At 42.8% G+C, this 57,671-nt stretch carries 45 protein-coding genes and 1 pseudogene (2 of these 46 running past the window's edge); 37 read left to right on the forward strand and 9 right to left on the reverse strand.

Annotated elements, in window-relative coordinates; all coding sequences use genetic code 11:
* Window positions 1-236 carry the beginning of a LysR family transcriptional regulator gene (locus tag IGI88_RS09580; RefSeq protein WP_008377960.1) on the reverse strand. Its footprint begins 631 nt before the window's first position, so only the first 236 of its 867 coding nucleotides appear in the window; it begins with the start codon at window positions 234-236; the stop codon falls past the left edge of the window.
* 458 nt (window positions 237-694) lie between these two features.
* On the reverse strand, window positions 695-2,200 hold the full coding sequence (locus IGI88_RS09585) for a helix-turn-helix domain-containing protein (RefSeq protein WP_429960385.1): 1,506 nt from the start codon (window positions 2,198-2,200) through the stop codon (window positions 695-697).
* A 297-nt stretch (window positions 2,201-2,497) separates the two neighbouring features.
* On the opposite strand from IGI88_RS09585, the gene IGI88_RS09590 reads away from it, so the two are divergent.
* The gene (locus IGI88_RS09590; protein ID WP_301389255.1) at window positions 2,498-5,158 is read left to right on the forward strand and encodes a bacterial Ig-like domain-containing protein; all 2,661 of its coding nucleotides are present in this window, start codon (window positions 2,498-2,500) and stop codon (window positions 5,156-5,158) included.
* Window positions 5,159-5,324: 166 nt separating this feature from the next.
* On the opposite strand, the gene IGI88_RS09595 is transcribed toward IGI88_RS09590, so the two are convergent.
* A complete protein-coding gene (locus IGI88_RS09595) occupies window positions 5,325-5,900 on the reverse strand; it encodes a recombinase family protein (protein ID WP_005232006.1) in 576 nt (191 codons plus the stop codon).
* Window positions 5,901-6,080: 180 nt separating this feature from the next.
* On the opposite strand from IGI88_RS09595, the gene IGI88_RS09600 reads away from it, so the two are divergent.
* Complete coding sequence (locus IGI88_RS09600) at window positions 6,081-7,571, forward strand: helix-turn-helix domain-containing protein (RefSeq protein WP_429960386.1); 1,491 nt, start codon at window positions 6,081-6,083, stop codon at window positions 7,569-7,571.
* A 196-nt stretch (window positions 7,572-7,767) separates the two neighbouring features.
* Here the strand turns inward: IGI88_RS09600 and IGI88_RS09605 are convergent, their stop codons facing one another.
* Entirely contained in the window at window positions 7,768-7,971 is a 204-nt protein-coding gene (locus tag IGI88_RS09605) for a hypothetical protein (RefSeq protein ID WP_005232004.1), read from the reverse strand.
* 661 nt (window positions 7,972-8,632) lie between these two features.
* On the opposite strand from IGI88_RS09605, the gene IGI88_RS09610 reads away from it, so the two are divergent.
* From IGI88_RS09610 to IGI88_RS09670, 13 genes are all read left to right on the forward strand, one after another.
* On the forward strand, window positions 8,633-12,238 hold the full coding sequence (locus IGI88_RS09610) for an immunoglobulin-like domain-containing protein (protein WP_086372619.1): 3,606 nt from the start codon (window positions 8,633-8,635) through the stop codon (window positions 12,236-12,238).
* A 76-nt stretch (window positions 12,239-12,314) separates the two neighbouring features.
* On the forward strand, window positions 12,315-12,809 hold the full coding sequence (locus IGI88_RS09615) for a hypothetical protein (protein WP_008377972.1): 495 nt from the start codon (window positions 12,315-12,317) through the stop codon (window positions 12,807-12,809).
* Window positions 12,806-14,059 (forward strand): nucleotide sugar dehydrogenase, encoded by a 1,254-nt coding sequence (locus IGI88_RS09620; RefSeq protein WP_429960387.1) that lies wholly within the window; start codon window positions 12,806-12,808, stop codon window positions 14,057-14,059. Before IGI88_RS09615 ends, IGI88_RS09620 begins: the two co-directional genes overlap by 4 nt.
* A gap of 40 nt (window positions 14,060-14,099) precedes the next feature.
* Window positions 14,100-14,834, forward strand: a complete 735-nt coding sequence (locus tag IGI88_RS09625) for a YveK family protein (RefSeq protein ID WP_086316894.1) — start codon at window positions 14,100-14,102, stop codon at window positions 14,832-14,834.
* The gene (locus tag IGI88_RS09630) at window positions 14,834-15,475 is read left to right on the forward strand and encodes a CpsD/CapB family tyrosine-protein kinase (RefSeq protein WP_008377979.1); all 642 of its coding nucleotides are present in this window, start codon (window positions 14,834-14,836) and stop codon (window positions 15,473-15,475) included. Before IGI88_RS09625 ends, IGI88_RS09630 begins: the two co-directional genes overlap by 1 nt.
* Before the next feature lie 13 nt (window positions 15,476-15,488).
* A complete protein-coding gene (locus IGI88_RS09635; RefSeq protein ID WP_008377982.1) occupies window positions 15,489-16,136 on the forward strand; it encodes a sugar transferase in 648 nt (215 codons plus the stop codon).
* A complete protein-coding gene (locus IGI88_RS09640) occupies window positions 16,136-16,882 on the forward strand; it encodes a WecB/TagA/CpsF family glycosyltransferase (protein WP_008377984.1) in 747 nt (248 codons plus the stop codon). The genes IGI88_RS09635 and IGI88_RS09640 overlap by 1 nt, the downstream gene beginning before the upstream one ends.
* Window positions 16,879-18,132, forward strand: a complete 1,254-nt coding sequence (locus IGI88_RS09645) for an O-antigen ligase family protein (protein ID WP_008377986.1) — start codon at window positions 16,879-16,881, stop codon at window positions 18,130-18,132. Before IGI88_RS09640 ends, IGI88_RS09645 begins: the two co-directional genes overlap by 4 nt.
* Before the next feature lie 8 nt (window positions 18,133-18,140).
* Entirely contained in the window at window positions 18,141-19,556 is a 1,416-nt protein-coding gene (locus tag IGI88_RS09650) for a lipopolysaccharide biosynthesis protein (RefSeq protein WP_086299116.1), read from the forward strand.
* Window positions 19,553-20,584, forward strand: a complete 1,032-nt coding sequence (locus IGI88_RS09655; protein WP_016619486.1) for a glycosyltransferase family 4 protein — start codon at window positions 19,553-19,555, stop codon at window positions 20,582-20,584. The genes IGI88_RS09650 and IGI88_RS09655 overlap by 4 nt, the downstream gene beginning before the upstream one ends.
* Before the next feature lie 32 nt (window positions 20,585-20,616).
* Window positions 20,617-21,714 (forward strand): non-hydrolyzing UDP-N-acetylglucosamine 2-epimerase, encoded by a 1,098-nt coding sequence (gene wecB, locus IGI88_RS09660; protein ID WP_008377992.1) that lies wholly within the window; start codon window positions 20,617-20,619, stop codon window positions 21,712-21,714.
* Between the two features lie 14 nt (window positions 21,715-21,728).
* Window positions 21,729-23,189: a helix-turn-helix domain-containing protein gene (locus tag IGI88_RS09665; RefSeq protein ID WP_008377994.1), complete on the forward strand. Its 1,461-nt coding sequence runs from the start codon at window positions 21,729-21,731 to the stop codon at window positions 23,187-23,189.
* 53 nt (window positions 23,190-23,242) lie between these two features.
* Window positions 23,243-23,605 (forward strand): DUF7006 family protein, encoded by a 363-nt coding sequence (locus IGI88_RS09670; RefSeq protein WP_008377996.1) that lies wholly within the window; start codon window positions 23,243-23,245, stop codon window positions 23,603-23,605.
* A gap of 127 nt (window positions 23,606-23,732) precedes the next feature.
* Here the strand turns inward: IGI88_RS09670 and IGI88_RS09675 are convergent, their stop codons facing one another.
* A complete protein-coding gene (locus IGI88_RS09675; protein WP_008377998.1) occupies window positions 23,733-25,220 on the reverse strand; it encodes a helix-turn-helix domain-containing protein in 1,488 nt (495 codons plus the stop codon).
* Window positions 25,221-25,707: 487 nt separating this feature from the next.
* Between IGI88_RS09675 and IGI88_RS09680 the strand changes: the two genes are divergently transcribed.
* From IGI88_RS09680 to IGI88_RS09730, 11 genes are all read left to right on the forward strand, one after another.
* Complete coding sequence (locus IGI88_RS09680; RefSeq protein WP_086299117.1) at window positions 25,708-26,103, forward strand: DUF7006 family protein; 396 nt, start codon at window positions 25,708-25,710, stop codon at window positions 26,101-26,103.
* 378 nt (window positions 26,104-26,481) lie between these two features.
* A complete protein-coding gene (locus IGI88_RS09685) occupies window positions 26,482-26,706 on the forward strand; it encodes a hypothetical protein (RefSeq protein WP_016611282.1) in 225 nt (74 codons plus the stop codon).
* A gap of 1,186 nt (window positions 26,707-27,892) precedes the next feature.
* A complete protein-coding gene (locus IGI88_RS09690; protein ID WP_008378002.1) occupies window positions 27,893-28,261 on the forward strand; it encodes an LPXTG cell wall anchor domain-containing protein in 369 nt (122 codons plus the stop codon).
* A 12-nt stretch (window positions 28,262-28,273) separates the two neighbouring features.
* Window positions 28,274-29,098, forward strand: a complete 825-nt coding sequence (locus IGI88_RS09695) for a WxL domain-containing protein (RefSeq protein WP_016619480.1) — start codon at window positions 28,274-28,276, stop codon at window positions 29,096-29,098.
* A 23-nt stretch (window positions 29,099-29,121) separates the two neighbouring features.
* Entirely contained in the window at window positions 29,122-30,048 is a 927-nt protein-coding gene (locus IGI88_RS09700) for a WxL domain-containing protein (protein WP_016611276.1), read from the forward strand.
* Between the two features lie 92 nt (window positions 30,049-30,140).
* The gene (locus IGI88_RS09705) at window positions 30,141-31,205 is read left to right on the forward strand and encodes a DUF916 and DUF3324 domain-containing protein (protein ID WP_034871881.1); all 1,065 of its coding nucleotides are present in this window, start codon (window positions 30,141-30,143) and stop codon (window positions 31,203-31,205) included.
* 1 nt (window position 31,206) lies between these two features.
* Window positions 31,207-34,227 carry a WxL domain-containing protein gene (locus IGI88_RS09710; protein WP_429960388.1) on the forward strand — a complete coding sequence of 1,007 codons (3,021 nt, stop codon included), beginning with the start codon at window positions 31,207-31,209 and terminating at the stop codon, window positions 34,225-34,227.
* Between the two features lie 81 nt (window positions 34,228-34,308).
* Window positions 34,309-35,727, forward strand: coding sequence for an HTH domain-containing protein (locus tag IGI88_RS09715; protein WP_008378011.1), 1,419 nt, complete (start codon window positions 34,309-34,311; stop codon window positions 35,725-35,727).
* 76 nt (window positions 35,728-35,803) lie between these two features.
* The gene (lepB, locus tag IGI88_RS09720) at window positions 35,804-36,283 is read left to right on the forward strand and encodes a signal peptidase I (RefSeq protein ID WP_086299120.1); all 480 of its coding nucleotides are present in this window, start codon (window positions 35,804-35,806) and stop codon (window positions 36,281-36,283) included.
* Between the two features lie 73 nt (window positions 36,284-36,356).
* A complete protein-coding gene (locus tag IGI88_RS09725; protein WP_429960389.1) occupies window positions 36,357-37,121 on the forward strand; it encodes a hypothetical protein in 765 nt (254 codons plus the stop codon).
* 47 nt (window positions 37,122-37,168) lie between these two features.
* A complete protein-coding gene (locus IGI88_RS09730) occupies window positions 37,169-38,332 on the forward strand; it encodes a hypothetical protein (protein ID WP_429960390.1) in 1,164 nt (387 codons plus the stop codon).
* Window positions 38,333-38,386: 54 nt separating this feature from the next.
* On the opposite strand, the gene IGI88_RS09735 is transcribed toward IGI88_RS09730, so the two are convergent.
* A complete protein-coding gene (locus IGI88_RS09735; protein WP_008378019.1) occupies window positions 38,387-38,836 on the reverse strand; it encodes a MerR family transcriptional regulator in 450 nt (149 codons plus the stop codon).
* 89 nt (window positions 38,837-38,925) lie between these two features.
* On the opposite strand from IGI88_RS09735, the gene IGI88_RS09740 reads away from it, so the two are divergent.
* Both IGI88_RS09740 and IGI88_RS09745 read left to right on the forward strand, forming a co-directional pair.
* Window positions 38,926-39,975, forward strand: a complete 1,050-nt coding sequence (locus IGI88_RS09740) for a zinc-dependent alcohol dehydrogenase (protein WP_233499084.1) — start codon at window positions 38,926-38,928, stop codon at window positions 39,973-39,975.
* A 428-nt stretch (window positions 39,976-40,403) separates the two neighbouring features.
* Window positions 40,404-41,882 carry a helix-turn-helix domain-containing protein gene (locus IGI88_RS09745; protein ID WP_207490473.1) on the forward strand — a complete coding sequence of 493 codons (1,479 nt, stop codon included), beginning with the start codon at window positions 40,404-40,406 and terminating at the stop codon, window positions 41,880-41,882.
* A gap of 203 nt (window positions 41,883-42,085) precedes the next feature.
* Here the strand turns inward: IGI88_RS09745 and IGI88_RS09750 are convergent, their stop codons facing one another.
* Both IGI88_RS09750 and IGI88_RS09755 read right to left on the reverse strand, forming a co-directional pair.
* Window positions 42,086-43,252 carry an NAD(P)-dependent malic enzyme gene (locus IGI88_RS09750; RefSeq protein WP_034871877.1) on the reverse strand — a complete coding sequence of 389 codons (1,167 nt, stop codon included), beginning with the start codon at window positions 43,250-43,252 and terminating at the stop codon, window positions 42,086-42,088.
* Window positions 43,253-43,282: 30 nt separating this feature from the next.
* Entirely contained in the window at window positions 43,283-44,611 is a 1,329-nt protein-coding gene (locus tag IGI88_RS09755; RefSeq protein ID WP_086299125.1) for a 2-hydroxycarboxylate transporter family protein, read from the reverse strand.
* Window positions 44,612-44,778: 167 nt separating this feature from the next.
* On the opposite strand from IGI88_RS09755, the pseudogene IGI88_RS09760 reads away from it, so the two are divergent.
* From IGI88_RS09760 to IGI88_RS09770, 3 genes and pseudogenes are all read left to right on the forward strand, one after another.
* Window positions 44,779-46,308: pseudogene (locus tag IGI88_RS09760) on the forward strand (Spo0B domain-containing protein).
* Complete coding sequence (locus IGI88_RS09765; RefSeq protein WP_086299718.1) at window positions 46,305-46,997, forward strand: response regulator; 693 nt, start codon at window positions 46,305-46,307, stop codon at window positions 46,995-46,997. Before IGI88_RS09760 ends, IGI88_RS09765 begins: the two are co-directional and overlap by 4 nt.
* 144 nt (window positions 46,998-47,141) lie before the next feature.
* Window positions 47,142-47,705 carry a hypothetical protein gene (locus IGI88_RS09770; protein ID WP_086372633.1) on the forward strand — a complete coding sequence of 188 codons (564 nt, stop codon included), beginning with the start codon at window positions 47,142-47,144 and terminating at the stop codon, window positions 47,703-47,705.
* A gap of 140 nt (window positions 47,706-47,845) precedes the next feature.
* On the opposite strand, the gene IGI88_RS09775 is transcribed toward IGI88_RS09770, so the two are convergent.
* Window positions 47,846-49,345, reverse strand: coding sequence for a helix-turn-helix domain-containing protein (locus IGI88_RS09775; protein WP_016611264.1), 1,500 nt, complete (start codon window positions 49,343-49,345; stop codon window positions 47,846-47,848).
* 207 nt (window positions 49,346-49,552) lie between these two features.
* Here IGI88_RS09775 and IGI88_RS09780 point away from each other — a divergent pair, with 207 nt between their 5' ends.
* From IGI88_RS09780 to IGI88_RS09805, 6 genes are all read left to right on the forward strand, one after another.
* Window positions 49,553-51,982, forward strand: coding sequence for a VWA domain-containing protein (locus tag IGI88_RS09780; protein ID WP_086299127.1), 2,430 nt, complete (start codon window positions 49,553-49,555; stop codon window positions 51,980-51,982).
* 397 nt (window positions 51,983-52,379) lie between these two features.
* A complete protein-coding gene (locus IGI88_RS09785; protein ID WP_086299129.1) occupies window positions 52,380-53,834 on the forward strand; it encodes a helix-turn-helix domain containing protein in 1,455 nt (484 codons plus the stop codon).
* A 52-nt stretch (window positions 53,835-53,886) separates the two neighbouring features.
* Window positions 53,887-54,237 carry a cell wall protein gene (locus tag IGI88_RS09790; RefSeq protein WP_228100637.1) on the forward strand — a complete coding sequence of 117 codons (351 nt, stop codon included), beginning with the start codon at window positions 53,887-53,889 and terminating at the stop codon, window positions 54,235-54,237.
* 173 nt (window positions 54,238-54,410) lie between these two features.
* Window positions 54,411-55,190: a WxL domain-containing protein gene (locus tag IGI88_RS09795; RefSeq protein ID WP_008378042.1), complete on the forward strand. Its 780-nt coding sequence runs from the start codon at window positions 54,411-54,413 to the stop codon at window positions 55,188-55,190.
* Window positions 55,191-55,415: 225 nt separating this feature from the next.
* Window positions 55,416-56,465 carry a WxL protein host-binding domain-containing protein gene (locus IGI88_RS09800; RefSeq protein WP_086299131.1) on the forward strand — a complete coding sequence of 350 codons (1,050 nt, stop codon included), beginning with the start codon at window positions 55,416-55,418 and terminating at the stop codon, window positions 56,463-56,465.
* 20 nt (window positions 56,466-56,485) lie between these two features.
* On the forward strand, window positions 56,486-57,671 hold the beginning of the coding sequence (locus IGI88_RS09805; protein WP_429960391.1) for a WxL domain-containing protein. Its footprint extends 3,038 nt past the window's final position; only the first 1,186 of its 4,224 coding nucleotides appear in the window; the start codon lies at window positions 56,486-56,488; its stop codon lies beyond the right edge, outside the window.

Raw genomic sequence — 57,671 nt, forward strand, 5'->3', positions numbered from 1 at the left:
TTGACCTCCTCCCACTGAGCGATCAGACCAGGAACCGCCTGTTTCAACAATTCACCTTCCAACGTGAGTACATTGCTTTTTCCTTCCAAAAATAACGCTACTTCTAACTCTTCTTCTAACTTTTTGATATGGTTCGTAACCGTCGATTGGGCATAGTTTAATTTAGCAGCAGCTTTCGTAAACGTACCTTCTTCAACGATCGTTTTAAAGGAGTGCAGCTCTTTGATAAAATCCACATTGGTCCCCCTCTCTTTTTACCTATTATACAAAAAAGGAGCGGGGAGAAGATTTCTTTTTTTTCTAGTAAATAAAAAAAATAGATACAAAAGTTATTTAAAACATGCAGTCTGTTTTGATCGTATGTTTCTTTGCTTTTAAAATAACGCTTTTCACATTTGGTGCTAAGAGTAGCTGCTAAAATTTCTATCATAAAAAATACACCAAACATCCCAACTTTTCAGGGATTACGAGCAGCACACGAAAACAAGACAATGAATTTTTACGCTGCGCTTGAAAAGAAAAGCGTTTGTTAGGAGAGGAATCTTGAAAAAAGGTCTGATTTTTTTCGGATGTGAAAAAAATAGACACGCTAAGAGAAAAGAAAAATGGATACTTAGGAAAGGACTAAAATAGCAAACCATGCAATGAAAAAACTGACGGCGCTTCCTTCAAGAAGGCCGACAGTTGCCTTAGGTCAATGAATCGGTGTGATTCTTGGCTGAATCAGCTGTTCAATCGTTTTGTGGATGATCGTCCAGTCCGAAAGGGTAGGAACATTGGAAATTCGTAGTTGCTGAAATTTGGTGTTACTTTTCAGCTGCAAGTCAAAATTGCTAACGATCAAATCAATTTCTCGATGGATCAATTCTTGTTCATCAGGAGCCACTTCAAAAAAATAACTGATTTCTGTATGGTCATTTTTGAATAGCTCTGTTGATGCGGCTAAAAAGGCATCTAATCCAGCACCACCTTGAAAAGCAAAGGCCACTTTGAGATGCTTTTTCAACTGATTGCTAGAAGAAAGTTCGCTTAACAAGGTAAACGTAACTGCGACATGCTCTAAGTGAGTAAACGAAAAGAAACGACTTTGTTCATTAAACTGTTTCAACCATTTATTCCAAGCAAGGTAGTCCGTCTTGAATGTCGCTTCAACAAAGGTTTTGATCTGGGGATCGGCAAATTCGTAATTCGCAGAAATCATCGTTAACAAGCGGAGATTTACGAGATATGCGATGATTTTGTGTGATGCTGCAGGAAGGATAGCTATTCCAGGTTTCTTTAAAAAGGCAGCAACTTCTGCGAGAATTTCTGGTTTCTCTGTATGGTGAAAAATATAATCCGCCTCGCTTTCCCCATTAATATCCATCGTACTATACGAAATGCAGTGGAGAGCATTGAGGAAGATCCAAAGGAGTTCTTGTTGCGGCAAGTGGATGATCCGATATTTTTTCAAATAATGTTCGTTTAATATTTTTGAGAAAACAGCGAAGCGTTCTTTCTCTAATAGATTGCGTTCTAAAGACGGTGGCAATGTCAAAAAGTAAGAATAGCGCCACCTACGCTTGGCAATACTTAGCCATAGGGCAAGTCGATAATGACTGTAATGCAAATCTTTTTTGTTGGCTTCTTTTGCTTTTTGGACCAGAAGACGCGCATCTGCAGGGCTGTCTTTATCTAAGATCGTGCTATCGCCATAAGCGGAGAAAAAGACAAACAGACAAAAGCGAATATCGGCTTCGGTACCGATAAAATCAAGATGATTCGTTGCGATGGTCACAGAATAGGTTTGTAAAGATTTGTTCATATAACTGATCGTTCGCAACAGATGACTGCGGGAATAGCCAAATTCGATCGTTGCTCGGTGAATAGAGTATTTTTTATTATCAATGATACTAGACATGATTTTAAACTCCAACGTTTCCATGCCCAAAAGCTGAATGGCAGAATTGATTGAAGCATTTGGTGCATACTCAATCGAAACGATGTTGGATCCAGAAAGTTTGATCTTGACCAGATCTTCCGGCAAACTGTCGCTTAAAATACTTAATTCTTTAGAGACTGTAGGCAAGGAAAGTCCCAATAATGTCGCCAACTCTTGCGGGTGATACCCTGCGGGTGCTGCATTTAGCACTTGCAGAATTTTTACTTGACGAGAAAATGCCTTATCTCGATGTAAGTTGATGGATAAATTTTCTAACATTGATGTCACCACCTCTTTCAAGACCCTGTGGGAGCGATCAGCGATCGAATATAAAAACCATTCGTTTTAAGTAAATTATATAATACTCTGGGCCATTCAAGAAGTCTTATCCCTTGAAAATTGAAGGAATTCATGTTAAAGATGCGGCGCCCACATATTTTTGCGAAGGACAGTCATTTAAGGGAGTTATTTTATAGAAAACACCCCTGCCAGTTGCAGTCAACCAAAATTTGGACAGATTGGAACGGAAGTAAGTGTGAATAAAGTTTGGAAAAAGAAAAAGGAGAAAAAGTAAAAATGAAAAAACGCGTAGTTATAATTAAGAGTGGTTTAATAGGGATGCTGATTTTAGGGACAACCTTTCCAAGCACATGGCCGATCGCTCAGGCAACAGAAACACAACAAACAGAGCAGCAAACACCATTCATAGACTCATCGGTTCCCTTGCTGGCAGATTCAACAGGAAGCATGAACACAGGAGAAAAGACAGATACCCAAGAAGGAAATGCTGACGTCATATCTTCTGAAGCAACCGAAAGTGAAGTGGTGACCACCACTTCAAACTCAGAAACAAATCAATCTAACGCAGCTGATGCTGCAGAAAAAACTCAAATTTCAGTTACTGCCCCATCTGCTGAAACCAATGTAGAATCTACGGATAGTCAACCTCTCGCTGCAGAATCAACGAAGAGTATCGAGAGTTTCAACTACGATCTGACTGTAGAATATGATCCGATCAAGTATAAAGCACTGGTTTTGGATTTGCCAATCCCGGAAAAATACGCACACCAAACACTATACCAAGACCCGCAGCTGACAGAAGATTTTTATGTCTACAAAACGGATAAGGTATACATGCTAGTGGGACTATGGTATACAAGTGAAGTGACTGGTACCAATCAATTAAATATATCTTGGACAAGCTTCACAGGTTTTACGATCAACTATTACGGTTTAACAGCGGTTTTAGAATATACCGACGCTAACGGTAACCTTTTGTTTACAGCAACATATAATATTCGCTTTACAAATAGCCATCTGACCATTAAATATGTGGATGAGACTGGTATGGAGATCTATCCTTACCAAACGATCAATGATAGTACCAATGAGCCTTATGATGTCTCTACAAGTGCGTTTATTCCACAAATTCCGGGGTACATCCTTGATACCAGTCAACTGCCAACGAATGCAAAAGGTGTTCTTCCTCGTGGCGAAGTAACGGTGACGTACGTCTATCAAAAAGCACCGACTGACTATACCGATCTGACCGTGAAAGATACCACTATTTATGAACAGGATACATGGACAGCGGCGGATAATTTTGAGCAAGCTATTTCAAAAGAAGGCAAAACTTTGACTTATGAGGAATTTATTGCTGAGGGTGGTCGTGTTTCCGGACAAGTAGATACTAACAAAGCCGCTACGTATAAAATCAGTTATCAATTGAATCATGTGAGTAAAGAAGCAACGATACTCGTAAAACCACGATTCACTGCGATTAAGGTTCATGATTCTTCGATATACGTCGGCGATGACTGGGCCGCAGAAGATAACTTTGATCAAGCCGTAGATCGGGATAACAACCCAGTTTCGTTTGCGGATGTGAACGTTGAAGGAAGCGTAGATACTAAAAAAACGGGGTCCTATGAGGTAGTTTATCGTTATGATGGAGTAGCATCAAAAGCTGTGATCACCGTCAAAGCTGACCAAACCAAGGTGACTGCCCATGACAGCGAGTTGTACACAGGGGACAACTGGAAAGCTAAGGATAATTTCGATAGTGCAACAGATAGAGATGGTTCATCTGTTGATTTTGGGGATATCACTGTCACGGGGACTGTCGATACAACGCAAGCAGGAAAGTACGAGGTCACTTACAGCTATCACGGCGTAGAAAGCAAAGCCACTATCACCGTCAAAGCCAACCAAACGGCAGTCAAAGTCCACGATAGTGAGTTGTACACAGGGGATAACTGGACAGCTAAGGATAATTTCGATAATGCAACAGATAGAGACGGTTCATCTGTTGATTTTGGGGATATCACTGTCACAGGGATTGTCGATACGACGAAAGTAGGCGAGTATGAAGTTATATACAGCTATCATGACTTAGAAAGCAAAGCCCTTATCACCGTCAAAGCCGATCAAACTACAGTCAAAGTCCACGATAGCGAGTTGTACACAGGGGAAAACTGGACAGCCAAAGACAACTTCGATAGCGCAACAGATCGGGATGGTAAACCTGTTGATTTTGAAGATATCACCGTTACAGGAAAAGCAGACACAACGAAAGCAGGCGAGTACGAGGTCACTTACATTTATCGTGGTGTAGAAAGCAAAGCCACTATCACCGTCAAAGCGGATGAAACATCCCTAAAAGTCCACGATTCAACGATCAAGCAAGGCGATGAATGGTTGCCAGAAACAAACTTTGATTCTGCCACCGATCGTGATGGCAAAAAAGTAGCCTTTTCAGAAGTAGAAGTCAATGGCACAGTGAACAACAACATAGTCGGTCAATACACGGTTTCCTACCATTACGGAGCAGTGATTGCCCATGCCGTGATTACTATACAAGCAAAAGTCAGCGAAACACCTGACGAAACGCCAACAGAAGTACCAGAAGAAAATCGCCCGGAAAGTGAGTCGCCTGGGACTGAATTTCCTGAAACTGAAGCGTCTGATCCAATAACAGAAGAACCAATTAAGGCACGTCCTGAGACAGAGACGTCAGAAACAAACGATGATGAGAAAAACGAAAAACGTCCATCAGAACAATCAGACAACCCCTCAGCAACAGGACAGACAACACCGATCAAAGCAAGCAAACAATCCACTGTTAAGCAACTGCCAAAAACAGGAGAAACAAGCAGTGTTTTGCTAAGTGTTACAGGTATCCTATTCTTAATCGGCGGGTTGGTGCTCTTGTACCGTAAGAAATCATGGAGAAAATAACAATAGGATCGACAAAAGAGCTAGAAGAATAAAACATACAGGACGAACAAGCTGGATGAATTGCTTTAAGAGAGAACAAAAAAGCAATCACAAACATCAGCAATGTTCGTCCTGTTTATTTATATAGTGAGCAGCCGAGAGTACTAAGTTTAGCCAGCACTTGTATTTATGAAACGATTTCCTCTTTTTCCAGACTAAGATAACGATAAAAAGTTGATCGTTTTAACCCTGTTTGGGCACAGATATCCACAACAGCTTTTCCTTCTTTTTGATAAAGGTTCAATGCGTGTTGAATCAGTCCAGGATCGATTCGTGGGCGACCACCGATATTTCCTCTAGCACGAGCGGATTCTAAGCCTTCTTTGGTCCGTTCGACGATGATGTCTCGTTCGAATTGGCTAAAGGCTTGGAAAACAGTCATCATCAATTTCCCTTGTGGGGTTTGCGTATCAAAATTTTCTTTAATACTGATAAGCTTTACTCCTTTTTTTTCAAAAAAGTAGACAAGATCAATGAGATCTTTGGTACTTCTTCCTAGTCGCGAGAAACTTTCAATGATGATTTTATCGTTTTCTTTCACTCGTTTTTTTAATTTATTTAATTCAGGACGATTCGCACGAACACCACTGATCTTTTCCGTATAAATTTTATTGCACTCATACCGGTCAAGTAAATCTAACTGACGCGAGAGATCCTGTTGTCTTGTGGAGACACGTGCGTACCCATAAACCATATTTGTCATACGAATTCCTCCAGTTGCACAAAAATAAGTCTACATAGAGAATACCTTGTTTGTTCACTTAAGTACACATTCAAGAAGCTTCTTAATGTGAATTTGGGAAATAGGAAGGTTTTTTTATGCACCTAAATATTGTACTATAGTAAAGACACTAGTCGGTGAGGAAGAAACACGGAGGGGAAAATGAGAGAATTGCAGTTAAATTTTATGCTAAATAAGACGACCGTTCGCTGGCTTCAAATGTTAAATACTTTTGAGCGAGAACGGACTTGTTCCATCGCAAGTTTAGCAAACAAACTTGATGTGACCCAACGGACGATCAGCTCGGATATCAAAGAATTGAAAACCTATCTACAAGAGGCAGCCGAATTTTCGCTTGTAGCCAATGGCTATCATTTTAGGGAAACGAATCCGAAAAAATACTTGTCCCAAAAAAAGGAGCTTGTTGCAGAAGAAGGAATGTATCAAATCGTGGAAGCCATTTTCCACGGTGAATTCTGTTCGGTTGAAGAGTGGGCGCAGCGCTTGTATGTATCAGAAAGTACGATGCGTCGTTATTTGAATACTGCTTCTGTGACGTTGCGAAAGTATCATGTGGAGTGGATCTTGCAACCGGTTAATTTGAGTGGCTCCGAAGCCAATATTCGCAAGTTCTTTAAAGATTTTTATTATGAATCAGATGTCACCCCTCATACGCTCTTGCCCCCCAAAGAACTGATTGCACTAGTCAGTGATGTCTTCTCAGAAATTCCCGCAGAGCTGGTGAATACAGGCGTTTCTCCGAGTGATTTTTATTATAGCTTGTATATTGCGATCAAGCGTTACCAATTGGGAAAGACGGTTCAGATTCCTCAATCGTTGGCAAAAATCATCGAAACCCATGAGGCATTTGCCGTAATGAATGACTTAGCACCTAAAATCGAAGCGCTATACCGAGTAAGACTGCCGCAACAAGAAATTATGTGGCTTTATTTAGTGACCGTGATGAAACGGACTTTGACCGAGCCTGAAAAAGAGCAGCAATTCGTTGCATCGTTTGGACTGTATCCTGAACTCGAAGAACTGAGTCAGCGCTTCGTTCAAGAATGGGGCATTTCCTTTCAAGAGCCCCAACGGGTCAATACGATGATCCACGCCTTTTTCCTGTCAAAGAAAATCAATGAGCAACTGGCGCCCGTTTTAAATCACTTGCTAACAGAAGTAAAAAATGAAGCGCAGAAGCATCGTTCTGCCGCTTATCAAAGGAATCTGGCATTTATGAAGCAGCACCAAGCGATTCTTGGGATCAAGCAGGAGTATCTGGTAGATATTTGTGCGGCACTGACCCTTTACAGTGAAGCAATCAGGGAGCTCTATGCTCAAAAAGTCAGACGGATCGCATTGATAATAGAAGGCGATCTCTATGCCTGTCACACGATTCGTGCGCGATTTTTGCGTTATGTCGGCAATGATCATCTGGTATTTTTTCCAAAAATCAATGAATTGACGACCGATTATTTGAAGGGAAATGCCATTGATCTTGTGGTTACAAATTATAGCGAATATTTATCAGAGTTCATCTTATCGACAGATTATCTTTTGCTCAAAGCAATCCCCGATTATCAAGATTGGCAAAGAGTGATTGAAAAAATCGATCCTCAGTTAGGGCAAGCGTTAAACGCTCCCACAGCCTAATATACGTGTTGAAAAAGAGCATGACGAGGACATGTGTGGATAAATCAAAGAGAAAAGCCGCAACCGTTGCGATCGACGGTTGCGGCTTTTATTCGTTCATCTAATAAAAAAGGGAGTTATCTGAAAATAGGCCCACTGATCCTGAATACCAAAAGATTGGGTTATTTTGGTGAAAGAACAGCCTACGTTGAAACAGTTAGTTGGCATTTACTAGTTTATCAAAAATTGCTTCAAAGGTTTTGAACGTATCACTATCTAACTGACAAAGCCATAAAAGGTAGCTTTTTTCTTTGAATGTCCATTCGATCGAAGGGTAAGAGGCAATCAAGGCATGGTATTTCTCTCGTTGTTCACTGGTAGCTAATAACCACCGCTTCTCAAAAATCTTTTTCTCTTCCATTTTTATCTATCCCCCATAAAGAAACGTTGCCTGAAACTTCACTAACGGGCAACGTAAATCTAATGATATGCAGATCTATGTTTAGTATACCAAAGAAAAATGAATTTTTTTAGAAGATGTGTAAAATTACATACAATTTCTTTTATTTTGCTTTTTTTGGGACCTTTTTTGAAGAAAAGAAGCGTTCTGTTGAAAGGAACTGTTGTTAAAAATGTTTGTGATAATACTAAGAATTAGTAGGCAGAAACCTTGTATCCATCGTATTGAGTCAAGTGGTTACAGGTAATAACAAAAATGGACGATCCTTTTTAAATGATAAGGAATCGTCTTTTTTTTATAACACTTTTTTTTGCACAAACTTTTAAAATGCCTTATTTAAAAAGAAAATGAAAATCAATTTATTCATACAGGTTTGCAAATCTTGATTTATCGATTGATGATCAACCATGGTAAATTTAATCTCGTTAAAAACGATAAAATTTCGTCAAAAAAGCATTATTTTATAGCTCTAATTTAGGTTTTTAGAGAGTTTGTATCGAATAGGTTGTTCCGATAAGAGCTATAACTGATTTTTTTCGAGGGAGTAAGAAAGGGTGACTGATAAAAACGTGAAATGAATCTTTAAAGTACAAGAGAAAGAATAGAGAAAAAGGAGTTACTTATGAATAACAAATTTAGTAAAAAAGTCACAGGTTTATTGTTGATTAGTCATTTAACTTTATCGGCGTTGCCAATAAATGCGATGGCGACAGAAAAAACTGATAATTCTTCAGGAGTGACACAAGAGAGAATAGAAGCTCCAAATTTATTATCAGATAGTGAAGCAACTCAAAGCACAGAAAATGACCATACAGCAACCAATGAGCAAGCAGTTCAGGAAACAGAGGGTTCTCCTACTGAAAGTGAAGAAGCTCAAACAGAAGTTTCTACTGAGAACTCTTCAGAAAATAATGAAGTCGCAGAAAATGATGAACAAGCGGATGCACCAAATGAAGAAACCTCAGAAAGTAATTCTAACGAATCATCAGAAGACGCTGCTGAAACCCGTTCAACAAGGGCAAGTGTCCAAGTAACATCTGATGCTGAATTACGGACAGCGTTAGCCAATGCGACGGTTACACAAATCAGCTTAGCCAATAACATCACGATGACCAGTAGTGTGACATGGACAGGGACGACCAAAACGATTGAAGGTAATGGTCATACGTTAACCTTCGGGAATAATGTTCGGTTGTATGGAAATACGGTAAATCAAGGATTAAGTATCAGAAATGTGAGAATCGTGGCTCATGCAACAAATACGATCTATCAAAATAGAACGTCCAGTGTTTCCTTCACAAACGTTACTCATGAAAATAGTCATGCAACGGGGCGCTTACTCTATTTAGCCGCTAGCAATTCTTCAGCTAATTTCTTTGGCGAAAACCGATTAAATGCAGGTTCCTTGATTTGGGCTACTTCGAATGTCCGAATGAATATCGGCAGTGGTGCTTCTGTAGTTGCAAATAACAATGGAACAGCTCGTGCGATTTATCTTGCAAGTGGTGGTCGAATTGATTTAGGTGAAGGCAGTTTATTAGACGTTACTCAAAACAATCCTTCAAATACAGCAAAAGCAGTCTTGATCGAAGGAAGTGCCTCAAGCGTAGTAGTTAATTCGAATGCAACGTTTAAGATCACAAGTGCGCCAAATACGCAAAAAACACAAGAAGCATTGGGGTTGCGAGGTGCTTTGACCGTATTATCTGGGGGAACACTGGATGTCGTGGGAAGAAGCACGTATTCAACGGTAAACGTTGGACAATCAAGCACTTTCCACGAAGGATCAAATGTTCGAATCCAAAACAATCATACGAATGGAACCGCAATTGGGTCCTATCCAGGAACAACGAACTACACGATCCACTCATCGACAGGAATGCAAACTTGGAGAAGATCAGCTGATTTTTCAGGAGAGCCCAGCTTTAATTATCCAGAGTTTAGACAAGGTTCTTTCTCACTAAATACTTATACGAACAAACAAGTTACTTCGCGAATTGAATCCAATGACTCAATCTTCAACGCAACATTCAATAGTTCTCAAATCGGAAAAATCGCTTTTGGTGACTTTGTGGATACCGCAACGATTCAACAAACGACCATTGACGACTTAACCACAAGCTCAACGCACATTACGGGGCGAGCTGAGCCAAATGCCGATTTAGCAGTCACTATTGAAGGACAAGGAAGTTTAACGGGACGCGTTGCAAGTGATGGAACTTATCAATTTGCGATTCCGAACGCACCATTAGCAGTTGGAACAAAAGTGACTGTTACCGCAACGTCCAATGGTATTCAATCGGTTGCAGAAACAGTTGTAGAGGATAGTGAAAAAGAAACGATTGCCGAAACAACGATTTCCGAGCTAAATACTGACTCCACAAGTGTGACGGGAACGGCTGAGCCGAATGCTGAGATTACGATCAAAGCCGGTGACACGATCATTGCGAATGGACGAGTGGGTAGTGATGGCATCTATGCATTGACGATTGAGAAACAACAAGCTGGTACGGTAGTTACCGCCCAAGCAACCTTAAATGGCATTTCATCAAATATTGCAGAAACCATGGTTGAGCGAGCAACGATCGCCGAAACAACATTGAATGAGGTGACAACCACATCCACTACCGTTAGCGGAACAGCTGAACCCGATGCACATGTGGAAATCACGATTGGTGATGAAACGAAAAATGCCACTGTTGACAGTGATGGCAATTTTGAAGTAGAGATTGATCAACAAGCAGCGGGAACAATTATTACTGCTCAAGCAAGCATCGATGGATTGCAATCAAATATTGCTTCAACGATCGTTGTCACTGATCCAGCAAACACTGAAGGCACGATTACACCAGCAAGCTACAATGTTTCTTCGGCCGATCAGTTCCTGAGAGGGTCGTATACCGGTGATGTTGTATCTGCCCGTGTGTATGTAAATGGATCATCCGTTCGTGGTGGGAATTTTGCTGATGGTTCGTTTGAATTCTTTATCGGCAATCGCATCCAATCCGTAGATGATGTCGTAGAAATCGAAGCCTTGGATCAATATGGCAAAGTACTTGATCGGACAACCGTTGAATTAACTAGAGATTTGGCTGGTTCGATCACACCGGATCAATACCGTGTTGGCGAAACAATGATTACAGGGACCTTTACGGGTGATGTCAATTTTGCACGTTTAGTGATCAATGGCACGCCTTCTAATGCATGGGGTGGTACCTTCAATGCCGATGGCACCTTCTCGTTTTATGTAGCGAATCTTGGAATCAAAGCGGGCGATAAAGTTGAGATCCAAGCGTTGAACCGCCAAATTAACGGTAACACGGAAGCCATCGAAGTGCTAGAAACCAAAGAAGTAACAGTGATTGATCAACTTCAAGGGACGATCACACCGGATCAATACAGTTACACCGATACCATGATTACGGGAACCTTTACGGGAGATATCAATTTTGCCAACTTAGTGATTGATGGACAGTCAGTAGGGAACTGGGGTGGCACATTCAATAAAGAAACTGGCCGCTTTGAATTCTTTGTTCACGCACAATTTAGAGAACAGATCAGAACGGCAACGAAAGTAGAATTGCAAACCTACCATCGTGAAACAGTCGATGGACAAACGATTGATCATAAGCTGGTGTTGCAGCCGATAGAAATCGTCAAAGCAGCAGGCACGATTCAACCAGCAGCCTTCAAAGTGACAGAGAGTGAAATTACTGGAACCTTTACAGGCGATGTGAATTTCGCCAACTTGATCGTTGATGGACGTTCAATTTCATGGGGAGGCACCTTTAACACCGCAAACCAGACGTTTACTTACTTTGTCAATCAAACGACCCGCGACTTGATTCGCGATGCGGAAACAGTTGAATTGGTTGCTTACCATCGGGAGGTTGTTAGTGGCCGTCCGGTAGACACCGAATTGGATCGTAGTGTAGTCACTATCGACAAAGAATTTGTTGGCACAATTACGCCAAACCCTTACACATTAGGTGATCGAATCGTTACGGGAACCTATACAGGAGATGACATCAACTTTGGTCGACTTGAAATTGATGGCATGATCCTGTGGGTGAGCGGTTTTGCGGATGGTACCTTTACCGCCTACTTGAACCAAGAACAAGCCAACAGTGTGACAAAAGACAGCCAGATGACGATCTATGCATTGCATCGCTTTGCTGACTTAAGTACACGAGAGATTGCACAAGCAACCGTTTCAATCACAGAATAAGAAACAGAAACTACGAGAGCCCCTTGTACCTTGCCTGTTGCAAGGGGCTCTTCATTGATAGAAAGAGAGAAAGCAAATGAACATGAAGAAAAAAATCGTTAGCCTCTTTAGCCTTGCCCTCATGGGGAGTTTTTTAGCGGCTTGCTCGACGGATGACCAAGCAAAGACGGATACTACCCAAGGCAGCGAACCAATCGAACAAATCACGGATCAAAGCAATGCCGAGCCGCAATCGATCATTGGTGGATTAAAGATCATCATCGACAAACAAGAAATCAATCAAAAGAAAACAGAAGATGGGGAACAAGTATTACATACATTTACCATCACAGCAGAAAATATGGGATCAGTTGCCGCTGGATTAGGTTCGATTGATTTTCTTTTAGAAACTGAAGAGGGAGAATTTCTTGAACTTGATCATACCATGGCGATGTTTGGCAATGAGATCGCTGTAGGTGAAACCATCACTGGACAAGTTTCCTTTGCTTTAGAAGAAGGACAAGTGGCGAAAAAACTGATTTATAAACCCGGTGAAGAACAATTAGCAGAATGGGATGTTAAGAGCGAATGAAGGTAAACGTTATTGGATTGGGGTATATCGGGCTACCCACAGCACTTACTTTTGCAAACCATGGGATTGAAGTCGTTGGGGTTGATGTGTCAGAAACAGTCGTTCAATCACTTCAAGCAGGTCAGGCACCAATCGAAGAACCCGACATTGATCGCTATCTAGCACAAGCTTTAGCGAAAAAGACATTCAAGGCACAGTTGGTACCAGAAAAAGCGGATGTCTTTATTATTGCCGTACCAACGCCAAATATCGCCGATCAATTTGGTAGTTGCGACTTGTCCTACGTGAAAGCGGCGATGGCTGCTATCTTACCCTATCTTGAAAAAGGCAACACAGTCATTGTTGAATCGACCATTCAACCCCGCACGATGGAAGACATCGTTGGAACCTTTTTTGAAAAAGCAGGTTATACCATTGGAGAAGATCTCTATTTGTTGCATTGCCCAGAGCGAGTTTTGCCAGGGAAAATCTTTGAAGAGCTGGTGATGAACAATCGAATCATTGGTGGCATGACGAGCGCTTGCACCCAACAAGGCAAACGCATTTATCAGTCCTTCGTCAAAGGAAACGTGCTGGAGACTTCTGCAAGTATCGCTGAGCTATCGAAATTGATGGAAAACACCTATCGCGACTTGAACATTGCACTAGCCAATGAATTGGTCCAAATTGGGGATCGCCTAAACATTGATGCACTCCAAGTGATTGAGTTAGCCAATCAGCATCCACGGGTCAATATCCATCAACCGGGACCTGGTGTCGGCGGTCATTGCTTAGCAGTCGATCCGTATTTTGTTGTCGCGGCAGCACCTGATGACGCGAAGTTAATTCAATTGGGGCGGATGATCAATACAGAGATGCCTGAATTCATTATAAAAAAAGTCGAAGAGATCTTAGCGATTCATGGTGGAAACAAAATCGCGGTCCTAGGGTTGGCGTATAAGGGCAACATTGACGATGCCAGAGAAAGTCCGGCTGTTGAGATCGCCAAAAGATTGAAACAAAAGAAAGCTCTGCAAGTCACTACCTATGATCCTTATGTCGCCACTTCTGATGTTGCACAAATTGAAGCAGCACTAACAGACAGTGATCTGGCATTGATCCTCTGTGACCATGATGCCTTTAAAGACATAGCGCCGGCAGCCATTCAAGCGATGAAACAAAAAATCGTTTTTGACACGAAAAATATTGTGACAGGTAAAACGAGGTTCGAGGCTGCCTATTCTCTTGGGTCATTACCAAGCGCCCAGTAAATGGTTTGATTGCTATTTCTGTTATTGAAAGGGAAAACCAATGAATAAAGAAATAAATATGAAAAAATTGAAGCAAGTCCTTCAGCAACGAATAGGCTGGATCCTCATGATCATTAGTATTCCCTTACTAGCGATGTTGCTTTATCTAACCCTGTTTGCTGAACCCATTTATCAAAAAAGTGCACAGTTGCTGATTAGTCAGTCAGAAACGATAGCTGGCAATCGTCTGGAAAACCAGACGATTCAGGCAGACCTTCAACTCGTCAGTACCTATAGCACCATCATCATGAGTCCTCGCATCTTAAATGAAGTCAGTGAGGCGCTAGAGGAAAGCTACGATGTGTCTGAATTGTCGGAGATTTTGAGTGTTACCAATGCCACCAACTCGCAGATCATCGAAATCAACGCTTACCATCAAAGTCCGAAGATCGCAGCCGAAATCGCCAATACGACCGCCAGCGTTTTTAGTGAAGAGATCCCTAAAATCATGAACATTGATAATGTCACGATCTTAGCAGAAGGAACCGTTTTGCCACAAGAAACGCCTGCTCGTCCAAACAAGTTTTTGTTGTACAGTTTGACCACTTTTTTAAGTCTTCTTTTCGCTTTTACGTATGTGTTCCTCCTGTTGGTTTTTGAGCGCAGTTTTGCTTCGAATACGGAAATCGAAGAGGTCTTAGGGGTAAAGGTCATCGGAGAGATAAGCAAAGAAAAACGAGTTGCTTCGTTTAAAACCATCCAGTCGAGAAGCTTTAGAGGAAGGAAGCGTGTGTGATGCGTAGCATGAAGGAAAATTATTCCATCATCAGCGAACAAGTCAAGTTGATTCGCGAAAATGTCGACTATTTATGCCAACAACAAGATGCTCAAACGATTTTGATTACTTCAGGAGAAAGCGGTACGGGAAAATCCACGGTCTCGGCAAATTTGGCGGTCGCCTATGCCCAAAAAGGGAACCGAACCTTATTGATCGATGCGGATCTGCGTAAACCCACCCAACATTATTTGTTTTCACAAGAAATGCACGTGGGCTTGTCCAACTATATCCGACGGGACATCTCGATCGAAAGCTGTGTCCAACAAGTGATTTTAGAAGATTGCGAATTTTCAATCATCACTAGTGGAGCCATTATGTCAAACCCTAATGATCTGCTCGCTTCTTCGAAAATGACCGCAGCCTTGCAAGAGGTCAAACAACTATACGATGTGGTCATTATTGATACGCCACCAGTCAATGTCGTTTCGGATGCCTTGATCCTAGCCAAGAAAGTCGACGGTGTACTTTTAGTCGTTCATGCGGATAAAACGAACAAACAATCCGCAAAAAATGCCGTCAAAAAGCTACGCCTAGTTAACGCAAACATCTTAGGTGTCGTGGCGAATGGCACGGACACGGGTGAAAATTACTATTATTAAGGAGGGGAACTTTGTGGAAAGACCCGCTTTAGACAAGCAGTCAAGGGTTCAAGCGACTAGCTATTTACGTTGGAAACGCACGATAGAAACTATCTTTAGCTTGGGCTTATTAGTCGTCCTTAGCCCGCTGTTACTGCTGATTTGTATAGGGATCAAATTTTCTAACTGGCAGGCACCGATTATTTTTAAGCAAGTTCGTGTTGGCAAAAATGAGGCCACGTTTGTGATGTACAAATTTCGAACGATGGTGCCTGATGCCGATCAATTATTAGGGCGATACCTTGATAAAAACGAAATTGAAGGGGCCATGTTCAAGCTGAAGAAAGATCCGCGAGTGACGCGCTTAGGCCGTTTTTTAAGAAAAACGAGTCTTGATGAACTGCCCCAATTGATCAATGTCTTGAAAGGGGAGATGGCACTGGTCGGCCCCCGTCCTCCTTTAGAAAGAGAAGTCGTCAGTTATTCAGAAAAAGACAAGCAACGATTGTGTGTCACACCCGGGTGCACAGGGTTGTGGCAAGTCAGTGGACGAAACGAATTGAGCTTTCAAGAGATGGTCGCATTGGATCTCTATTACATCAATAACCTGAGCTGGTTATTGGACTTGAAAATAATTATGAAAACGATTGGCGTTGTTTTCTTACCCAAAGGAGCATTCTAATGGAGCAACAAGTACGTGTATCACTTTTAGGCAGCAATCTCGATTCCTTAAACTTTCAGGAAACCATTACTAAGATCGAGGCAATGATCGAACAGGGGATGCCCGCACAGCATGTTTCAATTAACGCGGGAAAAATAAACTTGATGCGAAAAGATCCCTCGTTGCGATCGATCGTCAATCGGGCAGCTTTGATCACGGCTGATGGGCAGTCGATTGTCTGGGCAGCGAAATATTTAGGGTGCCCGGTACCAGAAAGGGTAACAGGCATCGATCTTTTTCGCGAGCTGGTCAAATTGGCAGCAGAAAAAGGCTGGCGTCCTTATTATTTAGGAGCAACTGCCGAAGTCGTAGAAGCCGTCGTCAAACATGACCAACAGCTCTATCCCGACCTGAACATAGCGGGTTTTCACCATGGCTATTTTTCCGAAGTCGAATCATTGGACGTGGCAAAAGAGATTGCACGGACGCAACCAGACTTGCTGTTTGTCGCTTTTTCTAGCCCGCAAAAAGAGATTTGGCTCGATACATTCAGCGAAGTGTTGCAAGTGCCATTTGCGATGGGCGTTGGCGGCAGCTTTGATATCGTCGCAGGCAAAACCAAACGAGCGCCTTTGTGGATGCAGCGGGCAGGTTTGGAATGGTTTTATCGCTTTGCGCAAGAGCCAGTCAGGATGTTTGATCGCTATATCATAGGAAATTTACGCTTTTTACAGTATGTGTGGGGAGAAAAAAGAAGAAACGCATGAAATCAAAACAGCAAAGCCATCACCGCTTCTTCCTGGGGATTGTGGCCATTTTTCCGATAATCGACGTCTTAAACGGCTTATTTCTAAGTCTGGGCATTCCTTTTCCCATTGGCGTGTTCTACCGTTTGCTGTTCTTTTTGTTCTTAGTGATTATGATCGTGACAGAAAAGATTCCCCATAGCTACTATACATATTTAACGTATGGGTTTATCGCTGTGACGCTTACGATTTTTCTGTTACAAGCACTTTTTCTAGGGTACAGCTGGCAGTGGGTGATCGAGGATCTATCGGTGTATATCAAATACCTCTTATGGGTACTGATTCCTTATTATGTCTATCAACGAAAAAACGACTTCTCCAAACTGCACTACGACAGCTTGTTTATTGTTATCAGTGTCTGCTTCACCTTGGGGCTACTGATTCCTTATTTTTTAGGGCTAGGCTACCAAACTTATGACAATTCTGATGCTGGGTATAAAGGCTATTTCTTTGCCAATAATGATACGAGCTTTGCCTTTATTGTTTCAATCACCTTTACAGTCCAGGCACTAATTGTTTCGATCAAAGAACAGACCCATAAGTTTTCACTGTTTTTGGCTAGTTTATTCGCTGGAAATTTCGTCTGTTTGGTCTTGGTCGGTACGAAAACCGGCGTGTTTTATGGTGTCGGTGTGTTGTTCTATCTTTTAATCCGATTGGTGCTAGGCATTGAACGTAAAGCATTTCTGCAACAATTGTTTATCTGGTTTATGAGTTTTATTACGATTGCTTGGCTGCTTATTCAAGGACTACCATTGCTAATCCAAGCCGTCGAAGGAACCTATCTTCGCATGGTGTATTTTTATCATCTTTTCGACGGGGACTTGATCCGGCTATTTTCTAGTTCAAGAAGTGATTTTTTGATTGGTGGGATGAACGCCTTCTTAAATGATGAGGCCCGACACTTTACCATGATCTTTGGCCAAGGCTTTGAATACCGTTTGGCACACTTTGGTCGTCTTGGCTTAATTGAAATGGACTTCTTCGACACCCTTTTCGGGCAAGGCCTACTGGGAATAGCGTTATTGCTGCTAATGCTCGCCTATTTTGTCTATTTGGCCTTTCAGCCACGAAAACGATCGGTTTATAGTTTTGCCTTGATCGTGGTGCTTTTTTATAGTTTTTTTGCCGGGCATGTTTTGTATTCGGCATTGTCTTCCACCTTTTTAGGATTGATTTGTGGAGGCATTATTTTAACAGAGAAAGAGTGAACAACTGATTGAAAAAATTACTTTTGAGGCTGGGCTTTTTCTCCCTCGGTTCGTTAGGTTCGGCGGTCTTAAACTTGGTGCTTTTGCCCGTAACGACCAGCTTTTTGACACCCGAAGAATATGGGAAGACCAGTATGTTTTTCCTTGCACAGACCTTTTTGATATACGTGATCTATCTCGGCTTCGACCAAGCCTTTACGAGGGAATACCATGACCACGAAAACAAACGCGAGTTATTGCAACAAGCGATGCTCGTCCCGTTGCTCGGTTCATTTTTCTTTCAGCTGATCCTAGTGGTTTTTGCGGCAGTTTTTTCGCAGCTTTTATTTGAATCTCCACAGTACACCCGTGCGATTTATTTATTTGCTCTTTCGTCGGGACTGCTGATTTTTGAACGGTTTCTTTTGTTAACGGTTCGAATGCAAAACAAAGCGATCCAGTTCTCCGTTTACAGTATTTTGGTGAAATTCATGGTCTTGTTCATCACGTTGCTGTTTCTCTTTTTTGGTCCGCCGACGTTTATTACGGTGGTCTATGGCATGCTCTTCGGTCAGATTATCGGTGATTGTCTGTTGATTCTGGCAAACCTGGCGCTTTTTATGCCGCTCATTCGCCAAATCGATCGCAACCTGATCAAAAAGCTGAGTCGTTTTGGCTTGCCGACGGTGGTGGGAACGTTCCTCTATAGCCTGTTAATGATTATCGACAAAATGATGCTGCGCTATTTTGCTGATTTTGCCGCTTTGGGCATCTACACGGCTGCATTCAAAGTGGCAAGTGCCTTGATGATTCTACAAGTTAGTTTTGCCAATTTTTGGATTCCCACCTCCTATGAATGGTTCAAAAAAGGCAAACCATTGATTTATTACGAACGAGTCAGTCACTTTATCATGTTCGTCTTGTCGATTTTCTTTTTACTGATGGTCTTTTTCAAAGAAACGATCGTCATCTTATTGTCGCAAGACTACTTAGAGGCCCAGTACTTGTTTCCCTTGTTATGTTTTTATCCCTTGATGATGACGATCAGTGAAACGACCAATCTCGGGATCGTTTTTTATAAGAAAAGTCATTTGAATATTGCTGCCTCTTTGTTGGCGGTCTTAGCCACATCCCTTGGTCATCTCCTACTCGTACCGACAATTGGCGCCACAGGAGCGGCTTGTGCTACGGCATTAGGGTACTTGGTCTTCTTTTTTGCCCGTACATATTTTTCGATGACCTATTGGCAGGGGTTCTCAGTCAAACGCCAAATCAGCCTTTCGATCATGCTGTATTGCTTTGCGCTGTTTACGGCATTCAATCGGACTCTTTGGCTGGAAAAGAGCCTCGTTTTGCTGCTGATGCTCTTCGTCGTTGTTCTTTATCGCAAGGAACTAAAGCAGGTAACTAGATTTGTACAAGAAAGGAAAATCAACAAAGCATGAATATCTTACTTATCGGTCCAGATCCAGCAGCAAAAGGGGGGATCGCAACGGTCATTCATAATTTCCAAAAAGCAAAAGCGCCAGAGGACGTGCGTTTCGTCGTCCATAAGACTTGGTCGGAAAAAGGAAAATATTGGACGCAGATCAAAGCGTTTCTTACGTTTCGTCGGCACATCAAAAAAGAAAGGTGCCAGATCCTTCATTTCCACGTTGCGCAAAAGGGCAGTTTCTATCGCAAGAGTTTGCTGTTGTTGCTAGCACCAAAACATTGCAAGACGATTTTTCATATGCATGCTTCGCAATTTGACCAGTTTTATCAAAACAGTCCTTCGTGGGCAAAGTGGTGGGTCCGTTTTACCTTAGCTCGGGTGGATCAGCTCGTAGTGCTAAGTAGTAGCTGGTCAGCATTTTACCAAACGATTACCGATACCTCAATCGAGGTCTTGCCAAATGCCGTAGCGGTGCCGGAGGAATCCTTTTATGACCCCACCGCAAAATGGATCATCACTCTTGGCAGGATCGGGCAAAGAAAAGGCAGTTTTGATCTGTTGGCAGTTGCAAAAGCAATGGCTGTTTCCTTTCCCGAGATTCGCTTTATGTTATTTGGCGATCAAGAAAATCAACAGGTTGCCCAACAGCTCCAAGAAGAGGCTCTCACCAATGTGTTCTTAAATGAGTGGGTAGCAACCGATGCGTTACCAGCTGTTTTTCGTAAGGCAGCCATCCATTTTCTCCCTTCTTATCACGAAGGCTTGCCGATGGCGATCTTAGAAACCATGGCGGCAGGTATCCCCAATGTAACGACGAAGGTTGGGGGAATCCCAGAGTTGATCCAATCGGGTGAAAACGGCTACCTAGTAGCTGCCGGTGATATTCAAGCAATGATCGAGACGTTGAGCGGTCTGTTAGCTAACGAGGAAGAACGAATCAAAAGCAGCCAACAAGCCAGAGCAACGATTGAGCAACAGTATGCCTTAACGTCGTATATGAAGCGCTGGCAGAAGATTTACAAAAAGCAACTTGATTAATGCTCAAATTGCTGAAAAAAAGGAGAAGTACGATGCAAAAAATAAAGGTATTATCTATTTTTGGTACACGACCAGAAGCCATCAAGATGGCACCGGTCATAAAAAAACTAGCAAATGATCCACGCTTTCTATCAAAGATCGTCGTGACAGGGCAGCATCGAGAAATGCTTGAGCAAACATTAGCGGCGTTTGAGCTGACCCCTGATTACGACTTGGCTATCATGCGAGAAAATCAAACCTTGTCTAGTATCACCAGTCGTATTTTAGAAGGACTCGAAGGTATTTTTCAATCAGAAGAACCAGACGTAGTGTTGGTCCATGGCGATACGACGACGGCAGTGGCAGCTGCGCTGGCCGCTTTTTATCAGCAGATCTTGATTGGTCATGTGGAGGCTGGGCTACGAACAGGTAACAAGAATGATCCGTTTCCAGAAGAAATGAATCGCCGGTTGATTGATCAACTAGCAGATTTTCTCTTTGCCCCTACAGATCAAAGCCAGGCAAATCTGCTAAAAGAAAATCATCCACAAGACCGCATCGTCGTTACTGGCAATACGTCTATTGATGCTTTGTACCACACCTTGGCACAAAAAAAAGACCGAAAACCAATCAGTGAGAAAAAAATCCTTTTAGTTACAATGCACCGGCGAGAAAACATTGGGCAACCCATGGAACAAGTGTTTCGTGCACTAAAACGGATCGCTGTTGCTTATCCCGCACTGACGATCGTCTTTCCGATGCATAAAAACCCTCGTGTCCGTACACTAGCCAAGCGCTATTTAGAAGGGCAGCAAAATATTGAGTTGATCGAACCATTGGATGCCCCTGCATTCTATCAGTTACTGGCAGACAGCTACCTTGTTTTGACCGATTCAGGAGGGATTCAAGAAGAAGCACCCTCCTTGGGGATTCCTGTCTTGATCGTACGTGAAACGACGGAACGCCCAGAAGGGGTGGCAGCAGGGACTTTGAAACTCATTGGTACCCATGAGGAGCATGTGTATTCAGAAATCGTTCATTTATTGTCTGATGAGGCAGCATACAAACAGATGGCGCAAGCCAAAAATCCCTATGGAGATGGACAAGCCAGTGAGCGGATCGTGGCTGAATTAAAAAGTTATTTCGAGTAGAGGAAGGCGAACCTATGAGACAATTCCAATCATCTTTTGTCATTAGTAAAACGACGCTAAGGTGGCTACATTTGCTAGAACATATGGAGCACGCTTCTCATACACCGATCCGTGGGTTGTCAAAAGTGATCAAAAGCTCTAGCCGAACCATCATTGAAGATTTACAAAACATTAAAGAGTATTTCGAAGATGCTATCGAAATGGAAACGTCAAATAGTGGCTATCAGCTACAAGTCATCGATACAGAAAGCTACTTAGAAAAAAAACGGAATTTGATCAGTAACGAGCCGTTGTTTCGCATCTTTGAGAGCATTTTTTTAGGGGAAATATTGACCATCAATGAGTGGTCAGACATTTTGTTTATTTCCCCTGCCACGTTGATGCGGTATTTTCGAAAGATCGACCCAATTTTAGCACAGTACCAACTGACATTAAACAAAACCACCGTTGATCTTATTGGTGAGGAAGTCAATATTCGCCATTTTTTTCTGAACTTTTATTATGAATCCGATAGTACGCCGCATACCGTATTTCCGCCGTTGATCATTCATGAGATCGGTTTAAACTTGAAAAAAGAAGAATTCGATAGCAATTTCTCTAATCTTGCCTTTGAGGAAATCAGTTACATGCTTTATATCATTTTAGAGCGAACCTCTCATGGCCATTACGTCACGATCGATCCAGCCATCGTCAAGCAGTTTCGTAAAGAGTATTATCTTGAGCTGAAAAAATTAAAGACGATGCTATCGAACCATTTGCAAACGACGATCGCCGAAAAAGAAATCATCTACTTTTATGCGTTATCGATGGGAAAACGGACGGTGTTTGATATTGATATGGAAAGGGACTTTTGCAACAAGTTAGGCAAAGACTCGCAGATCCTGCAACTAACCCAACGTTATCTAAAGGAGGCAGGCGTACCGCCGTATGCGCTGGAATATAGTACGGTTTTGATCCAGTCTTTTTTTGCGACGATCTTACTAAAAAATAAACTTTCACCGGTCTTGAACAAAGTGATTCCCGATTTGATCTCATTTGTAAAAAAACATTTTCCAGAGGAAATGGCACAAAACACAGCGTTCTTACAAAAACAATTCAAACAACTGAAGTGTCTGTCTTTAGACATGATCGTAGATATCAGCGCAGTGTTTACCATTCATATGGACTGTGTGAAAGAATTGTACTGGGGGAAGCCTAAAAAAATTGCGTTCCTGTTAGAAGGGAATCAATTTATCTCGCAACGAATTCAGGTCACTGCTCGTAAGTATCTAGGCAGTTATCAGAAACTCTTTTTTCCGAATGTATTAGATATCAATCCCGGCTATTTTGAGGCGAACCAATTTGATATCGTCGTCACAAATTATAATGAGCATATGTCGAATTTTTCTTGTTCTGGCGTGTATTTATTGTTCAATAAAATCCCGAACTCAACCGATTGGCGCAGACTCATGTCATTGATCGACTTTAAACTTTAACAATGGTCCAGGTGCAAAATAATTCTCAGATGAAAGATAGGAATGATGCAATCATGATGAAAAAAGGACATATGACACCAGAAGCCTATTTAAAAAATTACAGCGAACTTTGTTACTTGCAGGAATTTCCCTTAATCAAACAAGTATGTACAGAGTTGCAAACACGATTCAAAGAAATTTGCTATACCGAGTACGATAATGTGCTACAACAAATGGCGGATTTGCTAGAAATCGATGCCCAACTGCAAATGTTTTTAGATTTTTTCCGACACGACTTTTTTAAAGAAATCGAATTAGCAGAAGAAGAGATCGTCGAAATGATCAAAAAGGACAAAAATGTCTATTACCGACAAATGGCAGGGATCGGCACAAACCAGAAAGCGCCCCATGGCTTGATTTATCTCAGCGAGAAATGAACACTGTGATCGCTGAGATAAATCAGAGTGTCAACCACTCGTTGGGTAAGAATGGTTTTTATAAAATAACACTTCGAAATGCTTTGTGACCGTAATGATTCCACAAGATAGTGTCTAGCAAGTTGACTTACGCATTGTCCAACACAACCAGACGCAAGATCCGTGGATTGATTTGATTAAGTAATCGATTCCAATCTGTCGCATCTGGAAAAGATTTTAGAAGAACGCATTCTACTTCCAGTAAGTATTCTGTCGTATACTCCGAATAATTGGTGACTAATAGATCAATTTGCTTTTCTTTTAAATAGGTTGGAGAGAGTTCACTGGCATTAGGATAATACAATGTATGGAAGCGACCCAAATATTTTCGCACGATACTTTCGGCATATTCACAAACATATTCGTTTCCTTCAAAAATCACAGCGATCGTCCGTTGTGATCCCCAATTTTCTTCTTTGATCGCTTCCATATGAATCGTTAAGCTGGCACAGAAATCGTCAAGATAGGAGGATGAATACAGCTTTTTGACTAGCTTGTGTTTTGCCAAAAATGCATAGTTTCTCTTATATTCGTAGGAAAACTTCTCTTTGACGAATTGCGTAAGATCGTCAATATTGACATTCATGATGGGCGAGAGCATATCGCGTATTTTCACAATCGTAAAAAATGATTCTAACCAGTGTAAATCTTTTTGTTCATCATAGGAATTGCCTTGATTTAGGGCATAGAAATCTTTTGTCACTTGTTGGATCTCAGGCCAGCGATTATACTTTCGGCAAAATTCTTCGATCGAAGGATGATTGATTTTTCGGCGACAGATGAGACAAAGTAACAAATAAATGATTTCGTCCTCTGGCAGATGGTAATGAAAATAGGAATAAAGGATCTCTCTTAACGTATCTGGAGCAATCAATGAATGATAAGCATAAAAGATGTCCTTTAGTTCAGGTGAAAGTTCGACTTGTAACCCTTTCTTGCTGCGTTCCAGTGTAATGTAGAGAATATAGGAAAAGTAAGAAAAAGTAGAAGCCGGTTGCTTTTTTGAATGCAAAAGATTGGTGATCTCAATGACAGCATCTTGGACATCCAGCGATGGGAAGATCGTATTGACATTGATATCTGACTCATAATAAAACAGACAAAAAAAGCGGCGAATATCGATTTCGGAACCTATCAATGTGACAGGGTTTGTTGATAGACGAAGTTTGAAGGGCTTTAATAATTCGTTCATTTTTTTTAAGTAACTGAGCAATGCTTGTTCAGAAAGATTAAGGGTCAAGCTCCAATCCAGAGCAGATTGTAATTCATCAAAAAAAATACTCTCCAAAATCATAAAAAATGGCTCGTCTTTAACTAAATTTTGTTTTTGTTTGATATACCCCTCGGGATCAAGTTCTTCAAATAAATACCCAAACTTAGAGGAATAGATTTCGATCGCATCATTAAAATGTTCGCGAATCATGGCAATATCCGCAATGATCGTACGGGTACTGCTTTTTGTTACTTCTGATAAATCGCCCAATGTTGCAGATGGATTCTTCTCAAATTCATTTAATAATTGCAATCGTCGGATTAAAGAACGATTTTTGATAAATTTTAGCTGAAAATTTTTCATAGTTGCCCCCGTTGAATTTAAAAAAGAATTAAACACATTATAAACAATTGGTTAAAAACTTCAATTTTTATGTTTAATTTTATTTTATTTGACTAAATATTCGATTTTTTATTATTCTGGTGGATGTAAACGGTTGAAACGAATTGATACAATGTAGGTTTTTTCACCGACAGGTGAAAATTGCTATTTTTTTTTAAGGATATTTGACGCTATAGTGAGACCATAGTCCGATGCTTAGGAGTATTTGTTTTTTCTCAAGAGGAAACCTGTGAACTGTTGGTTGGATCAAAAGGGAGAAAATAAACAGTAAATGTAACTAGCAAATGAGTGAATGTGCCATCAATACCTAGAAATGCAGTGTACTTGAGGGGTATCCACGAATGAGAGAGAAAGAAAATAGAAGACATTGATTGGTTGAAGAACATCTACGGTTACCAGAAAGTGTAAACTGGAAACGAACATGCAGATAGATTACGAGGAGGCTAATATGCTGGCAGAAAAGATAGCGGGAGCAGAAGAATATTTGGCGCATTTTCAAACAGAGCTAGAAAAACAAGGGGTGTTACGCTTTTTTCCAAAAATAAATGCCTTTTATCATCGGTTAGCAAAAGAGTTTTTAACGATTTTTCATAGCAAGGAAGAAAACCTGTTTGTTCAGTGGGGCCACTTATTGGCGATTGATGCACAATTGCAAATATTGATGGAAAACAGCAACAATCGCAAAGAGGGATTGCTAGATGACCTTGGGATGAGTGAGGAAGAAGTCATTGAAATGATAGAAAATGACCATAAGTATTTTTACCGTGAGATCACGGGGGCAAAGTTAACGCAAAAACCCAAAATGGGCTTGATTTATTTGAGTGAACACTTAGCGGAGTCCTGAAGTTTTATGTCTAATACGTCGAGTAGACCTGAGAGTTAGGAAAAAAATTGAGATAAATGGGAAACGATGATGCTCAGTAGACTATTGGGGAAGTTTCATAGATAGTTTTTTGGAGAAATAAATGGAGAGTAGTAGTGGGGCTAAAAGGATGATTTTCAGGTGGAACGTACCCTTGAGAATGACAGAGGGCAGATGGACTACTCAAACAACGCAGTGGGGAAGGCAATTGGTTGGTCTTCCTTGCTTGAGTAAGAGTTGTTTTTAAGAAACAACAGATTGACCGCTAAAGTCAACGACAAAGACGAATGTTTTTTTCTCTTCATAAAATAATTACTGTGTAAGACGTGAAAAAAAGCAAAAAGCGCTTGAAGGTAGGACATGAACGGAATGAAACTTTTTATTATTTTTGCCTACTTGTCGGTAGGCATATCGGTGGCACAATACGGCATGTATGATTTCTTTCCCAGCATATCTGTGATCCTTCGCAGCTGGTTTCAATTGGGGCAAACCATTCTTTTGCTTGGCTATTTCTTTCTGCTGGTTATGTATTTTTGGGTACAGCGTGGCAGAACAAGGAAAGAGAAGCAATCTTTAGGAGAATGATCAAGAATTAAACAGCAATGATCAGCAAAGAAGCGTTTTTACAGTAGGAAGAAAGCGCTTGTTTGTAAGCAAAAGTATACATAAAATAGTACGACCGAGACGAGCCTTTCGTGGGCTCTTACTTAACATAAACAAATCTGCAGCAAACGTTTGCTTCTTTTGGTGAAACCAAGAAGGGATCGTTTGCTGTTTTTTTGTGCTAACAAATAGGCCTGTTTTCAAATGTCCCGTGGAGAGCTTTTTTCAAGGAAATGAAAAATTCTTAAGGGGGAGGCTGGAAGAATCGATTCGTTCTGTAAATAGTAATCAAAAAATGGATGGCCGAAGAACTACATACGAGAGAGTCAATAAAATGCTTCATGGAGGAATGGCTGATTTAGCCAAGCGGCATTTCAAGGGAGTACCGAAGGATAATAGATAGAGAAGATAAAGCAATGGACAGAGACGCCAAAGTTTTTAGCGCTGCAATAGCTATTGGAGTATGCGTTGGTTTGGCTGCATCTGTATTGGCAACAAAAGAGTACCGGGAAAGGGCTGGACAAGTGAAAATGAATGGGAAAGGTGGCGCTCCAAAAGAAGAACCATAGCTGATGATCCGCCAATCGTCGAGGAACCACCCAACTGTTTTCCGTAGAGAAATACCAAACGAGCAGGAGATGACCACTGACAGGCATGCTTCATGTTCTTGTCAGTTTAGTGATTCTAAGAAAAACAACATAAAAGAAAGAATACCCGACAAACGTAGCTTGGGGGATCAGATGAAAAGAGAGGAACGTTCTTAATAATAATAGTCCCCCCCTCTTTTTTTACCGTTATTTTATTGTGGCTTTTATAGAATGGAGAACTGCAGGTGCTTTGGAGATTGATATATGATTTTTCTATGGTAACAAGCACTTTGGTAGATGTTAAGGATTTCTCACTTTAGCCATATCCTATGTTGAATAATTTATTTAAAACGGGGGTTTGTTTTTTTATTTAGGCATAGATTTCATCAGCCAGTGAATTTATTGATTTTTCCCGCATCACAAAGATAGCTATAATGAAGTATATCGAGGATAAAACCCAGCGTTTTTGGAAGCCAACTGAAACAAAGACCAATCGACTTTGTTCAAGGTTACCGTCTAAGTAAAGGTGTCTAAAAAAGGGTGGTTTTTAGGCTTGATGATGTCAAAAAGGGGGAGGGAGAATGAAAAGAGCGAGGGGGAATTTTTGGGTCAAACTGATGATCTTCGCTGCTTTTTTTCAAGTGATCAGTGCTTCGACGATTTTAGTTTCGGCACAAGAAGAGCGTTCCGTCGATACAGAAGGCTCAGTCCAGTTCACGGGTGTCTATGAACCAGACAAACCAGAACCTTCACCACCGACCGGACCGACACAACCTGGCGGGGATGGGGGACGTTTGCCGCAGACAAATACCCGAAAAAGTTCCAGTGCCACGGCACTCGGATCATTGCTGCTATTGATCGCTGGCTATTCAACAGTGAAGAAGACACGCAGGTACCAAAAAGAACGAACAACCTCAAGAACACAAGAAAAGTTGAGTAATAGAGAATAAGGGAATGATCTTATGAGATTTTTGCGATTTGCAACGAGCACCGTACTTGCCGCAACCCTTTTGACTGGTGGGATCCAAGGGACCGCCGCTGAAGTAAGAGTCGCTGAAACCGATGGGCAAGTCAGTTTTGTGCCCAATGATCGAGACCCGACGGAAGTGTTACCGCCTGATCCAGGCCCCGATGGCCCCGATGTGGAGATACCGCCGATCGGACCAGATGGACAAACAGGACCATTGACGATCGCTTATGCGCCGACTTTGGATTTTGGTACCCAAGAAATCTCCAACCGAGATGCCGTCTATTCGATGGTGGCAGAAAAGCAACAATTAGCGGATACCCAAGGGGAAGAAAACCAAGTACCGTATGTTTCCTTCGCCCAAGTACAAGATACCCGTGGGTCAAATGCTGGCTGGCGTTTGACTGTAGCACTAAGTGCGTTTGAATCAGGGACGCAACACAACGAACTGCGAGGGGCACAAATCATCTTTGCCTCACGAGAAGTTGACTACAATAGCCACAATCAAGAAAACGCACCGGCCGCACATGAAGCAGGCTTGCGTTTGGATGCCAATGGTTCAGCACAAGCTGTTCTGACTGCTGATGCCGGCAAAGGGGCAGGCACTTCATCCGTCGTTTGGGGCTACCAAGATGAGTTGAATGCGCAGGTCCAAGCCCAGGCGCCGGTGGTTCGCAATGAGGCGATCCAATTGTTCGTCCCGGGAGCGACTGCTAAAGATGCAGCCTTGTATGTGGCGACTTTGACGTGGCAATTGACGACCACTACCTCGCAATCAGGAGAAACAGTTCCAACGGCGCAAGCCGATGAAACAAACTAAAAGAAAAGAAAGAAGGAATAAAAATGAAATGGATTCGCTTAGCAACAGTCGCAACACTGACCTCTACGATCTTCGCAGGCGGTGTACAAGCAGTAGCAAATGATGAACCAACACCGAACCCAGAGCCGAGTGGAGAAAGACGTCGTCAGAATACAGAAAATAATATTGAGTTCCGAGCTGGTGATGGGGAGAGCGTAGAGGTCGTTCCTCCTGTACCGTATCCACCAGTAACAATCGTTGATCCAGATCCACCAACCGGACCGTTAACGATTGCCCATGTACCGAAAAAATTTGATTTTGGCATACAAAGAATTTCAACTACTAATGAATTTTATCCAATAATCGCTGAACAAGAAAAGCTTGTCACCGGTGATGATGAGGGGGAGGAAATCTCAAGAGATAATGGCGAAGAGGTAAGAGTACCATATGTATCCTTCGCGCAAATCGTTGATACTCGCGGATTGGATGATCCACAGTGGGGACTGCATCTTGATTTAACAGAGTTTACTACATCCAGCGGGAGTAATTTGAGAGGGGCTTATTTAGAATTCCTTAATCCAACCATTGTTCACAATGGCGCTACTGAGGAAGAGCTGAAGGCACTGCCTGATGACCATGAGGATAGGGATTATTTACTGCAGTTACTTCCTAATGCCTTTACCACACCAGACGAATTAGGAAACCAGAGTTTGATTGTCCCTGCAAACTCGACCAACGTTACAGTGATGGCTGCTACCGATGGGCAAGGGCAAGGTGTATCGTCTATTTATTGGGGGGATCAAGAAGAATTAAATGCTGCTCACGAGTCAGAAACAGATCCAGTTTTGAATCAAGCCATTCGCCTGCATATCCCGGGAACGGCTACACCACAAGCTACTGAATATACGGCAACACTAACTTGGCATTTAACAAGTACGATGGACGCCGATGGTGAAACAGTGCCAGACTAAGACGACTAATCTTCAAAGCAACGCAACAATAATGTGAAACAACTGGCAGGAGTAGACCGTTATTCCTGCCTTTTTTGGAAGGAGAAACAACAGTGATTGAACAACCAACAAACCAACGCTGGCTGCGGCTTTTGACTGCAATGATCGTGCTATGCTCATTGATTGCTTGGCCGACACCAGTAAGAGCAAATGATGACATTGAATCAGAGTTGAATTTTTTTGTAACCCCGATATTCCCTGACAGTCAGATCGAAGGCGGTGCTAGCGGTTATTTTGATCTGAATTTAGGCGCAGGGGAACAAGAAGAATTGCAGCTGCGCGTCCAAAATACATCGGAAGAAACCATCGACGTCGAAGTATCGGCTCATACTGCTTTCACGAATGTCAATGGGGTAGTAGAATACGGTCGTGATGCCGAAGCTCCTGACCCGACATTGCCTGCCTCGATTGCAGAATTGATTGAAGCACCAGGGGTCATCACCTTAGAAGCCCAAGAAGAACGGATCCTTACACTGCCTCTGACGATGCCTGAGGAAGAATTTGATGGGATACTGGCAGGGGCGATCCGAGTAGAAGAGGTCCGCGATGCTACGGCAACGGAGTCAGAAACAGAAGGCATCGGGATTCGTAATGAGTTTGCCTTTATTTTAGGAGTCGTCGTAAGCAATAACCGCTCGTCAACGGATCCGGGCCTTGAATTGCTGGACGTTTTTGCCAGTCAAGTCAATTATCGGAACGTGATCAGTGCCAAGATTCAAAATTACACACCGACTTTCGTCAACCACATAGAAATTGATGCTGAGATTCGTGCCAGCGGCAGTGACACCGTCTTGTATGAAACGCAGCGCACAAGCATGCAGATGGCCCCAAATTCGCAGATGGATTTTCCGATTCCTCTAAATGGCGAGCGTTTCCGTCCGGGAGACTATGTTCTAACTATGACGGCCCGTTCACAAGGGGAGGAATGGCATTGGGAAGAACTCTTCACGATTGCGGCTGCTGATGCCCGACGTTTAAATGAGGAAGACGTGACATTGGAACCAGAAACCAATTGGTGGCTGATTGGCGGAATCGCCGCACTTGTTTTGTTATTGATCATCGTTGTTGTTTTAATCATTAACAAGAAAAAAAAGACAAAGGAAGGTGGGGATCAGTAAAATGAAAAAAAAAACACTAAAGATAGTACTATCACTTATGGTAGGACTATTTAGTGTTTACTTGTTTTTTCCGTCTATTCGTGTGTTCTTTTTTGAACCACTACATGCATGGCAAGGAAGAGAAGGTACGTTAGGCGAGGTGTTCACTGGATCTTCTTTTGAAGAATCTTTAGAGGATCAAGAGGAGTTGGTGGTTTCTTTTCTGGAAGAAATCCAGCAAGCCTATGTTGGAGAAGTGTTTCCGATCATGTTTTTAACAAACCGCCCACTAACAAGCATCGACATCCAGCTGCCTGCAGCCACGATCATAGAAGAAACATTTTTAATGGAAGAAATAGTGATCACCCAAACCGAGGATCCCGAGCAATGGCTTCTGAACTCCGAAGTGCCGTTGACGTCGTTTAGTCTACCACTGACGATAGAATCCGTAGGTACTTATGAAATAACGGTAGCAGAGACAGTGCTTACCTTGAACGTGGAAGAAAGAAAATCCGGAGATGAGGGGGAGAGGCCCCCTATGGAAACGGACGACCACCCGATTGGCACTAACTTAGCAGCGGATCCTGTCAAATCAGATGGTTCATTTTTTGATGACATCGAGGTGGATGAAGGCAATCTTGATCTTTTGGAAGATAGGCGAAGAGAACAAGAAGTAGGCTCCTGGCTAGAATTTTTAGAAGCTGTCATGGACCCAGAGGTGAATCATATAAAGTTGATCGATAGCTTTGAATCTAGTGATAATCCGATTGAAGGTATAGCTTCAGGCGTATCAGGAAGTACAATTAATATTTCGAGTGGAGACTCTTATGTCTATATCAGCCAACCGGGAATCTCAAGAACTCTTATTATTGATGGACAAGGAAAATACCAAATTGATTTTCGTGCGGTTGCTGTTGGCTTCTTGGATAGTACGATGGTACCAGAATCTCCTTGGGATATTTCGTATCAAAATATTACCCTTTATCATGGGAATTATTACGGACCTATGAACGTTACTACTTTGGGTGTTAACAATCAAGCCATATCCACCATGCGGTACCATAATGTTGAAAACATTGGGAATCAGCTTTTGCATTCCGTTGGTACAACCGCAGTGCTTTCAGGAAAGGTTACCTCACATCAAGCACGAAGCTACCGTTCGACTTTTAATGAAAATTGGCAGATCAATGCTTGGAATCAAGCAAATTTTGAAGTCCATCGACTTTTGATCAGTCCCAATGCAGAAGTAGAATTGTCGACCATCAGTTCAGGAAATTTATTTTATCATGGTTTGAATCATCCAGAACTGGTTATTGGAGAGAATGCCAAAGTTTCCATGAAAGCAAATTTTGAAGGGACTAGAGGGGAAGCCGATGGTGTGAATGTCTATTTTGGAAATGGTGGTGGGAATCTGACTGTTGGCAAGGGAGCAGAATTAAAACTTGACACTCAGATCAACGCCTCTGCGATTTCCACACTTCATGGAAACCATACCATCGATCTCTTGGAAGACAGCAAAGTGCATATCCAATCCTTAGAGAATCGAAGCCACACGAATGGATGGAATTGGAATATTCTTTCATTTCAAGGAGGCAACACCCATATCAATCTAAAGGAACGTAGTATGTTAAAAATTGATGCGGAAAATCAACCCAACTTATCGGCACATGTTGTTGGCTTCTGGGAACCTCAAAACAGTATCACTGTTGGTAAAGATGCTATTTTAGATATTCGTTCGGACAGTCGCAATGATTCTCAAAATTTGATCTTTTTTGGAAATCTTTCGAAGTTGACGTTCAATAAGGCCCGAAAGGTCAATTTAGAACGAACGGCGCCGCTTTCTTTTAATAACGGAAGTTTGATCAACTTAAATGGAACCAATGAACTGGAAATCGAATTTCAAGGAATCAAACAATGGCAATACGGTGAGTTTGATGAGGTGCAGTCTACCCATGAGTGGATGCCTTTGATTCATATGAGTACCAACCTTACTTGGATCAATCCAACAATCAACAGTGTCGTAACTTTGGATCCAACAGTGGAACAAGGGGTACGTAGTCATTTTTCGACTCATAGCCAACGATTGCTTTTCGAGCAAGTTTCTGAAGTTGAAATAGAGTTGAATCCATTAACGGAAGATCCGACCTTATCAAATTCTCGGATCATCTCTGGAAGAGCAAATCCCAATAGCTATATTCGTTTTGAGCGGGAAGCATTTATGCCCGAACCAAATCCTTCCCTTGGTACTGTAACGGATCCAGATGGACGCAGAGAATTCTTTCACGTCCAAGCTGATGAAGAGGGAAACTTTCAGTTTGATTTATCCGAATTTCCAAACTTCCAACATTTTCGTCACGAAGAGCTAGTGACAGCCGAGGCGTTTTTGAATGGGAGATGGGGAAAGGATTCGGTGATTGTAGAGAAAATCGACATTGTGGATCCGCGGGATCCTTTTCGCCCGGATGAAACGGTCGATCCTGTGAATCCTCCTGTTTTGCCAGAAAACCAGGGATTTGTCAGCATCGACTTTATTTCTCAATTCGATTTTGGAGAAGTACCAATTCTTTCAAGTACCACTCGATATCCAGCAAAGCCGCAGGCGTTGCGGGAAGTTTATGAGGATGTGCATGAAGGGGACCGTCCCAATTATATCCAAGTATCGGATCGGAGGGTCGCTACTACTGGTTGGACACTGAGTGCTCGCTTATCTGAAGAGGGTTTTGTGGGTACGCATGATGAAAGGCAACGACTAAGAGGGGCAAGCGTTTATTTGTCAAATATCCATATGGTAACCACTGGTTCGAATGAGTCGGAGACGCCAGACTATCAAGAAGCCATTGAACTTATTGCAGGTCAAAGTAAAACCTTGGCTTCGGCTCAAGAGAATCATGGTGGAGGGACGTGGATCCAACATTATGGCTCAAGTGAAACAATGGAAAACAGTGTGGAACTGGAAGTCCCGATTGGTGCCAACCCCCAAGCAACTGCTTATCGCGGCACGATTTATTGGGAATTAAGCTTTGTTCCGAGACCTGAGTCATAAAAGTTTGAATAAGAAGGAAGCAGAAGCTGCTGGAAGTCGCCTGCAGCTTCTCTTCTTTCGAATGTGTGGGGAGGTGAAACGATGAGAAACAAGCCGTCTTTATTGATGAACAGTTTATTTTCAATGACGTGCAAGCGGCAATTGACGATTTTGCGGCAGTTGGAATGTTGCGGTCCTTTAAGTGGGCAACAGCTGGCACATGCTTGCGGCGCTTCTCGGCGGACGATTATTTCAGACATTGAGGAACTGCGCCAACTCTTTGGGGCTTCGACGATCCTCGCATCTGCCAGCAATGGTTATGAATTGATGATCCAAGAATTGGCAGAGTATCAGGAAAAAAAGCGAGCATTGTTGGCGGATGACCCGAATCTGTTGTTTCTGCATTTCTTGTGTCAGCAAGAAACGGCGATACCGGAAAAACTTGTTGCGATCACCGGATTAGGCAATCAAACCTTTTTGAAACAATGTCGTCAGCTTCAGACCTTGTTCGCTGCTTATGAACTGACCTTGAATAAAAAGCAGTGGTGCCTAGAAGGGGCAGAAGGAAACATACGGTATTTCTATAAAGCCTTTTATTTTGAAGAAGAGGAACAGCCCTACCAAATCTTTGAGCAGCTGGCTGAAACGTTGACACTGCGGTATCGTCCGTCCTTGCCGATCGATCCAGTGGTTTCGTTGCAGTGGACGAAGGTCTTTCTTTTGCGGGCGCAACAAGGTGGACGCTTGGAAGAAAATTGGGAAATGGCTGACTTTTGTCGGTTGTTTCTAGAAAAAACGGGTTTTGTCATCGAAGGCTTGGAGGTCTGCAGGTCCTTGTCGCAGCAAGAACGGTGTGTCCTATTGTTTTTGATGATGGCAGATGAAGGGGTACTTTCGTTTTTATTGAAACATCCGTGGGTCGAAGAAACGGTGCCCTTTGATCCAATCGATAGCTTGCGAGAGACGTTTCCTAAGCAAGCAGAGACATTGAGAGAAGATCGCGTATTCGTGCAAGTGACGTTAGCAGTCATGTTACTGGATCGGCTCTTCCATGTGCCACCTCCTTTGCTGCGGGATCGTCGAAAGCCAGAAGTGTCTGGTATTGGAAAGACGAAGGCACTTTCTAGCGCTGCTTCTCACTATTTGCTGACAATAGGCGAGTCCTATCTAAAGAACCAGCAGTTAAAAAACAACCAGCTGATGATCACCTATCATTTGTGTGGAAATGAGAAAATCAAAGGCTGGATCAAACAACGTCTGAGTGATTGGCTGGCTGCCCAAGGAGTGGATGTCGTCGTCGAGACTACGAGTGAGCTGTCGATTTTCACCGCCCGCCAGGTGGTAGTCACTGATCAACCGCTCTTTTTGCTGGAATTGGAACAGCCCATCTATCGGTTGGAACGACCGATTGAGCCAAATTCCATTGAACGTCTCGGCAAGGCGATTTTAGCCGATTTTCTTGGTCAATGTAAAGGCTCTGTTCCTAGTGAAGAGCTTCAAGCAGCGTCTGCCTCTCGCTAAAAGCGGTAGAGCCAACGGTATAAATAGTCAAAGGCTACGTACGACGTAAAATTATGGTAGAGGAGCAACAGGTATCATGGGTCGATTCCAAAAGCAATGGGCACTTCGTGTGTTGGGAATAGGTTGTCTGCTACTGCTGCTGTTCTATTTCTTTTCAAACTACAAAATGGCTCGTGTCAGCGGTGATTCGATGGCCCCCATTATTCAAAACAACGAGTTAGTCGTTATTCAAAAGAATCAGTTGCCGCATCGTTATGATCTCGTCGCTTTTGAGCATGAAGGGCTGCTGATCGTAAAACGAGTGATCGGGGTTCCTGGGGATTCCTATGCGCGCAGTGGCAATCGATTGCTATTGGGTGCATCAGGGTCCTATTATGATTTTTCCTATACCTTTACACTGACGCAAGAAACGGCGAGGGAATTGCCGGTCGGAGGCATCCTGCAGCCAGGAGAGTATTTCGTCGTTGGGGATGCGATCATGCACTCGATCGATAGTCGTGAATTTGGTATGGTGACGAGCGAGGCGCTTCGTGGGGTCGTCTTGAATTTCTTTTAAGGATTCAACGAGGTCAGTCAGCGTGTCTGTTTGAAAATCGAGGCTCAATTATGGACAAAAGATGGAAAGGGGGATGTCCGTGAAGATTGTTTATGTCAGCATACTGCTGCTTTGTTTTGTGGCGATCGGGGTGCTTGCTCAACGGGGATACCTCGAAATCTTTGTTCGAAGACTTGAGCGACGAACAAAGATGACGGAGTTGGAAAAAAGAAAACTGGCTTTTTTTAAGCATAAGATTCGTAATGAACATCCGTTAGCGTTGCTGATGGTGAGTGGTCTGTTTCTTATGAGTTTGCTGCTTTTGACTTTTACTCAAGTTTCCATACATGCGCAAAGCCGTAGGGTAGCAGAGGATAGGGAGCAGATGAAACAGGAAATCTTACATTTACAAAAAGAACAGATTGAAGGGACGCAACGACCGTTATCGGTGTACCCGTCTGCAGGTCTCCCTTTTGAAAATCTTGCTTGGCATACGCTACTGATGGCGGATGATCGAGAAGCGCGTTTTCAGCTAGAAGAAGAATTTGGGGCGCAAGTGACGCCTTTTTTAGGACCGACAGTCGTGCTGATCCATATTGACCAACCGCTGCAAGAAATCACCCTAACGAGTTCAAGTCATTTGAACTCTTCTGCGGACTTTCCTGCTTGGGAAGCTAATTTGCAGCGAATCATCGATGATCTATCGCAGGCGCAAGGCGTGAAACGGTGCCATTTCGTGTTGCAAGTAGCAGATACGCCCGATACGTCATTTGAACAAACGATCGTCCGCAATGCTCAGGGACAGTGGCAAGTACTCAACCGAAAAGAGCTTGTCCAAGCTTCAGACACGGGAACTTAGAATGAAACAATCAAAAGAGTTATTGACGAAAGGGAGGGATTCAAGGGATGAGTAAGAAGAAGGGACGTGGGTGGTTTTCTGCTCAGACGCTATTCGACGAAATGAACCAAGTGTCATTGAAAGAATTAAAAGGATTTGAAGAAACGTATGAGAAAGAAAACAGAACCGCTGAGACAGCTGTTGCCAATGGACCGGCGAAAGAATCCTTCGCCGATACCGCAAAAAAGAAAGCTACTAGCAATGATCAAGAAATGACGGGTACCAGTAGTAAACCCCAAAAAGGCAAAAAACAAGGGCAACGAAGTGGACAGGCGCCGGCACCGTCTCCTTCAGTACAAGCGGAACTAGAGGAACGATTGGAGCCAGAAGGATCGCCTAAGCACTCGACGCAACCCTGGTCCTCAGAAACGGGCATGCCACATCCAGTAAGCAGTAAAGGGAAGAGAAAGCGTAAAAGCACCAAAAAGCGTAATGAAACTGTCAATGCGCCCTTGCCTAGCTATCAAGAAAAACGCTCTTTTGAAGCGTTTACCGCGGAAGCGAACGGGGAGCAGATGGAGCTGGCGCCTGTCTCACCAGCAGATATGAGCTTTGAACAAACCCATCAAGAGTTAGTGTTGGCACGAACGAGAATCACAGAACTTGAAAAGCGGCTCCATGCAGAAACCTTGCATCGCTCACAGTCGGATATCCAGCAAGTGAAAGAAAAAGCGATTTTTGAACGCTTGGATTGGGCAAGAGAAAAACAATGGTATGAAAGCAAAGCCCAAGAACAAAAACAGCTGCTGCTCCAAAAAGAAGAGGTCATCACAAATTTGGCGAACCAACTCGCTGAAAAAGAAGCACAGCTGGAGGAGCAGGCTCGAGGCCCTCAGGAAGAAGAAGCCGCTGCGCTTCGCAAAGCGGTCAATGAGCTGCAAAAAGAAAACCAAGAGTTACAAAAAGAAAATCAGCAGTTTCAAGCGGAGATGCGAGAGATCTTGCTGTTTGCTAGAAAGAAAGCAGACCGGACACTTGAAGAAGCGCAGGTTGAAGCAGAACGGATGATCTACAACGCTAAAATGCGCTTGAATATCGCCCATCGTACGGCAAAAGAGATCCTTGATGAAGTGAGCGATACGAAAGAGAACATGAATACTCTCTTTGATTATTTGTATGAACAAGTCTATTCACTAGCAGACAAGCAAGTATTTGAAAAGTACCAAGAATAGGTTTGCTTCGGATCACTAGAAGCAGGCAGATAGTCCTGTGAACGTTACATAACGTTAGCGATCTTCGCTTTGGGCGGTGATCGCTTGAAACTTTTCTTTGTTTCTCAACGACATTTTGATTGGGAAATGGATTTGTTCTGTACCGGCTGCGATCGCTGATTCATAATACCAGCACTTATGGTCGATCAACGCCATCGATTGCTGCAAAGCGTCTATCTGCGCTTGCAGCGCTTTTTTTTGTTCAAGAAACATTTTATGGCGTTCTTGCAGCGAGTCATCACCAAGGCGTGTCAATTGTGCATAATCTTTGATCTCTTTAATGGTCATGCCTGTTTCCTTCAGACATTCGATCAATTCCAGCATCTCAATTTCGGTATCTGAAAATAAACGGTAGCCAGATTCTTTGCGCGCTAACGTCGGCAAAAGGCCTTCTTTGTCGTAATAGCGGATGGTTGACGTGGGGATATTTAAGGCTTTCGCAACTTGGGATATCGTATAGGTCATTTTTTTCACTCCTTAACGTTGACATTAAAGTTAACTTTAATGTTAGTATGACGGTAAGCAAAGGAAAAAGCAATGAGGAGGAAACAGAGATGACAGAAAAAAACATGAAAGCTGCTGTATTAAAAGGACCAGAAACGATCGAGGTCAAACAAGTACCTGTGCCGAAAGTGGAAGAAGGACTGATCGAGATCCAAATTTCAGCTTGCGGCGTCTGCGGCAGTGATGTGCATATGTGGCAAGCAGGGAAAGGTTGGGGCAAAACAGGGGAGTCCGATTTTATCATGGGTCACGAGTTTTGCGGTGTCGTGACGGATGCAGGCGATAGTTCCTTTAAAATCGGCGATCGCGTCGCTTTTTGGGCAAATCTTTATTGTGGAAAATGTGAGATGTGCCAAAAAGGTCAAGAGCATTTGTGTCGGGAAGTAAACGGCACCAATTATATCGGCTTTGTCTGCAATGGCGCCTATGCCGAACGGTTTGTCGGAAAAGCGTCCAATGCTTATAAATTGCCAGATACAGTTTCAGATACAGCAGCTAGCTTGATTGATCCCTTGATGGTTGCCTATCATGCCGTCCGTAAATCCAATATTAAGTTAAATGACAAAGTCTTGGTTTCTGGAAGTGGGATCATCGGGCAATTGATTGGCGAATTGGCAAAAAAAGCTGGGGCTTCTTATGTGGCCATGTCCAAAATCAACGATACAAAAATTGAGAAAGCCAAGGAATTGGGAATCTTTGACGATTACTTTGACGCTAAGGATCCAAACCGCGGGGAAGTATTGAAAGACGCGTCTGCTGGTGGGTTCGATTTGATTTTTGAAGCGGTCGGTTCCAGCAGTTCCTTAGCGACATGCATTGAGGCTGCTCGTCCTGGCGCAACGATCGTGGCGATTGGAAATTCCGTTGTTCCCGAAATTCCTTTTTCATTAAATCGGTTGGTCTTGCAAGAAATCAAGCTCATCGGCAGCGTTTCATGCACCCGCCAAGAGTTTGAAGAAACGATCGATTTGATTGCTAGTGGCATGATCGATCCCACAAAATATATCACGGATGAATACCCATTGGAAAAACTGCAAGAGGCGCTAGAACGCCAAACGTTAGAAGATGATCCGTTGGTCAAAGCGGTTGTGAGGTTTTAAATCCGATCCAGAGAAGAATGCCAAATGAAAATCGGGCACCGAGTATTGAACAAACATAGAATGATAGCTGATTCTGCTTAACATCTACGAGGTGTTAAGCTTCTTTATTTGAATCTGCAATAGAAAATCTGTTGCGCACAGGCAAAAGGTTGTGTGTATACATGGGTGTCAGCACTTTTCTTATTTGTCGCGTGTCGCAGTGCTATCATTTGATCCAGGAAAAGAATGGTGCTTGCCTTGCTATGGATTGAAAGAAAGCCCGCAGCAAGTTCAAAAAAGCGAAAGCGAACTTTTCTGACAATGGATGTTTCGTGCCACATCTTATGTTTTTAGAAAGAAGTTCATTTGACGTAGCGAAGAAAGGGGTTTCTGTTGTATGGTAGAATGAATAGAGCCAAGTCAGAAAAGGAAATGAGTGAAGAAATGGCATGAGGGAACTTCAGATGTCTTTTATTACAAGTCCGAGTACAAAGCGTTGGATGCAGATATTAACGATTATTGAACGAGAACAAGTTTTTAAAGTTGGGATTCTTTCTGAGCGATTGGCTATTTCTCAGCGGACATTGGTGAAAGACCTACGCTTGATCAAAGAGCATTTTGGCGAATGTATTGAATTGGTATCAGGTAATAGCGGATTTCATTTCGAAGAACGAAATCGTGTTCTCTTTAAAGAAAAAAAAGAGCAGCTATTAAATCAGGAAGTTTTATTTGAAATCATTGGGAACATTTTTTATGGAGAAGTAGTTGATCTGAATGAATTGGCTTATCGATACAATTATGCGGAAACAACATTACGAAGGTTTATTGCACGTGTGCAACCAGCCTTAAAAGAGTATGGACTTTCTCTAAGTTTCACACCGGTTACTTTGGTAGGCGATGAAGCAAATATTCGTAAATTCTTTTTTGATTTTTACTATGTAGGTGAGCCCACCCCCTATACGATCAGACCACCAGAAGGCCTGCATCATATAATTCTAAAGGGACTTTCTGATAAATTGGGAAAATATGAAGTAGGTACTGGCTTGACGATCTCGGCTTTTTATTCACTGCTGTATATAACGATTGTACGGGCGCAAAAGGAGCACTATGTTTCGATTCCTGACTGGGCAAAAGAGCTTGTCTATCAAGAAAATGATTTTAAATTGCTAGAGATTCTGAAAGAAGTCATTTTCAAAGAGTATGGGGTATCTTTACCCAAAGAAGAACTTGCTTGGCTTCACTACATGATTATATGTACGCGGACAATCAATCAATACGATCGAGAAAAAACTTTTCTAGCTCGATTTAATTTCTGGCCAGAAGTGAAGCCGATCGTAAAAGCGTATTTTGCTGGTGCCGAATTTAAGGGCTGGGATCAGTCACTGCTAGAAGATTATCTAACCTCCTTTCTGGTGTCTAGAAAACTTAATGAAGTGATTTGTCCATCTTTGAACAAGCGACAAGCTGAAGAAGTCGCCTCAATAAAAACATACCATCGAGAGTCTTACTACAAAAATAAAGCATTTTTGGAAAAGTACAAAGAAGAGTTAGCTTTTGCGACAGAATTTATGGAAGATATTGCTATCAGTTTTACAACGGTAAGTGATTTACTGCGCGACTATTATCAGCCGAAAAAAAATATTTTGTTTCTTATAGAAGGGGACTCAATGGTCGTTCAAATGATTCGATTACAAGCAATTCGGCTCTTTGCAAACAAGTATCAAGTCATTTTTCTTTCATTGCACGAATTAACAGAAGAACGATTAAAAGCGGACCAGAAGGTTTTGATCGTCACAAATTATCGTCCCTATATCCTGGATTATGGTTTGACGGATGATTATATCTTGTTAAGTAGCATACCAACGAAGAAAGATTGGGAGCGTGTGATTTGTCGATTGTATCCTCAAACTAAAGAGTGCCCTCTGTGAAGTGAACCAAGTGAAGCAATAGTGAATGGGAAGTTAGGGAGTATTTTTTCGGACTGTCTTCTGGGAGGAAACTTTCGATTATCTGTAAAATCCGACACAAAAATGTACCGACTAGTTTTCATAGTCGGTACATTTTTGTAGCTATTTTTCATTTTATTGGTATCAAACAACTAGCGCTGCAGTCACTAATGATACCAATCTATTTAATCTTTTTTCCCCGCATTCTTCACGCTTTCTGCCACGACTTTAGCGACATCAGGCTGAAACGCATCTGGAATGATAGTGGTTGGAGTCAATGCTGATTCGGGGATCAAACTAGCGATCCCTTGTGCTGCTGCGATCTGCATCTCGATCGTGATGTCTCTTGCTCGAGCGTCTAATGCGCCTCGGAAGATTCCCGGAAAGGCCAAGACATTATTGATCTGGTTAGGGAAATCACTGCGACCAGTACCGACGATAAAGGCGCCAGCTGCCAGTGCTTCATCAGGGAAAATCTCTGGCGTTGGATTCGCCATAGCAAAAATCACTGGTTTTTCTGCCATCGTTTTGATCCACTCAGGGTGCAGCACACCGGGAGCTGAAACTCCTACGAAGACATCTGCTCCTTTGAGGGCATCTTCTAGTGTTCCTGTTAGATGTTGACGATTGGTGACTTTGGCAATTTCTGCGTGATGGGGCGCAAGTTCATGGTTCGTTTCTGAAATGATCCCTGCTTTGTCGACAACAGTGATGTGTCTGATGCCAGCAGCCAAAAATTTTCGGGTAATGGCAAGGCCAGCTGAACCACCGCCGTTGATCACGATTTTGACCTCTTCAAAGGATTTGTCGATCAGCTTCAGGCTATTGATCAAAGCGGCTAATACCACGATGGCAGTTCCGTGCTGGTCATCGTGGAACACGGGGATCGGTAATTCTTCAATCAAGCGTCGTTCGATCTCAAAGCAGCGAGGGGCGCTGATATCTTCTAGGTTGATCCCACCAAAGGTTGGTGCGATCGCTTTGATCGTTTGAATGATTTCTTCGGTGTCTTGCGTATCTAGGACGATCGGAATCGAATCGATTCCGGCAAAGCGCTGGAACAAGGCCGCTTTGCCTTCCATGACCGGCATAGCTGCTTTGGCACCGATATTGCCCAAACCTAACACCGCTGAGCCATCGCTGATCACGGCGACAGTATTTTTCTTGGTGGTCAAGGTGTAGGCGAGTTCTTCGTTTTCAGCAATTGCTGATGAAACAGCTGCGACTCCTGGGGTGTAGGCGATACTTAAATCTTCTTTTGAATCAATAGTGACTTTAGAAACGACGGCTAATTTGCCCCCATTTTCCTCGGCTTGTTTCATAGCTGCTTCTTTGACATTCATCGTTGACATTCTTGATTTCTCCCTTCCGATTTCAAACAATTAAAATAATAGTCGTAAAAGTGCGGTCATTGAGATAACCGTGATCGCGCCACCCAAACGTGTAGCTACTTGGGCAAATGGCATCAAATTCATGCGGTCGGCGGTACTTAAGATCGCGACATCGCCGGTTCCACCCATTCCGCTTTGACAAGCAGAAACGATGGCTGCTTCGATGGGGTACATGTTCATAAAGCGAGAAACGATAAATCCCGTGGCAATCACAGTGAAAACGACGCTAATAACGACTAAAAAGTATTGCCAGGTCAGCATACCGACGACATCTTTCAAAGGAATATAAAGCAGTCCTAATCCTGCCATGAGTGGAAATGTAAAGTTACCAGAGATGAATTTGTAAAGCTGTTTCGATCCTTTTTGTGTTTCTTTTGGTACGACATTCAAGTATTTCAAGAAAGCGGCTGCTACGATCATGAGAACAGGTCCAGGAAAACCAGTGACGTGTTCCAGCAAACCGCCGAGAATAAAGAGCGTACAAGCGGTCAGCACACCGGCACCCATCAATTTGACGTCGATCGGTGATTGATCTTCAACCAACGCATCTTTCAAATCATCCCCATCACTCATTTTGACGAGTTGGCCTTTTCCTGAAAGCTGCGGTTTTTGTTCCCCTAAGCGAGTCAACAAGCCAGTACAAACGATCGCGAAAAAGTTGCCGATGATAGTGGCTGGAATCAACTGACCGACCAATTGCTCGCTACCTAAACCAGTGATGGCACTATAGCCTAAGGAAAGTGGTAAGATTCCTTCCCCAATACCGCCGGCTAAAACAGGAGTCACAATAAAGAACAAAGTGTGTTTCCAATCTAGCCCTAACAGGACACCGACAAGGGTACCTACGCCCATCGCTAAGACCATGCCTAACATCATAGGAATGATCATTCGCATCAACCCTTTGACTAAGATTTTGCGATTCATACCTAAAATGCTGCCGCAAACCAGACAGGCGATATAGAAATAAAGGAAGTTTGCTTGCTTCATTAAGATATTAGTTGATTCCAATACGTTTTGATTGATGAGATTAAAAAAGACCAGGATTGACGGAATCAACAAAGAAAAAATAGCGGGACCACCAAAATTCTTGATGATGGGGATGTTGGCACCAATCGTTCCTAATAACCAGCCTAAACTTAGGATAACGGCGAACCCCCCCAACATATTGACAGGCAGTTGCTGTAGAAAAGCAGTGATCAAGATAATGGCAGACATTACCAGATAGACGGGCAAAGGAACGGAACCAACATAGAAAGACCACCACTTTGCTTTGGTTTGCTTTTTTTCAACAACGGGTTGTTTTGCGACGACTTGTTTCATTCAAATACCTCCTTTAGATGTTTCCAGTATAAGGAAGCGCTCACAAACAAAGAAGATTATTTAACTAATTTAATTAAATACAACTTAAAAAAAGACCTTCGGAAAAAGATTCCTATGTTAAAATGAGCGTGTAATGAACGCTTATTAGCAATTGAGGAGGAACGACTATGCGAGAGCGGCCAGTTCGGCTGTGGGTGCTGTTAGTAGGAATTTTTACCAGTACCTTATGTATCGTTCTAACATTATTTTATGTACTGATGATGATGGAACAAAAAGAGCAAATGCACCGGGATGAAGAAACGCTGCTGCTATCGATCGGTCGTCAGTTAGCATCAGAAGCGGAGGTCAAGCAAGCACTGCGGGAAAAGAAAGCCAGTCCCCAGTTGCAATCATATACCAATGAATTAGCAAAAAATTATGGGTTGGATTTTATTGTTTTGATGGATCAAGACGCTATTCGGATCACGCACCCAGACCCTGAAAAGATTGGTCAACCTTTTACAGGTGGCGATGAAACACCGGCAATTGAAGGCAAGGAGTCTCTCTCCATTGGCAACGGCACCTTAGGACAGTCCTTACGTGGGTTCGTTCCAGTGAAAGAAGATGGAGAACAACTTGGCGTCGTGGCATTAGGGATTAAAATGACTTCACTGCAATCGCTAATCTTACTATCGCAAAAAGGCTATCGGAAAGCATTGTTCATCAGTTTGCTATTAGGCGGGGGGATTGCATTATTCGTGGCATTTTATTTGAAACGACAACTGCATAATCTGGAACCGCAAGAAATCTCACGTTTGTTAGAAGAACGCAATAGTATGCTGGAAGAAACCAAGGATGTTGTTTTTGTCTTAGACTTAGCGAAGAACATCTTGCTGGCAAATCGAGCTGCCACGGCATTGCCGCTTGCTACTGCATCAGAAGATGGCTTGGTTGGCCAATCCCTGCTAACGATCTTGCCTGCTTTGCAGCACGTCGATTTTGACAAGAAGCAAGAGCGGTTAGTACAGCAAGAAGGGCAGGACTATGTCTTTTCATCGGCGCCGATCATCGTGAGAAATCAGCAGATAGGGCATATTATTTTTCTAAGAAATGCGACAGAGTCTTTATTTATTGCGGATCAGTTGGCAAATACGACAGCCTATGCGACGGCACTGCAAAGTCAAGCCCACGAATTTATGAACAAGCTGCATGTCATCTATGGTTTGGTGGATTTAGAAGCCTATGAAGAGTTGACGATCTATTTGGATGATATTTTGAAACCAGAGAAAGAATTTGCTCATCGGTTAGCGATTCTTATTAAAAACCCTTTGTTGGCAGGGTTTTTGATTGGCGAGCGGCAAAAATTTTTAGAAAAGAAATGCCAGCTGTTGTTAGAAATTTTTCCAGAGATTCCCTAAGGGGCCGTTGCACATGAAACCAAAGTCTTATTAAACCTTTATCAATATATACATCATCTTTTGCTGCAAAAGCATTTGACTCAAGAGGTATTTATGAAAATCGAGTACCAAGAAAATCAGTTGCAAACGAGTTGGCAGCTAGTGGAAGAAATGTTGACACCAGCGGAACAAGTGACTTTACAGCAAGTAGGCTATTTTCAGCAATTACTGCATGAAGTCAATGGGACCATCACTTTTCAGGAAGCGCAAGGCGTCCTAGAAGTGACGATCACGAATGATTATCGGAAGGAGCAGCTATGAAAGCCAATATTTTGATTGTTGAAGACGATCCGATGGTTCAATTTATTCATCGCAGCTATTTAGAACGTTTAGCGGTTTTTGAGCGAATTTTTTCGGTGGAAACAGTGGAAGAAGCGCAAGAAATGCTACAAAAAGAAACCATTGAGCTGCTCTTGCTGGATATCCATTTGAAAGATGGCAATGGCTTGGAGCTGTTGCAAACATTACGGGAACAACAACAGGCTGTGGATGTGATCATGATCACGGCTGCCGATGAAACACGATTGATCAGCCAAAGCCTACATTTGGGGATGCTGGATTATTTGATCAAGCCGTTTTCCTTCGAACGATTTGCCCAAAGTATCCAAGTATTTCAGCAACGACGCGAAAGTCTCAAACATCCGCGGATCGCTCAGCAGCAAATCGATCTGCTGCTGCAGGGAAACCAAAAAAGTCCGTGGATCGAACTAGAAAAAGGGTTGACAGAAGACACGCTTCAGTTGATCCAAGAAACGATTCGTACTATCAAACAGCCATTTACAGTCCAAGAATTGGCGCAAGCTTGCGCATTGTCCCATGTGTCGGTAAGAAAGTATGTCGCCCACTTAGAAAAGACCAAAGCCATTCGCAGTGAAAATGTGTATACAAAAATTGGGCGTCCGTATAAACAGTATTTTTTGACATATGCAGCAAAGCAGACAACGGATTGAATAATGAGCTCTCATTATCAGCTGCGATAAATGCATTTAATAATCAAAATACGAGTATTTTTCTATTTTTGTTAAGATTTTATGGTTATTATTTCAATTAAACCTATTCTTTATTAGACTGATTGATAAAGAAGGAGGAATAAAATGAATAAAAAAACACTGGTTTTACCAATAATCTTAGTTACTTTAACAGGGTGTGGGGCTCAAAATGAAGACGACACAGCACAAGCTGATACGGTTGAAGTGCCAACGATCACCCTCGCTGCAATCGAAGAAGCACAAGAAGCTTGGGCTGAGAGCATCGTAGCTATTGGGGAAGCAAGTACGCAGAGTGAGGAAGCTGCAGAAGAACAAGCTAAAGAAACCCTTGATACGTTGTATGCATTTGATGAAGGAACAGTCCTTTTTAAACCGACGAAAGCTGCTGAAATTCCTTTCCGCTCAACAAAGGAAGAAGCTTTGTCTTATTTCGTTGGTGGTGATATTGAAGAAGACAGCGGGTTTGCTTTAGAGCCGTGGACAAATGTACGCTTTGACAACCACGATACGATTCTAAATGGTGATACAGCACTTTCTTCAGGCAATTATTATTTTACATCTGGTGAGACCGGAGAAGAGGTAAAGGTCGAATATACATTTGGGTATATGTTGGATGAAGACGGCAACGTTCGAATCCAGTTGCAACACTCGAGTGTTCCTTTTCGTTAAAGGAACTAGCAACAGATTTAACTATTGGTTGTATAAAAGTAATACTGTATTGAATGAATGAAACAAAACGAGACGACGAAGTACCTACTTTCATTACTTCGTCGTCTCGTTTTGTTGGAGTGATTTGAGCAGAGCAATCATTATTTTTGCGATTGGAATACTTCAATCGCCTGATGAATTGCTAACAAATCAGGAAGGGTGACTTGTGCATTGATCAATAGGACCGGTGCTTTTTCATAGGTTTCAGACAATGGAGTGGTGCTTAGACAGAGATCGTAGTCGTCGTCGACAAACTGATCACGAATATCAAGGTTGTAGAACCCTTGAAAGGGCGCTTTGATCAGTTCTCTGATGGTCAGCGAAATCGCCAGCGGCAAGTCTGTTTCCAGTTTGATCTTGATTTTCTGCTGAAAAGTAGCTGGCGGTAAAATCAGCGTCCACGCCATAGCGACATGAAGAGAAAATCCGCTTTGTTTCAGCGGCTCTTTTTGGTATAACGAAGTTTTTGTCACTAGCTTTTCGGCTTGCTTTTGCAAATCAGGAAAATGTTCTGTTAAAAACTGGGCAGTATTATAGCCGGCTAATGTATGGTCGACCGGTCCAAACAATTCGACAGTCAAAAGCCCATTCAAGAGGGTATTCACGATCCTACTTTTGCAAGGGCGGGTCAACTCGGATTTTGGTGCGAACGCGGTCATCGACCAGAGAAGTTTTTGGATGCTCGTCGTTGGTTTTTTTGGGGAAAACGCAGCGTCCAGTTGCGCATCGGCAAACGTTCGATCGAGATTCGATGCTAGCCATAGAAAACAAAAGCGGCGTTCATTCTCATCAAGAAAGAAGTGTTCCGCTAGTTCTGACGATAAATGGTTGTAGATGGCGGTCTCTTCATCAATCAGGGATTGAAACAGGGAAAGATCTTCCCCAATCAAAGGGGCTTCGATCGCTACTGCTTCTGCTGAAATCCGTTGTCCTTTGCGAAACCGCAAAATAGTGACAGCCAAAATGTATGTGGTCATTTTCAATTCGATCGGGTTAAAGGGAATCTGATTGTTTTGGTAGAAGTCTTGTGCGATGGTTTCACATTTTTTCTGGGAAAGACCAGTAAAGGGCCAATGCAGACCGGCAAATGTTCGCCAAAAGAAGACCATCATAAAGTAGCGGATACGGGCTTCGCTGCCTACGAGTCGAACCGTCCCTTTTTGCTTTTGCAGCTGAAATCCCAATGGAGCAAGCAGTTTTTGCAACGCATAGATTCGTTTACGAACGGTTGATTCGGAGAAGTAATGGTCAGCGGCGAATTGGATCAAATTGATCTCATTTTGCAGCAAAAGGGTTTCCAGTAAATAAAAAAAGGGATTCGCTTCCAGCAACTGCCGACTCAATCGCTTGTAGTCTCGCTTAGTCCCAATGAAGGATAACCCAAAGCCGTGTTTGGCAACCAAAAGCGGTGAGGGATCGTCTTGTAAGGAAAGCGAGCGTTTGCTTAAAGTGTCGAAGCTTTTTTGGATGGAGCGGCGATCCAAAGCCAACGCTTGACTGATCTCTTCAATGGGAACAAAACGTTTTTGAAGATACAAAAACCGCAACAGGTCGATATCTCTCTTGAGAGTGTGTCCAAAAAATGGATAAAACCGTTCCATAATTCAAGCTCCGTTCTAAAGGTTTCTCTATGTACTCGATTCTCTTATGATAGCACAAAAAACGTGATTTTTTTGTAAATGAAATCAGCAATTTTTTGTCTCCTTTTCGCAGCAAAACCTTCTATACTGTTTTCTGACAAAGACTCGCTTTTCTCAGCATTCATGGTCTGCTGAGGAAAGCAGTGCGGAAATAAAGGAGCGAAAGTGATGAAACACAAAAGAGGTTGGCAAAAGTATACAGGGATTTTTTTCCTGTTGTTGATGGGGGTTCTCATGGGCAGTCTGACTGTAAACAGTGAAACCACCACGTATGATTTTGACTATCAAACTGATGCGACCGGACAGTATTTGACAAATGGAACGGCGCAAGGAGATACGTACAACTACAAGTATGGACAGGCGCCGGGGGTTGCTTTTGATGAAGAGAACTATGTCAATTATGCAGATGAAGCTTATCTGAAAAAGAGTGTCAAAGAAGCTGCGGGCCAAGGACTATTTGATGTAACGTTAGCTGTCAAAGGCAATCAGACCAGTACCCCTGTTGATCTGGTCATGGTGATCGATTATTCTTCCTCCATGACTGGAGAAAAATTAACCAACGCCTTGTTGGGGCTGCAACAGTTTGGAAATGAATTAGCTGATTCGCTAGCGAATGGCTCCATTCGGATCGGGATCGTTGCCTACAATCGAGAAGTTTACACTACCAACGGTTTTTCTACCGATATCGCGTACTTGGAACAATTTCTGCGTGAGACGGCCGAATCCCATTCTGGAACTTTTATGCAAAAAGGCTTATTGGCTGGACAACAACTGTTACTGGAAGAAAGTCGTCCAGAAGCGGAAAAGCTGTTTATTCATATCGGTGACGACAGTGCCAATCGTAGTTATTTGCCAGTAGATGAGGCAGCGGTTTATCAAAATACCGGCGCAATCAGTGACTATAACGGTTATCACACGGAAAGCTATATTGAAGAATTTCAAACGTCAGCCACTGCTTACCATACGACAAGTAAAAATCCATCAGATTCGCAAGCCATTCCTGTTAGCAACACTGTGGTGACAGACGAGACCCTTGGCACGATCGTCGCGCTTAAAAAATCTGGTTTTACCTATTATTCGGTAGCAACGGCGCCTTCCGCACGAGGGGAATACATTGGGCGCAATCTGGCGTCTGCACCGAGCAATTACTTAACAACGGATGAAAACCTGAGCGGATTGGGTTCAGCATTGACAGAAATCGCCAATCATATCGATAAAACCATCCCTGACGGGACGATTACAGATCCGATGGGAGAGGGCATTCTTTTGCAAGGGGCAGGTAATTTTGATGCTGATCAGTATCAGTTAGTCGGATGGCGCAAAAATGCGCAAGGAGAGTGGGTCGAGGCGCCGGAAGTTGCAACTGGAGTAACCGTTTCTGAAAAGGATCAGACTATTACCGTCAGTGGGATAGCCTTAGGTGAAAATGAAAAATTGACCTTGACCTACCAAGTTCGCTTGAATACGGAAGCCCCAGATTTTAAAGGAGAGGCGTGGGTGTTGTGCAATGGCCGTACGACCTTAACACCAGCAAGCGATGATGAAGCGTTGGATTTTCCGATACCTTCCATCAAGGCACCCAATGTTTCCCTTGCTGTTCTCAAAAAGTGGGTCAATGTCTCAGCAGCTGAGATTCCAGACCAAATCGATTATCAAGTCAAAAGAACCACCACTACGGCAGCAGACAGTTGGCAGCAGTCAGACCGTTTGACCCTTGAAAAAGCCAATGATTTTCAAGCATCATTAACAAAGATACCCGTTGCTGGTCAAATGGCAGACTTACCAAAATACAACAATCAAGGGGAAGACTTCGTGTATCAGGTTGAAGAAGTCAATATCCCCGACGGCTTCGAAAGCAGTGTGACGACTGAGGGAGATACCCTTGTAATCACCAATACAAAAAAAGAAACCGAACCAAGTACAACGGAACCAAGTACAACGGAACCAAGTACGACGGAGCCAAGTACAACCGAGCCAAGTACCACGGAACCAAGTACAACCGAACCAAGTACAACGGAGCCAAGCACAACAGAACCAAGTACAACGGAACCAAGCACAACGGAGCCAAGTACCACAGAACCAAGCACAACCGAACCAAGCACAACCGAACCAAGTACAACGGAACCAAGTACGACGGAGCCGAGTACCACGGACCCAAGCACAACAGAACCGAGCACAACCGAACCAAGTACAACGGAGCCAAGTACCACAGAACCAAGCATTACCGAACCAAGTACAACGGAACCAAGTACAACGGAGCCGAGTACCACGGAACCAAGCACAACAGAACCGAGCACAACAGAACCAAGCACAACGGAACCAAGTACAACGGAGCCAAGTACCCCAGAACCAAGTACGACCGAGCCAAGTATAGCAGAACCAAGTACAACGACCACAAACCATGACGGTGCCACGCTAGTAAATCCCCATGAGAGCCAGTCTACTGAAACAAGTGCTAGTAGCGAAACCACGAAATCTTCCAGTCAAGAAAAAGCAAAGGCTCTTCCTAAAACGAATGAGCAACGAGCTGCATGGCTGGTGATTCTAGGCGCAATCATGGTAGGCGGTGTGTTTACAAGCGTACTGAAAAGGAAATAGGAGTTAGCTCTAACTTATAATTCTATAAAGTCAGCTAGACAAGTGTCTAGCTGTTTTTTTGTGCTTTAGGCAGTTGAAATCGGCGCTGTTACTAAAAAAGCTGCGGCTTATTGGTGAGTACAGCTAGCAATTTATAAAAGAGAAACAATAAACAAAAACGTGTCTGAATTATTTAAAATAACATCTAATATTTACCATTGAGAGCCCGCAGAACAAATGATTCTTTGCGGAAAGTCAATATTTTTGCACCCTCGTGTGCAAATGCTGGATAAAAAATAGGTGGTAATTTTGTTAGAATCAAACAAGAAACATTGCAACGATTCGAAGGCAGCACTAAAGGAGGGACCTACGATTTGATGGAAAATTTATAGGAAATTTGCTAAAGGAGATTACGCCCGTGAACAGTCTTACATTCCAATTGGTAACGAACTCAGTGAATCGAAGAAGCCTTATACTATTGGCGTACATGGAAAACGAACAGATTTTGAGTGTCAAACAGCTCTCAGAAAAAGCGAGTATTTCTCGGCGGACGATCTTAACGGACTTAAAAGCACTACGCACATTTTTTGGTGATGCGATCTCTCTTGAAGGGACCCATCACGGGATGAAGTTGGTAATCAATGATCATGGTGAATACTATAAAAAACGACGCTCCTTCTATGAGCGAGAACCACTTATTTTATTAGTACAAGCTTTTTATGCGGGACAAACGTTTCCTTTTTTAGCTTGGATTCGAGCCATGCATATTTCAGAATCAACGGCAAATCGACTCATAAAAAAATTACAGCTGATTCTTGATGAATACGGTTTGGTGGTAACCAAAGCACCGATTGGGCTGATGGGAGAAGAGATCAATCAGCGAAAGTTCTTCTGGGATTTTTATTGCGAAACGCACTATTTTGAGTTGCCGGTCATTGAACATCAGCTTCAAGAAACGCTTTTAAGAAGAATTGAGCAAAACGTGGGGATCGTTTCAAGAAAAAAGGTCATCAATATTATTCGTTTGTCTGTTCAGCGTGCCACTTTTGGAACCTTGATATTTGATCCTGAGATCCTAGCATTGATCCAGCAAGATCCGCTTTTTTTGACGATCAGTGAAACACTTCAAGAAAGCAGCAGTCTCCAACCCATTGCGAAAAAACGGCTCGTTCAGGAATCGTGCTTTATTTACTTAATGCTTTATGCGCAGTGGGCGCTTCGAGGGAAAACGAGGATTCCTCTCAATACCTTTTCAAAAACGAGTAAGCGATTCGTTGAACTCTTTGTTGCTTTTTTTGAACAGCACAATACTTACCTTGACGAGCCTTGTGGAATTCAACAGGTCGTGGAAGATTTTTTAGTCCGGCAATATGCAAAAGTTGGCTTAGCACCTATCTACCTAAAAAATCCGGATAGTACGAATCAATTTGTGTTTTCTTTGCCTTTTGATCTTTATGAGCCTTTGATTAGGTTTATGGAAGTGAATGAGATTCCGCAATGTTTCAAAAATCAATTTTTGAGGGACTTTTGTTGTTCCTTCGTTCTCTATCTTTTTGGCAATCAATTGATCCGGGTTTCACAAAAAATCGTGGTGTTGCTTGCCAATAATTATGTGATCGATGAATGGGTCTATAGTATTTTTGAACATCATTTTAGTGGTCGAATGGCTGTGCTCTATGAAGAACAATTAACATCGGAACAGATCACCCAGCTTGACTGTGATATTTTGATCACCAATATCATTCCATTTGATTACTCCATAGAAAAGCAACCGCAGGTATTTTTTTTGCCTAAATACATTGGGTATAAAGAAGCGATTAAAATGGTTGTCTCCATCTTAAATGAAGAATTGGAGGACTTCGTCTGTGTCTGAAGTATGTTTTTTGAAAGAGAAAAAGGGGCGAAAGGAAAATGAGGGGGAATACATGCCGCTTCATAAATTGAGGTATTTCATTGTAGCGATGTTGGTTTTAAGTTGTCTGCTAGTCGCTGATTTCGTAGAAGCCAAAGAAGTGTCCACCGCTAGAACAGAAGGGGTCATCCGTTTTGTTGGTGGTCAGGAACCTGCAAAGCCAGAGCCAAAACCGCCGACAGGAAAATGGCCAGTACCTGAAGATGATTCATCTGGTCACGCAAAAAATGATCGTTTTCCGCAAACGAACAGTCACCAACGACTGCTTATTCGCTGGATAGGTCTGCTGCTCGTCCTCTTGAGTGTGGTCGCTTACTTGAAATTAAGCACACGACGATCAGATCGTGAGAAAAATAGCCTTTAGGCAATACGGTCGCACGCTTGTTTTAGGAAACGACTGTTGTGGTTTTTGAAGAAGTGAGAGGATTAGTAAGCCAACTGGCAACCAGTTCTAGCGAAAAAAGGTTTACGCATCAATCAATAGTAATCATCGTAGATTCTTTCTGCGAATAATAATAGTAAAAGGAGTAATTTTTTATGAAACGTATTTATTTAGCAACAATCGGTGTCATGAGTATCGCTGTGTTATCTGGGGGAGTGACCGCAGCAGCAACCCCCATCCTGGAAGGAAATACCGAAAATGAAGTAGATTTCATCCCTGGGGAGGAGGAAGAGATCGATGTTGAGTTACCTGAAAAAGAGCCAGAGGTAGAAATTGATCCGATCGATCCAGAGGTAACCGGTCCGTTCACTTTGGTGCATGTGCCAAAGCGCTTCGATTTTGGAACCCAAGTGATCAGCACAGGCCCTGGAAAATCCGCAATGCTTGCGGAGCTGGAACGACTGTCTGATGGGTCAGGAACCGCGCCATATGTCTCTTTTGCTCAAGTATTGGATACCCGTGGTGGACACAACGGCTGGACGTTAAATGTCGATTTGGATCAATTTACAAGTACAGATGCCACTTCGAATCATGTATTACGTGGGGCTTATATCGAATTTCAAAATCCACAGATTCGTTCGAATGCATTAGATTCGGCTACTTTCCCAACAGCACCTAGCGATCAATTTAACCATCAAACCATCGATGTTGGAACGGAAGGCAACACCTTGATGTCTGCGGCTCCTGGCCAAGGGGCGGGACTTTCAACGGTTCAATGGGGCAATCAAACCCTGCTAAATCAACAGCATGCAGCTGGGGAAGAGGATATTCTCAATGAAGCGATTTGGCTCCATATACCGACAGGAGCGAATCCGCAAGCAACCGCTTATACGGCTACTCTGACTTGGCATTTAAGTGCCACTCCTGGGAATTAAGGGATAAGTTTTTTGGAAGAACACAGCAAAGAAGCCAGTCTTTTAGCTTGGCTCAGAAGCATGAATAAAGGCACATGATTTTAACGAATCATTTTACCAGTAAGCGCGATAGCGAATGATACGCGTGTTGCGATTAGGGAAAAACGAATCAGGAAGTGAGTAAGGGATATAGGGAATAGGCAGGAGACGAGTTGTTCCTGCCTATTTTGAAAGGAATGATTCATTATGAAGACACAAAGCAAGAGATCAATCAAGAATAGGCTAGTAGCTGGGTTTGTTTTACTGGTGATGGTACTCGTTGGATTGCCGATGACAGGTTGGGCAGAAACACAATCAGAATTGCCATTTCATGTGGTCCCCAATTTGCCGAAAAGCCAATTGCCAGATGGGAATAGTGGCTATTTTGATCTAGAACTAGCACCAGGGACCGATGATGTTCTGGGGGTGACGATTCAAAATCGCGCGGAAAAGGAAATCACGATCGAAGTTTCCGCACATACGGCGTTCACTAACGGAAATGGCGTCGTGGAATATGGCAAAGATGCCGCAGAACCTGATCCGACTTTGCCTTATTCGATAGCTGATCTAATCGAATCACCTGGAGAGATTATTTTGTCAGCTAAGGAAAAAAAGACGATCGAGTTACCCATACATATGCCTGAAGAAGCCTTTACTGGTAGTCTAGTCGGCGGTTTACGTATTCGAGAGGTCATCGCAGAAGCGACTGGATCAGAGGAAGAAGGTGTTGCGATCCAAAATCGGTTTGCTTATATCCTAGGCGTTGTTGTCCGCAATGAAGCGTCTATTATTGAACCAGAGCTTGCGTTATTGGATGTGTTTGCCGGTCAAGTCAATTATCGCAATGCGTTTCGGGCAACGCTACAAAATCCGTTGCCGCGTTTTGTCAATCGACTAGAGGTAGAGGCAACTGTTCGACGAGCGGATCAGGAAGAAGTCTTATATGAGGCGCAGCGTGAAGGGATGCAAATGGCGCCAAATTCACATTTTCATTTTCCCGTTTCATTACAGGGGGATCGTTTTTACAGCGGAGAATATGTAATGAGCTTAACAGCTCGAGCTGAAGGTGAGGAGTGGACATGGGAATATCCGTTTACTGTGGAAGCAGACACAGCACAACAGTTGAATCGTGAGGATGTCACCATTGAAGAGGGGCAAAACTGGTGGTTGATCAGCGCATTAGGACTAGTGATCTTCCTTCTTGGAATAATCATTTGGCTGTTATGGAAGAACAAAAAGCCGACCATGGATACGTAAGAAGTAAAGGAGAGCATGGAATGAAAAAGCAAAACTTGAAATATTGGATTCGCTTGCTGCTTGTTTTTATGGGATTACGCTTGATGAGTGTCCCCCTCATCGTTGTTTTTGCTGAAACCGAACCGCCATACCTCGCACAACCGCTAGCGGATGAGGGAGTTCTGGGGGAGTTTGCCACAGGAACATCTGAGTCTGAAGGGACGGTGCAGTTCAAAGAGCCTAAATTTGCTGGTACGGTAGGTCAACCGCTTACGATCGATTTGGTCAGCGACCAAGCGGTGGCAGAAATCTTCCTAGAATTACCAGCAGAAGTCAAGCTGATGACTGATGTATTGGCACCCGGACAAACAGCAGTAAAACAAAGCGATCAAGGCTGGCAGATCAAAGCAAGTCAAGCACGGCAGACATTTTCTGTTTTGATCGTTGCCGAACTTCCTGGAAGTTTTGTTATAGCCAGTGCAGGGAGCGAAGCGATCGTTGAAATAGCTGCTGCAGAGACAGACACTGAGGAAACACCGAAAGACTTGGAAAATGAGTCCTTAGAATCGCAAGAAACGGATAGTGATCCTGCTGAAAAAGTAGCAGACATTGAGCGTCCGCAGGAGGAGTCAGCGGTACAGGCGGCTAGTGAGATCGTACCAAGCGCCTTTGATGGTGGCACAGCTTACGTAACGACCATGGCGGAGTTTATTAGTGCTTTACAAGATCCAGCCGTATCCATTCTTTCCATACAAGCGGACCTTGTCCAATCTACTTCCAGCATAATGACCATCGATCGTCCGATAATGATTCAAGGAAATGGTCATGCATTGACCCTCAATAACAATAGTGCTTATTTTCAATTATTAACCGTTAACGAAGAAACGATTTTTCGTATCGAAAATCTCACATACCAAAAAATAGGCAATACCGCTTTGATCCAGACCACCAATGCGTTGAGTAAAAACTGGGTCGTTGAACTAGAGGAAGTAGAAGAAGCCTCGGAGAATCGGTCACCTTTTATTTTAGCACGAGAAGCGAAGGTTCACTTTACTGGTGGGATCAATCACTTCGAAGCAATGACGATGGCTTCCGATACCTTGTTCAATCTGAAAGAAGTGGAGGTCGGAAATCAAGCGCAAGTGATTATTAATAAGCCGAATATGTGGATTTTTTATACAGCACCAGATATTCAAGATCCTAGGTTGTTGATCGATGAGGGTGCGC

The organism is Enterococcus sp. AZ179 (assembly GCF_050498885.1).
Lineage (GTDB): Bacteria > Bacillota > Bacilli > Lactobacillales > Enterococcaceae > Enterococcus_D > Enterococcus_D entomosocium.

Coding starts and splice junctions, on each gene's coding strand:
- lepB (WP_086299120.1), top strand. CDS start 35,804: ATGGGTCGATTCCAAAAGCAATGGGCACTTCGTGTGTTGGGAATAGGT.
- IGI88_RS09725 (WP_429960389.1), top strand. CDS start 36,357: ATGTCCGTGAAGATTGTTTATGTCAGCATACTGCTGCTTTGTTTTGTG.
- IGI88_RS09665 (WP_008377994.1), top strand. CDS start 21,729: ATGAGACAATTCCAATCATCTTTTGTCATTAGTAAAACGACGCTAAGG.
- IGI88_RS09800 (WP_086299131.1), top strand. CDS start 55,416: ATGAAGACACAAAGCAAGAGATCAATCAAGAATAGGCTAGTAGCTGGG.
- IGI88_RS09595 (WP_005232006.1), bottom strand. CDS start 5,900: ATGACAAATATGGTTTATGGGTACGCACGTGTCTCCACAAGACAACAG.
- IGI88_RS09605 (WP_005232004.1), bottom strand. CDS start 7,971: ATGGAAGAGAAAAAGATTTTTGAGAAGCGGTGGTTATTAGCTACCAGT.
- IGI88_RS09730 (WP_429960390.1), top strand. CDS start 37,169: ATGAGTAAGAAGAAGGGACGTGGGTGGTTTTCTGCTCAGACGCTATTC.
- IGI88_RS09770 (WP_086372633.1), top strand. CDS start 47,142: ATGAATAAAAAAACACTGGTTTTACCAATAATCTTAGTTACTTTAACA.
- IGI88_RS09585 (WP_429960385.1), bottom strand. CDS start 2,200: ATGTTAGAAAATTTATCCATCAACTTACATCGAGATAAGGCATTTTCT.
- IGI88_RS09740 (WP_233499084.1), top strand. CDS start 38,926: ATGACAGAAAAAAACATGAAAGCTGCTGTATTAAAAGGACCAGAAACG.
- IGI88_RS09655 (WP_016619486.1), top strand. CDS start 19,553: ATGAATATCTTACTTATCGGTCCAGATCCAGCAGCAAAAGGGGGGATC.
- IGI88_RS09675 (WP_008377998.1), bottom strand. CDS start 25,220: ATGAAAAATTTTCAGCTAAAATTTATCAAAAATCGTTCTTTAATCCGA.
- IGI88_RS09590 (WP_301389255.1), top strand. CDS start 2,498: ATGAAAAAACGCGTAGTTATAATTAAGAGTGGTTTAATAGGGATGCTG.
- IGI88_RS09625 (WP_086316894.1), top strand. CDS start 14,100: ATGAATAAAGAAATAAATATGAAAAAATTGAAGCAAGTCCTTCAGCAA.
- IGI88_RS09700 (WP_016611276.1), top strand. CDS start 29,122: ATGAAATGGATTCGCTTAGCAACAGTCGCAACACTGACCTCTACGATC.
- IGI88_RS09750 (WP_034871877.1), bottom strand. CDS start 43,252: ATGTCAACGATGAATGTCAAAGAAGCAGCTATGAAACAAGCCGAGGAA.
- IGI88_RS09620 (WP_429960387.1), top strand. CDS start 12,806: ATGAAGGTAAACGTTATTGGATTGGGGTATATCGGGCTACCCACAGCA.
- IGI88_RS09715 (WP_008378011.1), top strand. CDS start 34,309: ATGAGAAACAAGCCGTCTTTATTGATGAACAGTTTATTTTCAATGACG.
- IGI88_RS09610 (WP_086372619.1), top strand. CDS start 8,633: ATGAATAACAAATTTAGTAAAAAAGTCACAGGTTTATTGTTGATTAGT.
- IGI88_RS09680 (WP_086299117.1), top strand. CDS start 25,708: ATGCTGGCAGAAAAGATAGCGGGAGCAGAAGAATATTTGGCGCATTTT.
- IGI88_RS09685 (WP_016611282.1), top strand. CDS start 26,482: ATGAACGGAATGAAACTTTTTATTATTTTTGCCTACTTGTCGGTAGGC.
- IGI88_RS09670 (WP_008377996.1), top strand. CDS start 23,243: ATGATGAAAAAAGGACATATGACACCAGAAGCCTATTTAAAAAATTAC.
- IGI88_RS09690 (WP_008378002.1), top strand. CDS start 27,893: ATGAAAAGAGCGAGGGGGAATTTTTGGGTCAAACTGATGATCTTCGCT.
- IGI88_RS09745 (WP_207490473.1), top strand. CDS start 40,404: ATGAGGGAACTTCAGATGTCTTTTATTACAAGTCCGAGTACAAAGCGT.
- IGI88_RS09735 (WP_008378019.1), bottom strand. CDS start 38,836: ATGACCTATACGATATCCCAAGTTGCGAAAGCCTTAAATATCCCCACG.
- IGI88_RS09775 (WP_016611264.1), bottom strand. CDS start 49,345: ATGGAACGGTTTTATCCATTTTTTGGACACACTCTCAAGAGAGATATC.
- IGI88_RS09695 (WP_016619480.1), top strand. CDS start 28,274: ATGAGATTTTTGCGATTTGCAACGAGCACCGTACTTGCCGCAACCCTT.
- IGI88_RS09710 (WP_429960388.1), top strand. CDS start 31,207: ATGAAAAAAAAAACACTAAAGATAGTACTATCACTTATGGTAGGACTA.
- IGI88_RS09780 (WP_086299127.1), top strand. CDS start 49,553: ATGAAACACAAAAGAGGTTGGCAAAAGTATACAGGGATTTTTTTCCTG.
- IGI88_RS09755 (WP_086299125.1), bottom strand. CDS start 44,611: ATGAAACAAGTCGTCGCAAAACAACCCGTTGTTGAAAAAAAGCAAACC.
- IGI88_RS09615 (WP_008377972.1), top strand. CDS start 12,315: ATGAACATGAAGAAAAAAATCGTTAGCCTCTTTAGCCTTGCCCTCATG.
- wecB (WP_008377992.1), top strand. CDS start 20,617: ATGCAAAAAATAAAGGTATTATCTATTTTTGGTACACGACCAGAAGCC.
- IGI88_RS09640 (WP_008377984.1), top strand. CDS start 16,136: ATGGAGCAACAAGTACGTGTATCACTTTTAGGCAGCAATCTCGATTCC.
- IGI88_RS09790 (WP_228100637.1), top strand. CDS start 53,887: ATGCCGCTTCATAAATTGAGGTATTTCATTGTAGCGATGTTGGTTTTA.
- IGI88_RS09600 (WP_429960386.1), top strand. CDS start 6,081: ATGAGAGAATTGCAGTTAAATTTTATGCTAAATAAGACGACCGTTCGC.
- IGI88_RS09765 (WP_086299718.1), top strand. CDS start 46,305: ATGAAAGCCAATATTTTGATTGTTGAAGACGATCCGATGGTTCAATTT.
- IGI88_RS09645 (WP_008377986.1), top strand. CDS start 16,879: ATGAAATCAAAACAGCAAAGCCATCACCGCTTCTTCCTGGGGATTGTG.
- IGI88_RS09630 (WP_008377979.1), top strand. CDS start 14,834: ATGCGTAGCATGAAGGAAAATTATTCCATCATCAGCGAACAAGTCAAG.
- IGI88_RS09795 (WP_008378042.1), top strand. CDS start 54,411: ATGAAACGTATTTATTTAGCAACAATCGGTGTCATGAGTATCGCTGTG.